This is a genomic window from Pectobacterium jejuense (genome assembly GCF_026800125.1).
GTDB lineage: Bacteria > Pseudomonadota > Gammaproteobacteria > Enterobacterales > Enterobacteriaceae > Pectobacterium > Pectobacterium jejuense.
On sequence record NZ_JAPQKX010000010.1, the window covers coordinates 115,344 to 173,014 of the forward strand.

At 52.1% G+C, this 57,671-nt stretch carries 44 protein-coding genes and 2 pseudogenes (2 of these 46 cut by a window edge); 22 read left to right on the plus strand and 24 right to left on the minus strand.

Annotated elements, in window-relative coordinates:
- Positions 1–211, plus strand: partial view of an MFS transporter gene (locus tag NXT09_RS17955; RefSeq protein WP_240584188.1) — the 3' end only. It extends 1,079 nt beyond the left edge of the window; 211 of the gene's 1,290 nt are visible here — the last part of the coding sequence; the start codon falls outside the window, past its left edge; its stop codon occupies positions 209–211.
- Between the two features lie 106 nt (positions 212–317).
- On the opposite strand, the gene bhsA (NXT09_RS17960) is transcribed toward NXT09_RS17955, so the two are convergent.
- The 5 genes from bhsA (NXT09_RS17960) to NXT09_RS17980 all read right to left on the minus strand — a co-directional run bounded on the left by bhsA (NXT09_RS17960) (position 318) and on the right by NXT09_RS17980 (position 4,586).
- Positions 318–575: a multiple stress resistance protein BhsA gene (gene bhsA / locus NXT09_RS17960; protein ID WP_119889371.1), complete on the minus strand. Its 258-nt coding sequence runs from the start codon at positions 573–575 to the stop codon at positions 318–320.
- A gap of 172 nt (positions 576–747) precedes the next feature.
- Positions 748–1,548 carry an aliphatic sulfonates ABC transporter ATP-binding protein gene (ssuB, locus tag NXT09_RS17965; protein WP_268580756.1) on the minus strand — a complete coding sequence of 267 codons (801 nt, stop codon included), beginning with the start codon at positions 1,546–1,548 and terminating at the stop codon, positions 748–750.
- The gene (ssuC, locus tag NXT09_RS17970; protein WP_095993316.1) at positions 1,545–2,339 is read right to left on the minus strand and encodes an aliphatic sulfonate ABC transporter permease SsuC; all 795 of its coding nucleotides are present in this window, start codon (positions 2,337–2,339) and stop codon (positions 1,545–1,547) included. The genes ssuB and ssuC overlap by 4 nt, the downstream gene beginning before the upstream one ends.
- A 10-nt stretch (positions 2,340–2,349) precedes the next feature.
- Positions 2,350–3,492, minus strand: a complete 1,143-nt coding sequence (gene ssuD, locus NXT09_RS17975; protein WP_039281463.1) for an FMNH2-dependent alkanesulfonate monooxygenase — start codon at positions 3,490–3,492, stop codon at positions 2,350–2,352.
- A gap of 59 nt (positions 3,493–3,551) precedes the next feature.
- Entirely contained in the window at positions 3,552–4,586 is a 1,035-nt protein-coding gene (locus NXT09_RS17980) for a sulfonate ABC transporter substrate-binding protein (protein WP_268580757.1), read from the minus strand.
- Positions 4,587–5,051: 465 nt separating this feature from the next.
- Between NXT09_RS17980 and NXT09_RS17985 the strand changes: the two genes are divergently transcribed.
- Genes NXT09_RS17985 through gmuD form a run of 3 tightly spaced genes read left to right on the plus strand, consistent with a single transcriptional unit; the run spans position 5,052 to position 8,132 of the window.
- On the plus strand, positions 5,052–5,375 hold the full coding sequence (locus NXT09_RS17985; protein ID WP_039320155.1) for a PTS sugar transporter subunit IIB: 324 nt from the start codon (positions 5,052–5,054) through the stop codon (positions 5,373–5,375).
- Entirely contained in the window at positions 5,372–6,694 is a 1,323-nt protein-coding gene (locus NXT09_RS17990; RefSeq protein ID WP_039485217.1) for a PTS sugar transporter subunit IIC, read from the plus strand. The genes NXT09_RS17985 and NXT09_RS17990 overlap by 4 nt, the downstream gene beginning before the upstream one ends.
- A 25-nt stretch (positions 6,695–6,719) precedes the next feature.
- Positions 6,720–8,132: a 6-phospho-beta-glucosidase GmuD gene (gmuD, locus tag NXT09_RS17995; protein ID WP_268580758.1), complete on the plus strand. Its 1,413-nt coding sequence runs from the start codon at positions 6,720–6,722 to the stop codon at positions 8,130–8,132.
- Positions 8,133–8,316: 184 nt separating this feature from the next.
- On the opposite strand, the gene bhsA (NXT09_RS18000) is transcribed toward gmuD, so the two are convergent.
- Complete coding sequence (gene bhsA, locus NXT09_RS18000; RefSeq protein WP_012772777.1) at positions 8,317–8,574, minus strand: multiple stress resistance protein BhsA; 258 nt, start codon at positions 8,572–8,574, stop codon at positions 8,317–8,319.
- Positions 8,575–8,809: 235 nt separating this feature from the next.
- On the opposite strand from bhsA (NXT09_RS18000), the gene NXT09_RS18005 reads away from it, so the two are divergent.
- A complete protein-coding gene (locus NXT09_RS18005; RefSeq protein ID WP_268580759.1) occupies positions 8,810–10,090 on the plus strand; it encodes a YidR family protein in 1,281 nt (426 codons plus the stop codon).
- A gap of 35 nt (positions 10,091–10,125) precedes the next feature.
- On the opposite strand, the gene NXT09_RS18010 is transcribed toward NXT09_RS18005, so the two are convergent.
- The gene (locus tag NXT09_RS18010; RefSeq protein ID WP_205549546.1) at positions 10,126–10,482 is read right to left on the minus strand and encodes a YceK/YidQ family lipoprotein; all 357 of its coding nucleotides are present in this window, start codon (positions 10,480–10,482) and stop codon (positions 10,126–10,128) included.
- A 267-nt stretch (positions 10,483–10,749) separates the two neighbouring features.
- On the opposite strand from NXT09_RS18010, the gene ibpA reads away from it, so the two are divergent.
- The 7 genes from ibpA (at position 10,750) to NXT09_RS18045 (ending at position 19,281) form a co-directional block, all read left to right on the plus strand.
- On the plus strand, positions 10,750–11,163 hold the full coding sequence (ibpA, locus tag NXT09_RS18015) for a small heat shock chaperone IbpA (RefSeq protein ID WP_095701006.1): 414 nt from the start codon (positions 10,750–10,752) through the stop codon (positions 11,161–11,163).
- A 166-nt stretch (positions 11,164–11,329) separates the two neighbouring features.
- Positions 11,330–11,782 (plus strand): small heat shock chaperone IbpB, encoded by a 453-nt coding sequence (gene ibpB / locus NXT09_RS18020; protein ID WP_205549548.1) that lies wholly within the window; start codon positions 11,330–11,332, stop codon positions 11,780–11,782.
- Between the two features lie 300 nt (positions 11,783–12,082).
- On the plus strand, positions 12,083–13,741 hold the full coding sequence (locus NXT09_RS18025) for a putative transporter (RefSeq protein ID WP_268580760.1): 1,659 nt from the start codon (positions 12,083–12,085) through the stop codon (positions 13,739–13,741).
- 571 nt (positions 13,742–14,312) lie between these two features.
- Positions 14,313–15,725, plus strand: a complete 1,413-nt coding sequence (locus NXT09_RS18030; protein WP_205549552.1) for an anion permease — start codon at positions 14,313–14,315, stop codon at positions 15,723–15,725.
- A gap of 189 nt (positions 15,726–15,914) precedes the next feature.
- Complete coding sequence (locus NXT09_RS18035; protein WP_268580761.1) at positions 15,915–17,543, plus strand: sensor histidine kinase; 1,629 nt, start codon at positions 15,915–15,917, stop codon at positions 17,541–17,543.
- A complete protein-coding gene (gene dcuR / locus NXT09_RS18040; RefSeq protein WP_010281107.1) occupies positions 17,536–18,258 on the plus strand; it encodes a two-component system response regulator DcuR in 723 nt (240 codons plus the stop codon). The genes NXT09_RS18035 and dcuR overlap by 8 nt, the downstream gene beginning before the upstream one ends.
- Positions 18,259–18,387: 129 nt before the next feature.
- Positions 18,388–19,281, plus strand: a complete 894-nt coding sequence (locus NXT09_RS18045) for a hypothetical protein (RefSeq protein WP_268580762.1) — start codon at positions 18,388–18,390, stop codon at positions 19,279–19,281.
- Positions 19,282–20,083: 802 nt separating this feature from the next.
- Here NXT09_RS18045 and NXT09_RS18050 read toward each other — a convergent pair.
- Positions 20,084–20,488 carry a MoaF-related domain-containing protein gene (locus NXT09_RS18050; RefSeq protein WP_268580763.1) on the minus strand — a complete coding sequence of 135 codons (405 nt, stop codon included), beginning with the start codon at positions 20,486–20,488 and terminating at the stop codon, positions 20,084–20,086.
- Positions 20,489–20,530: 42 nt separating this feature from the next.
- Positions 20,531–21,085, minus strand: a complete 555-nt coding sequence (locus tag NXT09_RS18055) for a flavodoxin family protein (protein WP_268580764.1) — start codon at positions 21,083–21,085, stop codon at positions 20,531–20,533.
- A gap of 104 nt (positions 21,086–21,189) precedes the next feature.
- Here NXT09_RS18055 and NXT09_RS18060 point away from each other — a divergent pair, with 104 nt between their 5' ends.
- Positions 21,190–21,588, plus strand: coding sequence for a winged helix-turn-helix transcriptional regulator (locus NXT09_RS18060; RefSeq protein ID WP_240584201.1), 399 nt, complete (start codon positions 21,190–21,192; stop codon positions 21,586–21,588).
- Positions 21,589–21,632: 44 nt separating this feature from the next.
- On the opposite strand, the gene NXT09_RS18065 is transcribed toward NXT09_RS18060, so the two are convergent.
- On the minus strand, positions 21,633–22,976 hold the full coding sequence (locus NXT09_RS18065) for a 2-hydroxycarboxylate transporter family protein (RefSeq protein ID WP_268580765.1): 1,344 nt from the start codon (positions 22,974–22,976) through the stop codon (positions 21,633–21,635).
- Positions 22,977–24,439: 1,463 nt separating this feature from the next.
- Here NXT09_RS18065 and dppA point away from each other — a divergent pair.
- The 6 genes from dppA to NXT09_RS18095 all read left to right on the plus strand — a co-directional run bounded on the left by dppA (position 24,440) and on the right by NXT09_RS18095 (position 30,439).
- Entirely contained in the window at positions 24,440–26,047 is a 1,608-nt protein-coding gene (dppA, locus tag NXT09_RS18070) for a dipeptide ABC transporter periplasmic-binding protein DppA (protein WP_205549562.1), read from the plus strand.
- Between the two features lie 233 nt (positions 26,048–26,280).
- Entirely contained in the window at positions 26,281–27,300 is a 1,020-nt protein-coding gene (gene dppB, locus NXT09_RS18075) for a dipeptide ABC transporter permease DppB (RefSeq protein ID WP_010281089.1), read from the plus strand.
- A 13-nt stretch (positions 27,301–27,313) separates the two neighbouring features.
- A complete protein-coding gene (dppC, locus tag NXT09_RS18080) occupies positions 27,314–28,216 on the plus strand; it encodes a dipeptide ABC transporter permease DppC (RefSeq protein WP_039363567.1) in 903 nt (300 codons plus the stop codon).
- A 13-nt stretch (positions 28,217–28,229) separates the two neighbouring features.
- Positions 28,230–29,210: a dipeptide ABC transporter ATP-binding protein gene (gene dppD / locus NXT09_RS18085; RefSeq protein WP_010281083.1), complete on the plus strand. Its 981-nt coding sequence runs from the start codon at positions 28,230–28,232 to the stop codon at positions 29,208–29,210.
- On the plus strand, positions 29,207–30,217 hold the full coding sequence (gene dppF, locus NXT09_RS18090; protein ID WP_268580766.1) for a dipeptide ABC transporter ATP-binding subunit DppF: 1,011 nt from the start codon (positions 29,207–29,209) through the stop codon (positions 30,215–30,217). Before dppD ends, dppF begins: the two co-directional genes overlap by 4 nt.
- Positions 30,218–30,253: 36 nt before the next feature.
- Complete coding sequence (locus tag NXT09_RS18095) at positions 30,254–30,439, plus strand: SymE family type I addiction module toxin (RefSeq protein WP_240584204.1); 186 nt, start codon at positions 30,254–30,256, stop codon at positions 30,437–30,439.
- Positions 30,440–30,515: 76 nt separating this feature from the next.
- Here NXT09_RS18095 and NXT09_RS18100 read toward each other — a convergent pair whose 3' ends face one another.
- The 8 genes and pseudogenes from NXT09_RS18100 to NXT09_RS18135 all read right to left on the minus strand — a co-directional run bounded on the left by NXT09_RS18100 (position 30,516) and on the right by NXT09_RS18135 (position 40,965).
- Positions 30,516–30,821: a hypothetical protein gene (locus tag NXT09_RS18100; RefSeq protein WP_268580767.1), complete on the minus strand. Its 306-nt coding sequence runs from the start codon at positions 30,819–30,821 to the stop codon at positions 30,516–30,518.
- 338 nt (positions 30,822–31,159) lie between these two features.
- Positions 31,160–31,293: pseudogene (locus tag NXT09_RS22650) on the minus strand (RHS repeat-associated core domain-containing protein); the annotation flags it as partial.
- 384 nt (positions 31,294–31,677) lie between these two features.
- Positions 31,678–31,965 carry a hypothetical protein gene (locus NXT09_RS18110; RefSeq protein ID WP_240584207.1) on the minus strand — a complete coding sequence of 96 codons (288 nt, stop codon included), beginning with the start codon at positions 31,963–31,965 and terminating at the stop codon, positions 31,678–31,680.
- 29 nt (positions 31,966–31,994) lie between these two features.
- On the minus strand, positions 31,995–36,290 hold the full coding sequence (locus tag NXT09_RS18115; protein ID WP_268580768.1) for an RHS repeat-associated core domain-containing protein: 4,296 nt from the start codon (positions 36,288–36,290) through the stop codon (positions 31,995–31,997).
- Between the two features lie 11 nt (positions 36,291–36,301).
- Positions 36,302–36,709 carry a DUF1795 domain-containing protein gene (locus tag NXT09_RS18120; protein ID WP_268580769.1) on the minus strand — a complete coding sequence of 136 codons (408 nt, stop codon included), beginning with the start codon at positions 36,707–36,709 and terminating at the stop codon, positions 36,302–36,304.
- A gap of 8 nt (positions 36,710–36,717) precedes the next feature.
- Positions 36,718–38,571 carry a type VI secretion system Vgr family protein gene (locus tag NXT09_RS18125; RefSeq protein ID WP_268580770.1) on the minus strand — a complete coding sequence of 618 codons (1,854 nt, stop codon included), beginning with the start codon at positions 38,569–38,571 and terminating at the stop codon, positions 36,718–36,720.
- 90 nt (positions 38,572–38,661) lie between these two features.
- Positions 38,662–39,180 (minus strand): Hcp family type VI secretion system effector, encoded by a 519-nt coding sequence (locus NXT09_RS18130; RefSeq protein WP_012822145.1) that lies wholly within the window; start codon positions 39,178–39,180, stop codon positions 38,662–38,664.
- A 534-nt stretch (positions 39,181–39,714) separates the two neighbouring features.
- A complete protein-coding gene (locus tag NXT09_RS18135; protein WP_268580771.1) occupies positions 39,715–40,965 on the minus strand; it encodes a valine--pyruvate transaminase in 1,251 nt (416 codons plus the stop codon).
- Between the two features lie 392 nt (positions 40,966–41,357).
- Here NXT09_RS18135 and NXT09_RS18140 point away from each other — a divergent pair, with 392 nt between their 5' ends.
- The 3 genes from NXT09_RS18140 to ggt all read left to right on the plus strand — a co-directional run bounded on the left by NXT09_RS18140 (position 41,358) and on the right by ggt (position 45,511).
- Entirely contained in the window at positions 41,358–42,566 is a 1,209-nt protein-coding gene (locus NXT09_RS18140; RefSeq protein WP_268580772.1) for an aldose 1-epimerase family protein, read from the plus strand.
- A 162-nt stretch (positions 42,567–42,728) separates the two neighbouring features.
- Complete coding sequence (locus NXT09_RS18145) at positions 42,729–43,640, plus strand: EamA family transporter (RefSeq protein WP_268580773.1); 912 nt, start codon at positions 42,729–42,731, stop codon at positions 43,638–43,640.
- 77 nt (positions 43,641–43,717) lie between these two features.
- Positions 43,718–45,511: a gamma-glutamyltransferase gene (gene ggt, locus NXT09_RS18150; protein WP_268580774.1), complete on the plus strand. Its 1,794-nt coding sequence runs from the start codon at positions 43,718–43,720 to the stop codon at positions 45,509–45,511.
- 50 nt (positions 45,512–45,561) lie between these two features.
- On the opposite strand, the gene imm2 is transcribed toward ggt, so the two are convergent.
- From imm2 to bcsC, 6 genes and pseudogenes are all read right to left on the minus strand, one after another.
- Positions 45,562–45,870 carry an Imm2 family immunity protein gene (imm2, locus tag NXT09_RS18155; protein WP_268580775.1) on the minus strand — a complete coding sequence of 103 codons (309 nt, stop codon included), beginning with the start codon at positions 45,868–45,870 and terminating at the stop codon, positions 45,562–45,564.
- A gap of 424 nt (positions 45,871–46,294) precedes the next feature.
- Positions 46,295–46,614: pseudogene (locus tag NXT09_RS18160) on the minus strand (zinc ABC transporter substrate-binding protein).
- A gap of 84 nt (positions 46,615–46,698) precedes the next feature.
- On the minus strand, positions 46,699–47,163 hold the full coding sequence (locus tag NXT09_RS18165) for a DUF4279 domain-containing protein (RefSeq protein ID WP_268580776.1): 465 nt from the start codon (positions 47,161–47,163) through the stop codon (positions 46,699–46,701).
- Positions 47,160–52,316: a DUF637 domain-containing protein gene (locus NXT09_RS18170; protein ID WP_268580777.1), complete on the minus strand. Its 5,157-nt coding sequence runs from the start codon at positions 52,314–52,316 to the stop codon at positions 47,160–47,162. The genes NXT09_RS18165 and NXT09_RS18170 overlap by 4 nt, the downstream gene beginning before the upstream one ends.
- A gap of 38 nt (positions 52,317–52,354) precedes the next feature.
- Entirely contained in the window at positions 52,355–54,037 is a 1,683-nt protein-coding gene (locus NXT09_RS18175) for a ShlB/FhaC/HecB family hemolysin secretion/activation protein (RefSeq protein ID WP_268580778.1), read from the minus strand.
- Positions 54,038–54,295: 258 nt separating this feature from the next.
- Positions 54,296–57,671, minus strand: the 3' portion of a protein-coding gene (bcsC, locus tag NXT09_RS18180) for a cellulose synthase complex outer membrane protein BcsC (protein WP_441844966.1). 1,205 nt of this gene lie beyond the right edge of the window; 3,376 of the gene's 4,581 nt are visible here — the last part of the coding sequence; its start codon lies beyond the right edge, outside the window; it ends in the stop codon at positions 54,296–54,298.

Consider the following 57,671-nt stretch of genomic DNA (forward strand, 5'->3'; position numbering starts at 1 on the left):
GTCGTCGCTGGCGCCGATTCGTCTGATTGGTCTGACGGGCGGGGTGTTTAACTTTATCGGCGGTCTGGGCGGTATCACGGTGCCATTGATCATTGGCTATCTGGCTCAGGATTACGGGTTTGCTCCGGCACTGACCTACATTGCTGGCGTAGCGCTGGTTGGTGCACTGTCTTACATCTTACTGGTGGGCGAAGTGAAGCGTGTAGGCTAACGCTCGTCACCCGTGTGCAGTAGGGTTCTGGAAAAACCATAAAAAACGGACTTTCCTCTTAGGTGAGGAAAGTCCGTTTAATTTTTTGATTGTCTTTTTGTGCGCATTATTTGTAGATAATGGCAGTGCCGCGCAGTTGGTTATCACCAGTGGCAGAGGTAATGGTGAACGCGTTGGCACCCGCTTTTTCTGCTTTCTGAGCCAGCTGTGCTTGCAGTGAATCCAGGCTGTGCGCGGTAGCGCTAACGACACCGATTTTTTCCAGGCTCTGTGCCTGTTGTGAAGACACCTGATCGGCAGCGAAAGTACCAAAAGACAGGGCAGACAGTACGGCAGCAGCGGCGAAGAGTTTTACGTTTTTCATGTGATGTATCCTATTCAATGTTGTTTGGAGTGAAAGGTCATTTCCTTTCGATGAAGAGGATATTACGCCGATGCGGGGAGAAGGAAAAACGGAGTGTTTTGAGAATATTTGTCAATATTTTTGATGTTAAATCTGGCGATAAGCTATCCCGTCTCGATCGCCAGAATGAAGGCTATATTGCCGCCTGCTGAGGCAACGGCGGTGAGGTGGGTGCCAGCACGCGTTCCAGCACGCGGGCTTCCAGTTCCGCCAACTTCGCCGATCCGCGACGTCGTGGTCGGGGTAAATCGACCATGATATCCAGCCCTACGCGGCCTTCTTCAATCAGAATAACTCGGTCGGCCAGCGCAATGGCTTCGGAGACATCGTGCGTCACCAGCAATACGGTGAACCCGTGTTGGAGCCACAGATTTTCGATCAGGCTTTGCATCTCGATGCGGGTCAAGGCATCCAACGCCCCCAGCGGTTCATCTAACAGCAGCAAACGCGGATGGTGAATGAGCGCGCGTGCCAGCGCGACGCGCTGTTTCTGACCGCCGGACAGCGCCGCCGGCCAGTCGTTCGCACGATCCGCCAGCCCGACGGAGACCAGAGCCTCCTGCGCTTTCTCACGCCAGTTGCCGCGCAGCCCCAGCCCGACATTATCGATCACCTTTTTCCACGGCAGCAGGCGTGCTTCCTGAAACATCAGCCGCGTGTCGTCTTTTGCGCTGCTGAGCGGCGCGGTGCCTGTCAGCAGTTCGCCGCTGCTGGCCGCTTCCAGACCAGCGAGCAGGCGCAGCAGGGTACTTTTGCCGCAGCCGCTGCGACCGACGATGGCAACAAACTGCCCGGACGGAATGCGCAGCTGCACATCATTCAGTACGGTGCGGTGGCCGTAGTGCTTGGTGATGGCATCGAGCGCCAGCGGTGTCCCCTTGGTGAGCGGCGACGGTGAATGCGCGTGCGTTGTAGAATCGGTAAAAGCGGTCATGATGCGTCCCCCGATGAGGTTTGATAAGCCGGATTCCAGCGCAGCCAAATGCGCTCCAGCCCCTGAGCGCTGACATCGGCCAGTTTGCCGAGCAGGGCGTAAAGAATGATGGCGACCACGACCACGTCTGTTTGCAGGAACTCGCGGGCGTTCATGGCGAGGTAGCCGATGCCGGAGTTGGCAGAAATAGTTTCCGCGACAATGAGCGTCAGCCACATAAAGCCCAGCGCAAAACGGATGCCGACCATGATGGACGGCAGCGCGCCGGGCAGTACCACCTGAGAAAACAGGCTCAGGCCGGACAGCCCGTAGCTGCGTGCCATTTCCAGCAGGCCGCGATCGATGTTTTTAATGCCGTGATAGGTGTTGAGATAAACCGGGAACAGCGTGCCCAGCGCCACCAGAAAGATCTTGGCCGCCTCATCGATGCCAAACCACAGAATCACGAGCGGGATCAGCGCCAGATGAGGAACGTTGCGGATCATCTGCACTGAGCTGTCCAGCAGACGCTCGCCCCAGCGTGACAGCCCGGTGATAAAGCCGAGCACCAATCCGATGCTACCGCCGATAGCAAACCCGATCAGGGCACGCCAGCCGCTGATAGCCAGATGCTGCCACAGTTCACCGCTAGCGATGAGCGACCAGCCTGCGGTAATCACCGAACTGGGCGCAGGCAGAATCCGGTTGGATAGCCAACCGAACTCGACGGATATCTGCCATGCAACCAGCAGCGTCACGGGGAGCAGGAAAGGTGCAAAGCGCTGTGCCAGTGAAGAGAGCGTTCTTGCCATGATCGATTCCTCAGCTTTGCGAGACTTTACGCGGCACATAGCGGTTAGCAATCAGCTCTCCCGCGGTGTTCACCGTATGCAGCGGCGTAGGCTGCTGCGCCAGATCGAGGTGCGGGAACAGCAGTTCACCCACGCGATACGCCTCTTCCAGATGCGGATAGCCGGACAGAATAAAGGTATCAATGCCGAGATCGGCGTATTCCTGAATACGCTCGGCCACCGTCGGACCATCACCAACCAGCGCCGTGCCTGCGCCACCGCGTACCAGACCGATGCCTGCCCACAGATTTGGGCTGATCTCCAGTTTGTCCTTCTTGCCGCCGTGCAGGGCGGCCATGCGCTGCTGGCCGACGGAATCAAAACGTGCAAGCGCCGCCTGTGCATCGGCGATAGTCTTTTCATCCAGATGGGAAATCAGCCGATCGGCAGCCTGCCAGGCTTCCTCGGTGGTTTCCCTTACGATGACATGCAGGCGAATACCGAAGCGAACCTCACGCCCCTGCGCCGCCGCTTTGGCGCGGACTTCCGCCAGCTTTTCTTTAACCTGCTCAGGCGGTTCGCCCCATGTCAGGTAGAGATCGACCTGTTCTGCCGCCAGATTCTGTGCTGCTTCGGAAGAGCCGCCAAAGTAGAGCGGCGGACGCGGCTGCTGCACGGGTGGGTAAAGCAGTTTGGCGTCTTTGACCTGAATGTGTTTCCCTGCGAAATCGACGGTTTCGCCTTCCAGCAGCCTGCGCCAGATATGGGTGAATTCCGCCGAGGCTTCATAGCGCTCTTCATGGCTGAGGAACAGCCCTTCGGCGGCCAGTTCTTCCGGGTCGCCGCCAGTCACCAGATTGAACAGCGCGCGGCCGTTAGACAGCCTGTCCAGCGTGGCGGCCTGACGCGCGGCGATGGTGGGGGAAATTACGCCGGGGCGCAGAGCAACGAGAAATTTCAGTCGCTGCGTCACCGGAATGAGCGATGCCGCAACCAGCCAGGAATCCTCGCAGGAGCGGCCTGTCGGCAGCAGCACGCCACCAAATCCTTGCCGCTCGGCGGCTTGCGCCACCTGTTGCAGATAGCTGTGGTCAACATGACGTGCGCCCTCGGTGCTACCAAGATAGCGACCGTCTCCGTGGGTGGGCAGAAACCAGAATACGTTAAGACTCATGGTGTGAACTCCTTGAACTGTCTTGTTTGGGGTAAACAAAAGGGTGTGTGGCAGGCGAATTAGTTCGCCTTGGGACGCCAGACGCGCTCTGCTATATTGACCTTCACCGGCACCAGACGATTTTCATAAAACAGGTCTGCTGTGGATTGCTGTGCCTTGATCGTGGCGGCATCCAGCGGTTCGACGGTAGTCAGTGGGCGATGGTCGAGCGCCGTTTCAATCACTTTTTCCGGCAGCCCTACCGCGTTTGCTAGCAGCGTGACGCTTTCCGCCCGGTCGCTGATCGTTAAGGCATCCGCTTTGGTCAGCACATCCAGTACCTGACGAATAAAGGTGCCGTGCGCCTCGGCGTAAGGACGGCCAGCCAGATAGAAGGAGCCGGTTTTCTCCAGCCCGCTGCTGTCGATCAGCACGCGAACGCCGCCTTCCAGCAGCGCGGCGGAATAGTAGGGATCCCAGATTGCCCATGCATCGACGTTGCCTTGCTGGAAGGCCGCGCGAGCGTCAGCGGGGGTCAGGTAGGTCGGTTTGATATCGGTGAATTTCAGTCCGTCGCGTTGCAGCGCGCGCAGCAGCGTGTTGTGCGCACTGGAGCCTTTCTGGAAGGCGACTTTGCGGCCTTTTAAATCGGCGACGGTTTTCACCGGGCTGTCTTCCCGCACCAGAATCACTTCGGCCTGAGGCTTAGGTGGTTCTACACCGACATACAGCAGGTCAGCGCCAGCGGCCTGCGCAAAAATCGGCGGGATATCACCGGTGCCGCCCAGATCGATGCTGCCCACATTGAGCGCTTCCAGCATCTGCGGACCGGCGGGGAATTCAACCCAGCTGATTTTGGTGTTGGGGAACTGCTTTTCCAGCAGTTGGTGCGATTTTGCCAGCACCAGACTGACCGAGCCTTTCTGATAGCCGACGCGCAGCTGCGTTGGCACGCTGTCCTGTGCATAGGCGGCGGAGACGAGCAACAGGGCGCTGGCGGCCAGCATAGCGGGGAGTTGGCGCAGCCGCGCCGTCACGTTGCTCCACAATGGCGCGCTTTGCCGCGTTGTTCCATCACGTCCTTCCGTGACCGATTTTTTCATCATCAATGACATGCTTGTGATCTCTCCCTTATAACGAAAAATTAAAATACAGCGATAAAATGCAACATCGGGTGATAAACATAGCAGGGGGAGGGCGGGCTTTTTAAATCTCAATTTGTCGTTTTTATAGCCAAAAGTAGAAAATGCCTGAAATCAGCGCACTTAGCGTAATAAGCGCTGCAATAGTGGGTTTTACCTGTCCTTCACGTCTGAAACACGTTTTCCATGACCTGCCTCACATTGTTTCCCGCAATGTCTATCATTTCGTGAACCCATTCTCATATATTGTTTTTTTTCATGGAAAACGGTTTCCGTTATGTTTCCATAGGCGTGTTTCCAGTGCATGTATGTCCAATGGACGTGTTTATTCACGATGCTTTTATTGATGACGTTTTTTTATTCATAACGCTTTTTATTCGTAACGCGTTTTATTCATAACGCTTTTTATTCGTAACGTAATACGACGGGGTATTGAAAATGAAAAGGATCATGCTTTGTTGTTCCGCTGGGATGTCTACCAGCCTTTTAATGAGAAAGATGAAGGAGGCGGCCAGCGCACGTAGTCTGGACGTCGAGATTGCCGCCTACGCCGCCCATGAATTTGATGAGCAGGTCGGGAAATATGACGTTGTGCTGCTGGGGCCGCAGGTGAAATATATGCTGGCGTCCTTTCAGGAGAAAGCCGAGGGAAAAGGCGTGCCCGTAGCAGCGATAGATATGATGGATTACGGTATGCAGCGCGGTGACAACGTGCTGGATTTTGCCTTTTCACTGATCGAAAAATCAGGACAACCGCTATGAGTGGCCTCTATCAGTCGATGGTGAATATCATCGAGCAAAAAATTACCCCGCTGGCGGGTGTGGTGGGGCAACAGCGCCACATCATCGCGATTCGTGATGGGTTTATCGCTGCGCTGCCTTTCATGATCATCGGTTCATTTATGCTGGTGTTCATCTTCCCGCCGTTTGCGCCGGATACCACGCTGGGATTTGCCCGCGCGTGGCTCGATTTTTCCGTTGCCTACCGTGAACAACTGATGCTGCCGTACTACCTCAGTATGGGGGTCATGACCTTCTTTATCTCGGTGGGGATTGGGGCCAGCTTGGGTAAGCACTACAAGCTGGATCCGATCATGACCGGTCTGCTGGCGCTGATGGCATTCTTGCTGGTGGCCGCGCCTTATCAGGATAAGCAAATTTCCACCCAGTACTTCTCTGGCGAGGGGATTTTCACCGCGATTCTGACCGCGATTTATGCGGGTGAGGTGTATGCCTGGCTGAAGAAACGCAACATCACGATTCGCCTGCCGAAAGAAGTGCCGACCGGCGTGGCGCGTTCGTTTGAAATTCTGATTCCCGTGCTGGTCATCGTCGCGACGCTGCATCCGTTTAACCTGTTCATCCAGTCCTCAACCGGCATGATTATCCCTGAAGCCATCATGCACCTGCTGGCACCGCTGATTTCGGCGTCGGATTCGCTGCCTGCGATTCTGATTTCGGTATTTATTTGCCAGATTCTGTGGTTTGCCGGGATTCACGGCGCGCTGATCGTCACCGGGATTATGAACCCGTTCTGGATGACCAACCTGGCGCTGAATCAGGCTGCGCTTTCGGCCGGTGCGCCGCTGCCGCATATTTATTTGCAGGGATTCTGGGATCACTACCTGCTGATCGGCGGGGTCGGTTCCACGCTACCGCTGGCCTTTTTGTTAATGCGTAGCCGCGCGATTCACCTGCGCACCATTGGCCGGATGGGCGTGGTACCGAGCTTTTTCAACATCAACGAACCGATTCTGTTTGGTGCACCAATCATCATGAACCCGCTGTTGTTCCTGCCGTTTATTTGCGTGCCGATGGTCAATGCGGTCATTGCCTATACGGCGACGAAGCTCGGCTGGATCGCGCAGGTGGTTTCCCTGACGCCGTGGACGACGCCAGCGCCGATTGGGGCATCATGGGCGGCGAACTGGGCGTTCAGCCCGGTGATCATGTGTCTGCTCTGCATGGTGATGTCGGCCGCGATGTATTACCCGTTCCTGAAAGTCTATGAGCGCACGCTGCTTAAACAGGAGCAGGAGAAACAACAGCAGGCCGCAGGCGAAGCCAGCGCCAGCGCATAAACACGAGTGAAGCAGAGAGGAACGTATGCACGATCATCTTCAGAACGATTTTCGCTTTCCCGCGAATTTTTGGTGGGGTAGCGCCAGTTCGGCACCGCAAACGGAAGGCGAAAGCCTCAGCTATGGTAAAAGCGCCACCGTGTGGGACGAATGGTTTGCCACGCAGCCCGGTCGTTTTCACCAGCAGGTTGGGCCGGCGGATACTTCCACGTTTTATCAGCACTGGCGTGAAGATATCGCGCTGCTGAAGACGCTGAATCACAACACGTTCCGAACGTCGATCTCGTGGGCGCGACTGATTCCCGATGGCGTCGGTGAACCGAATCCGCAGGCGGTCGCGTTTTATAATCAGGTCATTGATGAAATGCTGGCGCAGGGCATCACGCCGTTTATCAATCTGTTCCATTTTGATATGCCGATGGTGATGCAGCGGCTGGGCGGCTGGGAAAATCGGGCGGTGGTCGTGGCCTATGCGGGCTATGCGGCGACCTGCTTCCGCCTGTTTGGCGACAGGGTAAAACACTGGTTTACGTTCAATGAGCCGGTGGTGCCGGTGGAAGGCGGGTATCTGTATGATTTCCACTATCCGAACGTGGTGGATTTCAAGCGAGCGGCGACGGTGGCGTACCACACGATGCTGGCGCATTCGCTGGCGGTGAGGGCGTACCGCGAACAGTCTCAGGGCGGGGAAATTGGCATTATCCTCAACCTGACGCCTTCCTACCCGCGTTCCCAACATCCGGCCGATGTTAAAGCCGCCAACATCGCCGATCTGATGTTTAACCGCAGCTTCCTCGATCCCGCATTGAGGGGCGAGTATCCGCAGGAACTGGTCGATCTGCTGAATCGCTATGGCCAACTGCCGAGCTGCCAGCCTGACGATCGTGCGCTGCTGGCCGATGGGATTGTCGATCTGCTGGGAATTAACTACTACCAGCCGCGTCGAATCCAGTGCCGCGACAGTCTGGTTAACCCTGATAGTCCGTTTATGCCCGAGTGGTTCTTCTCCAGCTATGAGATGCCAGGGCGAAAAATGAATCCCTATCGCGGTTGGGAAATTTACGAACCGGGCATCTATGACATTCTGACCAACCTACGGGTGAATTACGGCAATCCGCGCTGCTTTATTTCGGAAAACGGCATGGGGGTGGAGAACGAACAGCGTTTCGACGTAAACGGTCAGATTCAGGATGATTACCGCATCGATTTTGTCCGCGAACACCTGAAGTATGTACACAAAGGGATCGCGGAAGGCAGCCGTTGCCTCGGCTACCATATGTGGACGTTTATCGATAACTGGTCGTGGTCGAATGCCTACAAGAATCGCTATGGCTTTGTGCAGCTGGATTTGGCGACGCAAAAACGCACGGTGAAGAAAAGCGGACAATGGTTCGCGGCGACAGCGGCCGAGAATGGCTTTCGAGGTTCAACGTCGTAAGTCTATCCACGTCGGTGTGGCACTCTGCCACACCGAATTCATCGCCTTTCCTGCTTTCCCACGAACCCCTTTCGCATAAATAAAAAAACCGGCTTGCCCTGATGAGGAGGCAAGCCGGAAAGAGGGTAATACGTGATGTCTTACAGAATAGCTAACTGGGATAAAAACTCAGGGTAAACAATGATTAGTTAAAGATTACCGCAGAGCCACGCAGCTGATCGTTACCGGTCGCAGACGTGATGGTATAAGCTTTAGCGCCTGCTTTTTCTGCCTTCGCGGCGAGCTGAGCCTGTAGTGAGCTGAGGTCTTGAGCGGTAGCAGTAACGACGCCGACTTTTTCCAGGTTCTGTGTCTGTGAAGGAGCAACATATTCAGCAGCAGAAGCACCGAAAGTCATGGTAGCGAGAACAACAGCAGCGGCGATGGTTTTTACGTTTTTCATGGTGTCTTATCCTTTTCTGATTGATAGGTGAAAGGGGGCTGCCCTTTCGATATGAAGAATGTTACGCCGATGCTAATGAATTAAAAAACGGATGTTATTGAGAGAGTCTTTCTATTTTTTTGAATGACAATATCGGTTGTTGTTTGTTTTTTTTAAATAAAAAACAATATGTTATACAAAAAACTGAAATTGATTTACAAACTATTGACTGATATTGAATGAGTGGAGTGATGTTTTGCCTGTGGAAAATCAACTAACGTTTAATGCTGCTGGACATCAACTTACCAACATTAATTGCTGGTCATGTGATGGGGAGTGGCTGGTTTACGACGTCAGACCTTATGGATCTTCATTCACAGGGCTGACAATTGAGCGAGTACACCTGACAAGCCGGGAAACCGAGGTAATTTATCGGGCGACGGCGGGGGCGCACGTGGGCGTGGTGACCTGTAGCCCGCAGGAACCGCTGCGCTATGTCTTTATCCACGGGCCGGAAAACCCAGACGGCGAGTGGCAGTATGATTTTCACCATCGGCGTGGAACGATAGTGGCGGATCGCCAGCGCGATGAGGCCATCACGCTTGATGCTTTCTCCATTACGCCGCCTTATCAGGCTGGTGCGCTGCGCGGCGGTACGCATGTCCATGTCTTCAGTCCGGATGCCAGCCGCCTGAGCTTTACCTATAACGACCATGTGCTGCATGAGCGCGATCCGGCATTGAACTTGCGCAACGTGGGCGTGGCCGTGCCGCTACAGGCCGTCACCGTTGAGAAACACCATCCGCGTGAATATGACGGCAGCCACTATTGTGTGCTGGTCAGCAGAACGACGCCGCAGCCGCAGCCCGGCAGCGATGAGATCAATCGCGCCTATGAAGAAGGATGGGTAGGAACGGCGGGCTATATTCGACAAGATGGCTCGCGGCAGCGCTGGGCGCTGGCGTTTATCGGCGATACGCGTGCGGCGGACGGGACAACGGTGCCTGAGATTTTTATCGTCGACTTGCCGGATGCGCTGGAAGAGTACGCCAAAGCGGGTGATGCGCCACTGGCAGGGACGGCAACGTCAATGCCAGCACCGCCAGCCGGTGTGCAGCAGCGGCGTTTAACATTTACGCACTCGCGTCGTTATCCTGGCCTGGTGAATCAGCCACGCCACTGGCTGAGAGTGTCACCCGACGGCAGTGAGATTGCTTTCCTGATGCGGGATGAGGCAGGCGTGGTGCAGCTGTGGACGCTTTCCCCGAACGGCGGTGAACCAAGGCAGGTAACGCGCACGGAACACGGCGTACAGTCGGCTTTTAACTGGCACCCGGATGGACGTTCTCTGGCGTTTGTGTCTGATAACAGCATCATGCGGTGTGACGCGAAAAGCGGTGAGCTTGTGCGGCTAACGGCGCGGACGGACAGCGCACCGAGTGCGGATGCCGTGGTCTTTTCCCCTGATGGGAAACACATTGCGTATATGCGGGAGATTGACGGCTTTAATCAGCTTTTTGTTGTGGCGACGGCATAACCTGCACGCGTTGATTCAAGGTGAATGCAGGGCTATCACAGCTGATTATGTGGTGCGGTGGCAAGCTGTGAGCTGGCGGTCTGGTTTTGCTCTTCACTGTGTGAAATGCGTTCGCGTGTCGACAGTTTGTGCTTATCGCTGCCTGAGCGATAGTAGTCGTATGGCAGCAGCAGAGTGTCGGCCACCGCCGAGAACGGCAGGTCGATAGCGACCAGCGGTATCATCGCCCAACTGGTGTCGTCGTCGCGCAGCATATCCACACCGGCACGCGTGCCGGAATAGTAACCCTGATCGCCTCCGGTATGTGTCATCACGCTGGAGCAACCGCTGGTTGCCACTGCGCCACTACTGGTAATGATGAAAGAGAACAACGCACTTTTCAGTAAGGTCATATTACCTGTCCATTAAGAACCTGCTGCCAGAGCGGGTTCCAGAGCCTGCCTATCTTGAGTGTATGTGATAACGCCCGCAGTGTGAGTGAATATTGCATGAAACCCTGCGATTTTTCCTTTTTGCCTCTTGAAAGTCTGAGGGGGGTCACCATATTGATAACAAGCCGGAAGAAAACGATACGCCGTCAGGGTATCTGTTCCAGCTGTGAGCCTGTCCCTAGGGAAGGTAAAAAATAAATCCTCGCTGCATGTTTAGGAGGCTGTTTTATGCGTAACCCCGATTTTTCCCCACTGTACCGTTCCGCTATCGGTTTTGATCGCCTGTTTAATCTCTTAGAAACCGGGCAGACCCAGAGTAACGGCGGCTACCCTCCCTACAACGTCGAACTGGTTGACGAGAACCAATACCGCATTGCGATTGCCGTAGCGGGCTTCGCCGAGCAGGAACTGGACATCACCGCGCACGACAACTTATTGATTGTAAAAGGTGCCCACGCCGGTGAGCAGGTTGCCCGCAACTACCTGTATCAGGGGATTGCCGAGCGCAACTTCGAGCGTAAATTCCAGCTGGCCGAACATATTCAGGTAAAAGGCGCCAATCTGGAAAATGGGCTGCTGTACGTCGATCTCGAACGTATCGTGCCGGAAGCGATGAAGCCGCGTCGGATTGAAATCAAGTAAACCCACATCACGTTATTTGCACGAATCGCGCATTGCCTGAAACGGCAGCGCGGTGAATGAACGTTTCGTCTGCCGAATGGGGACGACGCCAGCTATAGAACTGTGGCTGGCATAGGGTATGCCCGTATGGGCACCATTAATCTCGCTTCTTAGAAGGAGTCATATTATGCGTAACTACGATTTATCACCTTTACTGCGTCAGTGGATCGGTTTTGACAAATTAGCCAGCTCAATGCAGGGCAGCCAGGAACCGATTGATTTTCCTCCGTACAATATCGAGAAGAAAGACGACAACCACTATCGCATCACGCTCGCGCTGGCAGGGTTCCGGCAGAGCGATCTGGATATCGAAGTAGAAGGCCCGCGCCTGACCGTGAAAGGCAGCCCGGCGCCGTCCAAGAAAGCCGTGGAATATCTGCATCAGGGGCTGGTGTTTAAGCCTTTCTCGCTGAGCTTCACGCTGGCCGAGCATCTGCATGTGTCCGAGGCACACTTTGAAAATGGCCTGCTGCATATCGATCTGGTGCGTGACGTGCCGGAAGCCTTGCAGCCTCAGCGCATTGCCATCAATAGTGACCGTCCGGCATTGAACCAGCAGCCTGCTGAAGATGCCTCATAACGCGATATCCGCATTATTTGTTTGATGATTTCCCGCGCTCGTATCATTACGGGCGCGGTTTTGTGTTGCCCGCCACGTTTCCTACCCCGGCATTCTGCCAGAATCAAAATATACTCATCATATATCCGTAATACTTCAAGCTGCAGGTGCGTTGGCTACGTTCACTCACCCGAATCACTTACCTGAGTAAGCTCATCGGGATTCCTTCTCTTGCCGCCTTCCTGCAACTCGAATTATTTGGGGTATAGAGTATAGCGGCAGTGACATTTCCCAATAAAAACGTCCGCAAAGGATACGGGTATGAGTGATATCGCACTTACCGTGAGTATGCTGGCGCTGGTTGCGGTTCTGGGGTTATGGATCGGCAATTGGCGGATTTATGGCGTCGGTTTAGGGATTGGCGGGGTCCTGTTCGGTGGGATCATCGTCGGGCATGTTGCCCATCAGTACCAGATTCAACTGAACGATGACATGTTGCACGTCATCCAGGAGTTCGGGCTGATCCTGTTTGTCTATACCATTGGCATTCAGGTCGGGCCGGGTTTCTTTTCCTCTCTGCGCGTTTCTGGCCTGCGCCTCAATGCGTTTGCGCTGCTGACGGTGTTCCTCGGCTGCGTGGTGACCGTCCTGCTGCACAAACTGCTCAATATCCCTTTGCCCATTATCCTCGGTATTTTCTCCGGTGCGGTGACTAACACGCCGTCGCTGGGTGCGGGTCAACAGATTCTGACCGATCTTGGGTCGAGTACCGTACTGGTCAATCAGATGGGGACGGGCTACGCCATGGCGTATCCGCTGGGGATCTGCGGCATTTTGCTGGTGATGTGGCTGATGCGCGTTCTGTTCCGCGTAGCGGTGGAGAACGAGGCAAAGCAGTTTGAAGTCAGCAACGGTCTGCATCACGAGCAACTGCACACGATGAATGTGTCGGTGACGAATAGCAATCTGCAAGGATTGGCGATTCAAGCTGTGCCGATTCTAAACCGCGACACCATCGTCTGCTCCCGCCTGAAACGCGGTGATGAACTGATGGTGCCGTCGCCGCAGACGCTGATCCAACTGGGCGATTATCTGCATCTGGTTGGTGCGAAAAACGATCTGGAGCAGGCGCGTCTGGTCATCGGCAATGAAGTTGAGGCATCGCTCTCAACGCGCGGCACGGATCTGCACGTTGAACGCGTGGTGGTGACGAATGAGAAGGTGCTGGGACGCAAGATTCGTGAGCTCAATCTGAAGCAAAACTACGATGTTGTGATTTCGCGCCTGAACCGTGCGGGTGTCGAGCTGGTAGCCAGCAGCCAAGCCAGCCTGCAATTTGGCGATATTCTGAATCTGGTCGGGCGAAAAGCGGCGATCGATGCTGTCGCGGATATCGTGGGAAACGCACAGCAAAAACTCCAGCAGGTGCAGATGCTGCCCGTCTTTATCGGCATCGGGCTGGGCGTACTGTTGGGCTCGGTACCGCTGATGATCCCCGGCTTTCCCGTCGCGCTGCGGCTTGGGCTGGCGGGTGGGCCGCTGGTGGTAGCGCTGGTACTGGGGCGCATCGGCGGGATCGGTAAACTTCACTGGTTTATGCCGCCCAGTGCAAATCTGGCGCTGCGTGAACTCGGTATCGTGCTGTTCTTATCGGTGGTGGGACTGAAATCCGGCGGCGACTTCGTCGATACGTTATTGAACGGCGACGGCGTGTGGTGGATTGGCTACGGTGCGCTGATTACCATTGTGCCACTGCTGCTGGTCGGCATACTGGCGCGAACGCTGGGTAAGATGAACTATCTGACGCTGTGCGGCATGTTGGCGGGCTCCATGACCGATCCACCTGCGCTGGCGTTTGCCAATGGGCTACACCCGACCAGCGGTGCGGCGGCGCTGTCTTATGCGACGGTTTATCCGTTGGCGATGTTTCTGCGCATTATGTCGCCGCAGCTGTTAGCCGTACTTTTTCTTGCCCTCTAAATGTTATCAGCTGGATAAAAAATAATATTTTTTCGTCGAATAATGGCGATTTATTTCTTTATTTTTTAATAGAGGAATACCTGAGTGAATAAATAAGGAATAGATAACTGACTGTCTGGAAAAGAATTATATTACCACTGTTAGGTATAAGGTTTTTTTATCATTGCATTGTCGTTAACTTCGTTAATTTTATGTTCTTTAAATGTCAATTATTATTGAATTTCAAGGGTTTTTTATCAGGAAATTAAAACAATGATAGTTTCTTAAATAAATTAATGAACCATTTTAGTAACTAAAGTTACGCTATTTTATAGGCGCATTATAATACTATCTCTTCATTATCACTTGATTTGACAAGACGAGAGAAGCACCCAGAACCCTTGTTTTCTCGTCTTTTTTTTCCGCAGATGATTCCTGTTGCGTTGTTTTCAGCAGGGTGACGAAGGAAGAATAACGAAATACCCACTCCTCCGCACGGGACATCCGTCGTGAATATCTCCTGAATAATTTGAGCGTGACTCGAAGTATGACGGGGAATACAGAATCCGTTTTAATGAAGAGTGGTGTTCTTATGTCTGCGAATAACAGCAGGTTGATAAAGCTTCTAGTTATCCTTTGTATCGCCGGTGGCTTATGGTTATTGCCGGTTCCTGATGGGGTTAAACCCGATGCCTGGCATCTGATGGCGATTTTCATTGCCACCGTTGTCGGTCTGATTCTCTCTCCTTACCCGCTTGGCGCGATGGCGATGTTCAGCCTGACCTCGGTCGCCATATTAGGCTTATTACCCATTAAAGATGTGCTGACGGGCTTTAGCGATCCCACCATTTGGATGATCGCCTGTGCCTTCTTTATATCTCGCGGCTTTATCAAAACTGGCTTTGGCCGACGCATTGGTCTGCTGTTCATCAGCAAGCTGGGGAATAGCTCACTCGGTCTGGCGTATGGTCTGGTGTTTACCGACCTGATGTTCGCTCCGGCCATGCCTTCCACGTCTGCACGCTGCGGCGGGATCATCACTCCGCTGTTCCGGTCAATTGCCGAAGCCTATGACTCCACGCCGGAAAAAGGCACGCAGCGTCGCATTGGTGCGTTTCTGGTGCAGTCCATTTTCCAGTGTAACGCCGTGACTTCCGCGATGTTTATGACCTCCATGGCGGGTAACCCGATGGTGGCGAAGCTGGCTTCCCAGTTTGGTATTCAGATCAGTTGGACGGATTGGGCGTTGGCGACACTGCTGCCGGGCTTCCTGTCTTTGGCGCTGATTCCTTATCTGATCTACCGTTTCTATCCGCCTGAACTGAAGAAAACCTCAGAAATGCGTGCGATCGCCGTCGAAAGACTGCGTGACATGGGAAAAATGACCCGCGACGAGTGGGTGGTACTGGGTGTGTTCCTGGGTCTGGTGACCTTCTGGGTGCTGGGTTCCACGCTGAATATCGATGCAACGCTGACCGCGCTGGCGGGCCTGAGCGTGCTGTTGCTCAGCCGTGCGCTGACTTGGGACGATGTCGTCAGCGAGAAAGAAGCCTGGCACACCGTGGTGTGGTTTGCCGTACTGATGACGCTGGCTGGCCAGCTCAACAAGATGGGCCTGATTGCCTGGCTGGGCGGATTGGCCGGTAATGCGGTGAGTGGGATGCACTGGCTGCCAATGCTGGGTCTGCTGCTGCTGGTGTACTACTACAGCCACTACCTGATGGCGAGTGCGATTGCCCACATCAGCGCCATGTATGCAATTTTTGTCTCTATCGCGCTCGCAGCCGGTGCGCCGCCGATGCTGACCGTACTGGTATTCGGTATCTTCAGTAACCTGTTTATGTCCACGACTCACTACTCCAGTGGCCCGGCACCAATTTTGTTCGGCACTGGCTACGTGCCGCTGGGAACCTGGTGGAAGATCGGTTTCCTGGTCAGTCTGGTCATCATCCCTATCTGGCTGGGTGTGGGCGGAATGTGGTGGAAACTGCTCGGTTTCTGGTAAACACAGGTACTGCTGGCTTTCCTGATGCGAAACATTCCTGACACAAAAAATGTACCGCAACGTTAAGCCAAATTTCCTTTCTTCAAGCCTACGCCCTGTCCTTGTGACGGGGCGTATGCATCACGGCACGCGAAACGCGACGAAACAGTATAAGATAACGGTGTGATGATGGTGGTTTCGGAGAGTGACATGGGCAAGAAAAAGGCACCGCTAAAGCTGGGAACATCGGTGTTTCTGATGGTGTCGGTTGTGCTTGGCGCGGTGTTGCTGGTGGTCTATTCCTTGCTGTTTTTTCGTATTAATCAGCTTTCAGAAGATCATTTGCGAGAAAAAGCCTTCGCCATTGCTCGCACATTTGCAGCTTCTCCCGTGGTTATTGATGAACTTAAAGGGATTGGTCGGCCTGAGGAAGTGCAGGCGGCTGCGGAGACGATTCGTCAGCGTAATCAGCTGCTCTTCGTTACCGTCACGGACATGGATACGGTGCGCCATAGCCACCCTGAACCGGAAAGAATTGGTGAGCATTTTGCCGGTCGGGATATCTACCCGGCGCTGCTGGGCATGGAAAATACCGCCATCAACCGGGGGACGCTCGATCCCGCGCTGCGGGTCTTTACGCCGGTTTTCGACAGCAACCATAAGCAGGTTGGCGTCGTCGCGCTGGGGATTGCCTTAACCAGCGTGCAGAAGGTGATCAGCGATAACCGCTGGATGATTCCCTGGACGCTATTGGCGGGGGCGCTGGTCGGCTGGCTGGGCACGCTGATTCTGGTGAAGGTGCTCAAGCGCATTATGCTGGGATTCGAGCCGTTTGAGATCTCGAACCTGTTTGAACAGCGTAACGCGATGCTCAAACACATCAAAGAAGGCGTTATCGCGGTCGATCAGCATGGCCGAATTACGGTCATCAATGATGAGGCGAGACGGCTTTTCCGGCAGAATAAGCCGCAGGGCAGTGAAACGCCGGCCCCGAAGTCAACTGAACGCGTCAGCGACCAGTGGCTTGAACATTTGCACCTGAAACAGGTACTGGAGAGCGGTACGCCGCGGCGTGATGAAGAGATTAACTTTAACGGTCACCTGCTGCTGACTAACACCGTTCCGGTTTTTGTGAAGGGCGATATTATCGGCGCGATTGCGACATTCCGTGATAAAACGGAGATCAGCCAGTTGCTGCAACGGTTGAGTGGGATGTCCTACTATGCGGATGCGCTGCGTGCGCAGTCGCACGAGTTTATGAACAAGCTGCACGTTATCCTGGGGATGCTGCACTTAAAATATTACTCGCAGCTGGAAGATTATATCCTGAAGACCGCCAATAATTATCAGGCGGAAATTGGTTCGATTATTCGTAAAGTGAAATCGCCAGTGATTGCTGGCTTCCTGTTGGGTAAAATCAACCGCGCGCGCGATCTCGGCATTACGCTCTCCATCAGCGAGGAGAGTCTGCTGCCGGATACCGATGATGTCGATGCCACGAATGAATTGATTACCGTGTTGGGTAATCTGATTGAGAATGCGATGGACGCGATTGATCGGCAGGAAAACTGCGAAATCAGCGTGAGCTTCCATCATCAGAATGGTCGCCTTCACTGTACCGTGGGGGATGACGGCCCCGGTATTTTGCCGGAGAGTCAGGCGCGCATTTATGAACAGGGATTCTCTACCAAAGGCAGCGGGCGCGGTATCGGCCTGTACCTGACCAAGCAGAGTCTGGAGAAGATTGGCGGCACTATCGAGTTTGAATCAGAACCTGAGGTGTACACCCAGTTTTTCGTTACTATTCCTTATCAAGCAAGGCTGTTTGACCATGATTAATGTACTGATTGTTGATGACGATGCCATGGTTGCAGAGCTTAACAAATCTTATCTGAACCAGGTTTCTGGATTTAGCTGCTATGCGACCGTCCCCACATTGCAGCAGGCGCGAAACCTGCTGATGCAACCTGACTCGGAAATCGATTTGGTACTGCTGGATATTTATATGCAGCAGGATAATGGACTAGATCTACTGCCGACTATCCGTGAATTCAGTGAAAAGACGGACGTCATCATCATCTCTTCTGCCAGCGATGTGTACACCATCAAGAAAGCGCTGCATTACGGCGTGGTGGACTATCTGATTAAGCCTTTCCAGTTCTCGCGTTTCGAACAGGCGCTGACCGCCTATCGCGAAGAGGCGAACTTGTTCAAGCACCGCGATTTTGTTGGGCAGTCGGATATTGATAACCTGATTCGTCGTACCAGCAGTAGCACGGTTAGCGAACGTAAGAAATTGCCGAAAGGGCTGACCAGCCTGACGCTGCGTACTGTCTGCGAGTGGATTGAAGGCAATCAGGGTATCGAGTTCTCTACCGAAATGCTGGCGAACGCGATTGGCATCTCCCGCGTCTCCTGCCGTAAGTACCTGATCTATCTGTCTGATACCGGCATCCTGACCACCAATATTCTGTACGGCTCTACCGGCCGACCGGTGTATCTGTATCGTCTGCTGCCAGAAAAGCAGGACTCGCTGCGCCAGTATTGTGAATAAAAGGCTGCGAATAAATAGCGGTAAATAAATAGCGCTGAATAAGGCAAGCAGAAACAGAGACGAGGCGGGAGCGATCCCGCCTTGTGCTATCTCCATTCAGTGATGATGAAACCAAATGGAACTGGTTTAGTGGAACACAATAAATTTATGCAGTACGGCCGCGGGTTAGGGCTGTGGCGGAACCCACGGGAAAATATTAAGCCTGAACCAGAAAATTATTTCAGGGATGACCCGATTTACCTTACATCCTCAAAAGGGAAATGGGTTAATCAGATTCAAGAGTGCAAAAAAGAGAATAACCCATTAGAGAACGGTGTATTTATCTGGACAGAAATTAAGGGTACAGGTCACGCCTTTGTCTCTGTGCATGAGGGTAATAATGCTTCTGTTTTTACCTACGGCCGCTTTGGTAGACGGTCTGGTGTTGTCGGGGCTGTCGGTGATGGCATCTTAAATTTTTTGCAGTTTGAAGATGCCAGAACATATTACCGAGAAGAGCTGTACCAAACAGAAGCTAAGGTTTTTCTCATTACAGATGCGGACCCTGCAATTGCAAGAATGTATTTTGAAAAGTTGTGGCGTTCAGGCGGCAATGTGAAAGAAACAATCAAGATGGGAGAAAGCACTAAAAGAAACGGTCGTACAGTCGATCAATATGATGTGACAGGAGTTAACTGTACAACTCATACAAAAAAAGGCGTGAAGATAGCGGGATCTCAGATATTTGAGGGAGGATATACCACTCACTCTCAGATACGGATTAATTACGAAGAAGATTTTGCCGTGCCGGTATCGCTACAGCGGTATTTAGAAAGAAAAAGCGGTGAGTCATCCATGCTTGTTGTTGATATGACGAGTGAGTTTAGAAAGCAGTACCCGAATACGGATAACTACACACCGATAAGGGAAGATACCACTTTAAGAGTCGTGTCCGAGGTTGTTTCCGGTATAGGTAAAATATCACCTTACTCTGGTGGTACTGCCGGTGGGTTATTAGAAGGGATGCATGATGTTAACAAGTGAATGTAAGACTGTTATGCGCTGGGTAGGAATAACATTAGTAATTTTTGCATATTATCTGTGGATCTTTCTTGCTATTTTTCCGTTAGATGACAAGAGTCCCATGCTACAAGAGAAGGTGGTTACTATCGAATATCATGAGGCTGTTATAGAAAATATTTACAAGGCCACAGATAATGTTCTTGAGGTTGCTTTAATTGGTTTTCCTGTGTGTATGACTCTGATTCTGATCATTTTCAAGAAGGTCAGGTAGTTGCGGTAAGCCAAACAGTTACCAATGGCTGCTGCCTGTGGCGTTTTTGCGGGTTGGATTCAAGTCGGCAGTGATCGGAATAGGAACTGCGGTCGGACCGAACAGGGTTGTGTGTGCAATAAGGTTTCCCCTTATTCTGGTGGTACTGTCGGTGGGTTATTAGAAGGGATGCACGATGTTAACAAGTAAATGCAAGACTTTTATTCGATGGTTCAGTATTTTCCTTGTCTCTTTTTTTTATTTGATAAGCATTGCTCTTTTTTCTTTTGGACATGTTCAAGATAAGGAAAGAATGGTTTTTTTATCTGATAAAACAGTGTCAGTTGAATACCATTTTGCGATATTAGCTGATATGCGAGAGTCTATGGATTCCATGTATTCGGCTGTATTAATTGGTTTCCCCATCTGTATGCTCCTGATTCTGATCATTTTCAAAAAGGTTAGATAGTTGCGGTAAGCAAACGGAACTGAGTGTCATGCGTGGGATGAGATAAACGAGGCGGGAGCGATCCCGCCTTGTGCTATTTGTACCGAAACTAAAACGGTAAACGCTTACTTGATCTCGATTAGCGTTCCCTGACGGCGAGAAATGGAGCCATCCGGTAATACGATGTTGGTATAAGACACGCCGTTTTTGAAGTCGTCCACGTGTACCACGTGTTGCCCTGCGCGACGCGACCAGTAGATCATATAGACTCCATCACCGACTTTCGTGGTCGTAATTGCAACATCGGCCTTGTTTTTTCCATCTGGGGAAGTGAATGTCATTTCAGTTGGTGATTTGAAATCCAGACGGAATTTCTGATCGCCGAAATCGACGTTATAGGACTTGCCGGTAGCGATGAATTCCGACGCGGTTGCCAGCGGAACGGCATGAGGATCGGTCTGTTGCGCCGAAATTGTTGCGCTAGTGACCAGCAGACCGCTCAGCAATAAAACAGAAAGTGCTTTTTTCATTTTTAGTGACGCCCTTGGGAAGGTTAGGGGGATTTTTCGTAATCAGTCTTTGAAACGGCGTGTAATGTCTGCAACACGCTTGCCGTAGTGCTTCGCGGTATCCAGATCGCCGGAGGGGATCGCCTCTGCGTCTGCGTCTGATGGCGATTGTGCAAGAAGGCCGACGGAGCCGCCGAGGTTGTTGATATCGTTTCGCGTCGCGGCAAGGGTATTCGATGGTGCAAGCCCCAGGCTGACCCAAATCCCCCCATGCTGAGAGGCAAGGGTTTGCAGATAAATCAGTGTGACTTGCTTATCGCCATTCAGGCTGGCGCTATTGGTGAAACCGCCAAAAATCTTGTCCTGCCATGCGCGTGTAAACCACGCTTTGGAAGTCGCATCAGCGAATTTCTTGAATTGCCAGGGAACGGAACCCATGTAGGTCGGCGCACCGAAAATGATGGCATCTGCGTTATTTAGCGTTTCCCACCCTTGCTCATCGACATGGCCATCAGCATCAATAGCAACGAGTATTGCATCAGCGCCTTCAGCGACCACTTCTGCGATACGTTTGGTATGCCCGTATCCCGAGAAGTAAACAACAGCAACGTTCGTCATGGTGTTTCCTTGTTCATGTTAGGATTTAACGGGAACAAGGTATATATTATAAACCAACATAACAAGAAGTTACCTAAAGCCCACTAAGTTAACTTGAGTATACTATGGTTAAAAATTCAGCGATTGAGCAAAGGGAAACTGACGCAGGTGAACTGCGTTATAGCGTTTATTTACAAGGCTGTCCGGCGAGAATGGTGCTTGAGCGTTTGGCTGACAAATGGGCGTTACTCATTATCGGCCTGCTGAGAACAGGGCCGCTACGGTTTAATCAACTACGGCGGGAAATCGAAGGGGTATCACAGAAGGCGTTGAGTCAAACGCTGAAGAAACTTGAACGAGACGGGATACTTTCGCGGAAGGCGTTTCCGACGGTGCCGGTTACGGTGGAATATGCGTTGACCCCGTTGGGTAAAACGCTGTCAGAAGCCGTTGAACCGTTAGCCAGATGGGCTGAAGAAAATATCGAAGACGTGCTATCGGCGCAGTCGCAGTATGATCAATAAGGTTTCCCCCTTGATTGGAGGAAACCTTGATACTGATAGTGAAATCAGGCAACCCAGCCCAGCAGCAGCGTTGCCGCGATGACGGTAGATGCGCCGCCGATACGGGTAGCGATCTGTGCGAATGGCATCAGAGACATACGGTTAGAAGCAGACAGAATAGCCACGTCACCCGTACCGCCCAGCCCGCTGTGGCACGTGGTTACGATGGACGCTTCAATGGGGTACATGTTCAGGTAAGGCGCAATCAGGAAGCTCACCAGTGCCATGGACAGCACCACAGAACCACAGACGATGACATAACCCACAGAGAATACCGCGACGACGCTCTCCAGCGGGATATACAGCATACCTAGCCCGATCATCAGCGGCCACACCAGAGAACTGGATACGAACTTGTAAACGCTGTGCGCGCCAGTTTCCATAATCGCTGGAATCACGCGTCCGTATTTGCAGAAAACGGCGATCAGAATCATCAGTACCGGGCCTGGGATGTGTACCAGTTTCTCAAACAGGCCACCGACGATGAAGAAGGCGCAAATCATCAACAGTCCGCCGCCCATCAGGTGAAAATCGACTGGCTTTGGTGTGTCGTTGACGGCAAACATCGCGTTGTCTTCATCGCTGCGAACCAGACGGCCTTCGCCGTTCAGATCCTTGCGGCGCATACCCAGACGGGACAGCACGCCAGCACACAGAATCGCGAAGATGTTACCGACAACGGCAGCAGGCGCTAACTGGGCAACATAGACATCCGGGGTTTGTCCCAGAATGGCAGAATAGGCGAGAGACAACGGCAGGATGCCTTCACCGATACCGCCGCCGATGATGGGCACGATGATGAAGAAGAAAGTGTGATAGAAGCTGTAGCCGCACAGTTTACCAACCAGCAAACCGGTTGCCAGCGCGGTTGCGGTACCGATGACCAGCGGGACGAACATGCGCACCATCCCCTGAATCAGGATCTTGCGGTTCATACCCAGAATACTGCCGACCACCAGACAGGCGATGACGAAATACAGGAAGTTCGCCTCTTTCATCAGCAGGTGGACGGTTTTCATGGTGTTGTCGTTGAACAGCTCAAAATACACCATAACGGACGGTACCATCAGGCACAGAATAGCCGGGCCGCCGATATCTTTGAACACGGGAATGTTGCTGCCAATATGTGCCAGTAAAAAACCCATCGTCATGATGACGGCGAAACCGCCAATCATATTTTTAGGTAAATATCCTTCGTAGGCTGCGATAGCGACAATGGCGGCAATCGCCATAAAAAGCGCAACAGGAACGGAGCCGATTTTCTTTTTAAAAAATCCGCCGATAAACGATTCTTGTGTTTCCAGAGCGAGATCGTTCTCACATAAAATATCAGTTTCAATTTTTTTCATTATATTCACCCTGCTAGGACAGTTGGTACAGAAAGAAATGACATACCTGCCGTGTAATCTCGTTGAGATATTGGTAACGCATCGTTATCGACGCATCTTATTGGCTTTTTGCTTGCTGATATCTGTGTGGATATCGAGCCTGCTAATGCCGATGGCGGCGGGATGTTTATTATCAAAAAGCAGAAAAATACGTTTTTTTGTTTTTTATCAGTTAGTAACAAAAAGATAAGGGATGGTTGATATTATTTAACAATGAATCCTGTTGGAGGGTAATCTAGCATGAGGGAATGTTAAAAATAATACGTTAATTACGTATTTGTGAACTTATCAGCAACTCTATTTTAAATAACTTATATTGTTTTTTTGTAATTAAAATAATTTATTGAGGGGATATGGAGGGGTAAAACAGAAGGAGAGGTAACTCACAGAGTGAAAAATACCACTTTATGAGAATAAGTAAATAGCGTGTTTTCATTTTAGTGAAAATATTTATTTAACTAAAATAGCCAATTAATTATTGAGCAATATCATTTTATCCTCGGTAAGAGCCCTGACGATGCCGTGCAGGACAAAATGCGTTCTCGACCCTGCATCAGCCGCCTTTTTATCTATGCTTTATCTAACGGAGATATCCCGCAATGGCTCTCTGGTCACGGTTATCCCACAGATAAAGAACAATGAAGAGCGATTTTGCGGCCCGTCGAAAGAGGAGGAAACCACGTTTTTATGTCGCGCAGAGTTTTTTTATGTAGCGTAGATAGTCATTTGCCTACTTATGGTGCCGTGGAAAATATCAGAATTTCTTATTATCCGTCAGGATTTTCACCTGCTGTTAACGTTTTTAACAAAAAATAGTGCTCAAATCTTGGACATGTAAGACCAGATGACTATAGTTTTTTTAATGGTGATAATTTCTTTATGTCCGCAAGCTATCGGTTTTTATCACTGTTTTTTCCGAAAAAGGCAAAACATCCACCTTTTGTAAGGTGATGAACTTGTATTTTCTCTTTTAAGAAAATGTAAGGAAATTTTGTAAATCCTTACTGCTTATATTGACGTCACCGCCATCTGTTGAGAAATTGAGGGCGTCATAGGGATATAAGGAGGAAAGCAGCGGCTTGTCTGAATGATTCTACGTCTTCATCCAGCATCCGTGAGCGGGTTGTGGCGCGTCAAGATATACGTTGTAGTTATTATGACTATATCCAACAGCGTGGCGGCCATCGGTTTTAGTAGCCCCCCTTTCCTCTTCCTCATTATTTTAGTTTTGCCTTCGGGCGACAGGGTACAGACCACAGTTCGTAAAAATACAGGTCTGGCCAACCATACCCAATTGATTTCGAGATGCAGGACGGACTATCAGCGCTGTTAACCACTGTGCGTTTAACGACAGTATTAACGCGTATGCAGCTTGGAGTATGGCGGGTATAGCACACAACATCATCCACAATGGAGCACAAGTAATGGAAAAATCCCTGGTTAAATCAAGGGTGTTGAAGTTCGGCCTTGGCTTGCTCGCCATGTCCGTCGCTGCAGGCGTTCAGGCAAAAACGCTGGTGTACTGCTCAGAAGGCTCCCCGGAAGGTTTTAACCCACAGCTGTTCACCTCCGGTACCACGTTTGATGCCAGCTCTATTCCTATTTATAACCGCTTGGTGGAATTTAAAGACGGCACCACGGACACCGGTCCGGGTCTGGCTGAAAAATGGGATATTAGCGAAGACGGCAAAACCTATACTTTCCATCTGCGCAAAGGCGTGAAATGGCAAGACAGCAAGGATTTCAAACCTTCTCGTGAATTCAATGCCGATGACGTGATTTTCTCCTTCATGCGTCAGCAGGATGCCAACCATCCGTACCACAAAGTATCTGGCGGCAGCTATGAATACTATCAGGGTATGGGGATGCCAGAGCTGGTCAGCAAAATCGAAAAAGTTGACGACTACACTGTCCGCTTTGTGCTGAACCGCCCTGAAGCGCCGTTCCTGGCAAACCTGGCGATGGACTTCGCTTCCATCATGTCAGCGGAATACGCTGATAACATGCTGAAAGCCGGTACGCCAGAGAAGATTGACCTGAACCCAATCGGTACAGGCCCGTTCCAGTTACAGCAGTACCAGAAAGACTCCCGTATCCTGTACAAAGCCTTTGAAGGCTTCTGGGGTACCAAGCCGGGCGTTGACCGTCTGGTCTTCTCCATCACGCCAGATGCGTCTGTGCGTTATGCCAAGCTGCAAAAAGACGAATGCCAGATCATGCCGTATCCAAACCCGGCCGATCTTGCTCGCATGAAAGAAGACAAAAACATCACGTTGATGGAGCAGCCTGGCCTGAATGTCGGCTACCTGTCTTACAACGTTGAGAAAAAACCGCTGGATAACGTCAAGATTCGCCAGGCGCTGAACTATGCGGTGAACAAGTCTGCCATCATCGATGCGGTCTATCAGGGTGCCGGCCAGGCCGCAACCAACCTGATCCCGCCGACCATGTGGGGCTACAACAACGACGTTAAAGACTACAGCTACGATCCTGAGAAAGCGAAAGCGCTGCTGAAAGAAGCGGGTATGGCTGACGGTTTCTCTATCGACCTGTGGGCAATGCCGGTACAGCGTCCGTACAACCCGAACGCCCGTCGTATGGCGGAAATGATTCAGTCCGACTGGGCGAAAGTTGGTGTGAAAGCCAAGATCGTCACCTACGAGTGGGGCGAGTATCTGAAGCGTGCGAAAGACGGTGAGCACCAGACCGTACTGATGGGCTGGACTGGCGACAATGGGGATCCAGATAACTTCTTCGCTACCCTGTTCAGCTGTGACGCCGCCAAAAATGGCTCCAACTACTCCAAGTGGTGCTACAAGCCGTTTGAAGATTTGATCCAGCCGGCGCGTGCCATTTCCGATCATGAAAAACGTATTGAGCTGTACAAACAAGCGCAGGTTGTGATGCACGATCAGGCTCCGGCGCTGATTGTCGCGCACTCCACCGTGTACGAGCCAGTGCGTAAAAACGTGAAAGGTTATGTGGTTCAGCCACGTGGCGTGCATAGCTTCAACAACGTGACGTTGGATTAAGTCAGCCACTCGTTTTTCACGGACATTAAAAACCCCGACCTTGCGGTTTCTCGTTAGAGGAGCCGTGGAGGCGGGGTTTCTTGCCCGTTAAATTTTATGGTGGGCTTCCTGCCCACCACCCTGTGGGCCGTCGTCCACGACGTTTAAAATCGTTCCTGACGATTTTTTATGCTGTGAGCAATGATAAGCCTGATGGCCAATGGGCCAACGGGCATGAATAGAGAGTTCGGGATATGTTGCAGTTCATACTCCGGCGTTTGGGGTTAGTTATCCCAACGTTTATTGGTATCACCCTATTAACCTTCGCATTCGTGCACATGATTCCGGGCGATCCGGTGATGATCATGGCGGGGGAACGGGGTATCTCCGCCGAGCGCCATGCGCAATTGCTGGCTGAAATGGGGCTGGATAAGCCGCTTTGGCAGCAATACCTCCACTATATTGGCGGTGTGATGCAGGGCGATCTGGGGATCTCCCTCAAGAGTCGTATCCCCGTGTGGGAAGAATTTGTGCCTCGCTTCAAAGCGACGCTGGAACTGGGTATCTGCGCGATGATGTTTGCTATCGCAGTGGGGATTCCGGTTGGTGTGCTGGCTGCGGTCAAACGCGGTTCCATTTTCGATCATACCTCTGTTGGCCTGGCGCTGACGGGCTACTCCATGCCTATCTTCTGGTGGGGCATGATGCTGATTATGCTGGTCTCCGTTCAACTTGACCTTACCCCCGTTTCGGGGCGCATCAGCGACACGATTTTCCTTGATGACAGCATGCCGCTAACCGGCTTTATGCTGATCGATACCCTGTTCTGGGGCGAGGAAGGCGACTTTATCGACGCGGTTGAACACATGATCCTGCCTGCCATCGTGCTGGGCACCATTCCACTGGCGGTGATTGTGCGTATGACGCGCTCTGCGATGCTGGAAGTGCTGGGTGAGGATTACATTCGTACCGCTCGCGCCAAAGGGCTGAGCCGCTTACGTGTGATTGTCGTGCACGCGTTGCGTAATGCGATGCTGCCGGTGGTAACGGTAATTGGTTTACAGGTCGGTACCATGCTGGCCGGGGCGATCCTGACGGAAACCATTTTCTCCTGGCCGGGGCTGGGACGGTGGTTGATCGATGCGTTGCAGCGTCGTGACTATCCGGTGGTTCAGGGCGGCGTACTGCTGGTGGCAACCATGATCATTCTGGTGAACCTGCTGGTAGATGTGCTCTACGGCGTGGTTAACCCACGCATCCGTCACAAGAAATAAGGGGAAGGCTAAGATGACACACGTCACTGAACCTGTTGTAAATAGCGCACCGAAGCCGATGACCCCGCTACAGGAATTCTGGCACTATTTTAAACGTAACAAAGGGGCGGTCGTTGGCATGGTGTATGTCGTGCTGATGCTGATTATCGCCATTGGCGCCAACGTGTTGGCACCGCATGCGCCTGCCGAGCAGTTCCGCGATGCGCTGCTTCGTCCGCCGGTCTGGCAAGAGGGCGGAAGCTGGCAGTTTATTCTGGGAACGGATGACGTCGGGCGTGATGTTCTGTCCCGTCTGATGTATGGCGCGCGTCTCTCGCTGCTGGTTGGCTGTCTGGTCGTCGCGCTGTCGCTGGTGTTAGGCGTGATCTTCGGCCTGCTGGCCGGATATTTCGGCGGTGTGGTCGATGCGCTCATCATGCGTATCGTCGATATCATGCTGGCGCTGCCGAGCCTGCTGCTGGCGCTGGTGTTGGTGGCCGTCTTCGGACCTTCGATTGTGAATGCCTCGCTGGCGCTGACCTTCGTGGCATTGCCGCACTATGTCCGTTTGACCCGCGCGGCGGTGCTGGTGGAAGTCAATCGCGACTACGTCACGGCTTCACGCGTGGCGGGAGCCAGTTCGGCGCGCCAGATGTTCGTCAACATTCTTCCGAACTGCCTAGCACCGTTGATTGTGCAGGCTTCTCTCGGCTTTTCTAACGCCATTCTTGATATGGCTGCTTTGGGTTTCCTCGGTATGGGCGCACAGCCGCCAACGCCAGAGTGGGGCACCATGCTGTCGGACGTTTTGCAGTTTGCGCAAAGCGCCTGGTGGGTGGTGACGTTCCCCGGTCTGGCAATCTTACTGACGGTATTGGCGTTTAACCTGATGGGGGACGGCTTGCGTGACGCTCTCGACCCCAAACTCAAGCAGTAGTAGAGGTAGAGAGATGGCGTTGCTCAATGTAGATAAACTGTCGGTTCACTTTGGTGATGAGGATCTGCCGTTTCGTGCGGTCGATCGTATCAGCTACCAGGTTGAACAAGGTCAGGTCGTCGGTATCGTCGGTGAATCTGGCTCCGGTAAGTCCGTCAGCTCGCTGGCGATTATGGGGCTGATTGATTACCCCGGCAAAGTGATGGCCGACAAGCTGGAATTTAACCAGCGTGATTTAACAAAAATTTCTGAGAAAGAACGGCGTAATCTGGTGGGTTCTGAAGTCGCGATGATTTTCCAGGACCCGATGACCAGCCTGAACCCGTGCTACACCGTGGGCTACCAGATCATGGAAGCCATCAAGGTGCATCAGGGCGGTAACCGCAAAACCCGTCGTCAGCGCGCGATTGACCTGCTGACGCTGGTCGGAATTCCCGATCCGGGTTCGCGTCTTGATGTGTATCCGCACCAGCTTTCCGGCGGGATGAGCCAGCGCGTGATGATCGCGATGGCGATTGCCTGTCGGCCGAAGCTGCTGATTGCCGATGAACCGACCACTGCGCTGGACGTGACTATTCAGGCGCAAATCATCGAACTGCTGCTCGAATTGCAGCAGCGCGAGAACATGGCGCTGATCCTGATTACCCACGATTTGGCGCTGGTGGCCGAAGCGGCACACCACATCATCGTGATGTATGCCGGTCAGGTCGTGGAATCAGGCAAAGCGGCGGATATTTTCAGCGCGCCCCGTCATCCGTATACCCAGGCGTTGCTACGTGCGCTGCCGGAGTTTGCGGCGGATAAATCCCGACTGGCATCGTTGCCGGGTGTGGTGCCGGGTAAATATGATCGCCCGAACGGCTGTCTGTTAAACCCGCGTTGCCCCTATGCGCAAGACCGCTGCCGTCAGGAAGAACCTGCACTGCGCGATATTCCTGGTCGTCAGGTGAAATGTCATACACCGCTGGATGATGCGGGGAGGCCAACCCTATGAGTGAACTGAACGCACCATCGCAGCCGTATTTGCTGCATGCGATTGATTTGAAAAAACACTATCCGGTGAAAAAGGGCTTTTTCGCGCCAGAGCGGATGGTGAAAGCGCTGGACGGCGTTTCCTTTACGCTGGAACGCGGTAAAACGCTGGCGGTGGTCGGAGAGTCCGGCTGTGGAAAATCCACGCTGGGCCGCCTGCTGACGATGATCGAAACCCCGTCTGATGGCGAGCTGTACTATCAGGGGCAGGATCTGCTGAAGCACGATCCTGAAGCGCAGAAGCTGCGTCGGCAGAAGATCCAGATCGTTTTCCAGAATCCGTACGGATCGCTCAATCCGCGTAAGAAAGTCGGCCAGATCCTGGAAGAACCGCTGCTGATCAACACGGAACTGTCAAAAGTTGAACGCCGTGAAAAAGCGTTGGCGATGATGGCAAAAGTGGGGCTGAAAACGGAGCACTATGACCGCTACCCGCATATGTTTTCTGGCGGTCAGCGTCAGCGTATCGCTATCGCCCGTGGGCTGATGTTGGACCCAGACGTGGTGATTGCCGATGAACCGGTTTCGGCGCTAGATGTGTCGGTTCGCGCACAGGTGCTGAACCTGATGATGGATTTGCAGCAGGATTTGGGGCTGTCTTACGTTTTCATCTCGCACGATCTGTCCGTTGTCGAACATATCGCCGATGAAGTGATGGTGATGTATCTGGGCCGCTGTGTGGAGAAGGGCAGTAAAGATGCCATTTTCAACAACCCACGCCACCCGTATACGCAGGCGTTACTTTCCGCGACGCCGCGCCTGAACCCAGATTTACGCCGCGAACGCATCAAGCTGACGGGTGAACTGCCCAGCCCGCTGAATCCGCCGCCGGGTTGCGCGTTTAATGCCCGCTGCCAGCGCTGCTTCAGCACCTGCACACAGTTCCAGCCACAGCTGAAAACCTACGGCGAACAGCAGGTCGCTTGCTTCGCTGTCGATCAGGATGAGCAGGGCACCGCAGTCGCCTAGTTTGCCTTCAACGCACCCACACCGCTTTGCCGCGGTGTGGGGCGTAGGTTTTTTGGCTGTATCTGCCCGCGATCGCTTAAGTGTTCCGCTAAATTTAACCTGACTTCAGCTATTAGCCTTAAAGGCCGCTGGCTGGAAGAGTCGGGGTTTATGACCGGGATGGTGATAATGGTGATGGTCGAGCGCGGAAGGAACGTGAGTGAGACGGAGATTAATTTCTGACGTCGCGCATGACGGAATAAATAGCAGATAAAATAAAGCCGGAAGGATCGTGGAGTATCGCTTCCGGATTATTAAGCTATTTAGTACTATATACAAAACTTTTTAAGTCAGACGTCCAGTTTTCATTTTTCTCATCAAGATATAGCCGGACATTATCTTTCTTTCTTCTTACATAAAGAATATCTGATATTTTGTAAGTTCGTCGTCCTAATTCATCAAATAAACAAAAAACCAGAGTATCTCTATTCAAGGTTCTTTCGTTTAACATATCCCATTCTATTTCATCGTCAAAAACAGTGAATATGTCATTGCTATTCAATATAGTCCACCCTGAGCGCTCTAGCATATCCTTTATTTCAAACATTTTTTCTTTAATTTTCAAAGTACCTCCCAAAATCCTGTAGGTGGTGAAATCCCATTGTCCTTTAAGCTTTTCATAATGTCATCTTGAGTCATAGGAGCACCACCTTTCTTCCATGTATCAATAGAAAGAATCTTATTATTTTTATCAGTAATTGTCACACTGTAATCATTATCACCTAATTTCCTAACATAATATTTAGCATCTGGATGTTTACCTCCACCTTTTAATAAACTTCCGTGAGAAACGTTCTTTTTCCCTCTTTCTAAATATTTCTTTGGAGATAAATCAGAGTGGCGTCGAGCATGATCCTTTAGACCTGAGTCTCCTTCTTTGAAGGTTCGTCGACTTTTCCACTCACAACCAGCCAACCCAAAGGGATCAACCCAACAAACAGGGTTATGAACATATCCATAGTTACTCTCCCCACCCATCACCCCTATCGGGTCAGGCGAGACGTAGCATCGTAGTACTGAAAACGGTTATACCATAACCGGCCGCCTGTCTGCGCACCAACCGCCCGGCTTGGGTATTGCTGCGGGTTGTGTTTTGGCAGGTAGGCTACCGCCTGCTATGACATAGCCAATTTGTAGTTTCTTATAATATCAGTGGGTTGAATTGATTACATTAGTGGTTGTGGTATCAAGCCATACGGCGGGATACGCACCACAAAACAGCAGGCCCAATCCGCCATCAGTCACCAACCTTGAAGGCTGCTTGCTGGAGGAGTCGGGTTTATGACCGAGATGCCGATCATGGTGACGGTTGAGTGGGGGAGATTGATGATTGGGACGGAGATTAACCTCTCACACTATACGTAATAAATGACGAAAAAATAAAGCCGGAAGGATTATTGCTATCGCTTCCGGATTTTTTATTAATCACCGCTAACGGAATTATAACTGGGTTTTTCTTTTTTTATATTTACATATAAATCTTTATCTTCCACCTTCCACCAATATTCATTATATGATGAAGGATTTTTATATTCATAAATTGTAACAACACCAAGCAACCCGCATGGAGTTTCAGCCATAAAATCCCAGCCATTTCTCTCAGCGCAAAACATATCGAGATCTTCGTCATACCATATAGAAAAACCTTTTTTATCAAGAATGTTTAACGCTGTGTTATATACATTACTATATTCTGACAAAGTAGGCATATATACTCCATATTTGTATTAATAAAAGATTAGTTAATTATATTTATTGCATCAAAAGGTATTTCACCTTTAAATAAAACTTCCAATGCTCGTTTAGCATTCCGTCTATCAATTAAGTTCCCACCTCGTTCTACTGCTTGCAATACGTTATTATGGTCAATAAATTTAGCTCCGCCTTGGATCGCTTTTTTCACATCAATTTCTATCAAACCATTACCACTACTGAATCTCTTGGTGGCTTCTTTTGTCATTGCAGCAGATATATGCCCGGTATCACGACCTGCTACATGTTCTAAAATTGAACCACCCGCACCTTTAGGTTGTAACGGGAGTCCTTGCTCTAATCTTGCAAGATCATCAGCTGTAATTTGCCTATAAACTTTATTACAACCAGCCAACCCCAGCGAGTCGATCCACGTATTGGGATTAGGCACATACCCATAGTTACTCTCCCCACCCAACACCCCTATCGGATCAGGCGAGACGTAGCATCCACCCGTCGGGTCATAGTATCGAAAACGGTTATAACATAGCCCGCTTTCGGTGTCACGGTACTGTCCGGCAAAGGCAAGTCCCGGGTCGGCAGTGTCTTCCGTGGAGCGCTGCCGCTGGCCCCAGAGGGTACTTTTTGGTGCCTGCCAGCGCAGGGTGCCGTCGGGTCGGTACAGGGCCTGTGGTTCACCGTTCTGGCTGCTGGTGACAAAATCGGTTTCCCAGCGTCCGTCAGTATTCTGCCGCTGCTGAACCAGCAACTCCCAGCCGTTGTGTACCCAGTGGCGGCGGGCAACGCGTTCACCGTTGCGATAATGCCGCACCTCGGCTATCTGGTCGCCGTCCCATAGATAGCGGATATCGTCCTGTGTCTGCTCGCAGCGTTTGCCGGTGCGCCGCCCGAACGGGTCATAACGGTAGAACCAGCGCTCCCCCGTCGGGGTGTCGACAACCCGGAGCTGGTTACGGCTGTCCCAGCGGTAGTGCCAGACCTGTGGACGGTAACCCGGCTGAACCACCTGTTTACGAATAAGCCGCCCAGCTTTGTCGTACTGGTAGTGGGTGTCGTCGTGCTGAGTCAGCCTGCCCGCCTGCCATTCGGTGAGTCGTGCGGTATCCTGCGGCAGGCCGTTGCGGGTATAGCGGTAGGCTTCGTCGGTTTCGACCGCACGCCCTGAGCCACCGCTCAGGACGGACAGCACGCGTCCGGTGGCGTCCAGACGATAGCCCCGGGTTTCACGGTTATGGCGAACGCCAGCTAGGTTGCCTGCGCCGTCGTACAGGTATTCCCTTGTCTGTGAAGCATGCAGACGACCATCCTGCTGCTGACCGCTCATCTCGCGCGTTAGCCAGCCCATCACGTCATATTCCCGGTGCTGGACGAACGCTCCGCCTGAACGGGAGGATTCTCGCCCGGCGGCATCATGGACAAGGGTCAGCTCCGCGCTGTCCGGTAGCTGAACCTGTTGCAGCTCACCCGCCGCGCTATAGCGGAACGTGCTGGTCAGCGCGTTGGTGTCCTCGTCTTTCCCAGTCAGCGTCCTCGCCACGGTGCGTGCGGTATCGTCAAACTGTCGGGTGAGCAGGGTGCCGTTCAGCCACTCCCGCACCACTCGGTCACGGAGGTCATACTCCAGTTGGACATGGCTGGTTGCGGAGGTGACTTCGACTAACCTGCCTGCGGCGTCATAGCGGTAATGTAGAATATCGTCCGGCGCGGTTTCTTTGATGAGCAACCCGCGTCCGTCATACAGGAAGTGGCGGGTTTCGCCTTCGCCATTGCGGATGGCGATGCAGTGACCGTCTTCGTCATACGTGTAGTGGGTATCGGTCCCCGCCATATCCCGCTCGCGGATGACCCGCGCATCGGTATCCAGCCACCATTGCCAGCGGTTGCCGTCCGGGGCGACAACGGCGACCAACTGCTGGCTCTCTTTGTCGTACTCGTAACGCCAGGTGCGATCTTGTGCATCCGTTCGCGAGGTGAGCAGGTCAAAGGGACCGTAGCTTTGGCGCCACAGCGCGCCGTTGCCGTCCACATAGCTCAGTAGGTTGTTATGCTTGTCGTACTGGCGTTTTTCTTCTTTCTCGTCGGGACGTATCAGTTGCTCCGGCAGTTTCCAGCTCGCACGACGATAGCCCAGCCGATATTGCGCGCCATCTGGCCGCTGCCACTGCACGACTCTGTCCTGCTGGTCATAGCGTAGCTGCTGGGTACGCCCCAGCGCATCGCTGGCACTCAGCAACCGTTGGCGATGATCGTAACGCAGCCGCGCCTGAACCTCGCCCGCCTGATCGCTCACCTGCGTCAGCAAGCCGTGGCGGTTCCAGGTAAATCGTACTTCGCAGGTATCCGGTCCCGTGAGCTTCTCCGGGTTGCCAGCCTCATCGAATGCCCATTGCCAGATGCGCCCCAGCGGGTCGGTGATACCGCATAACCGCTGAGCATCGTCGTAGTCATAGGTCCAGGCATGACCGCTGCCGTCGGTGAAGGTGCTCACCAGTCCGCTGTCGTCCAGATAGGTGAACTCAACCACCCGACCAGCCGGGGAAATCTCACGCAGCAGGTTGCCGTAATCGTCGTAGTTGTAGCGGGTAACGTGCCCTAACGGGGATTTTTCCCAGCTCATCAGGTGCAGATGGTTGAAGCCAAATTCGCTGCGCTGACCTAATCCGTCGATCATGACTACGCGATCGTCGAGATACTCAAAATGCGCCGTCAGGTAGCCGTCGGCACAGGTGGTGTAGACACAGCGGCCTTGATAGTCATATTCGTAGCGCGCCCAGGTCTGGTCGTTGTCATGCCAGCGCGTGAGTCGGTTTTCTTTGTCGTAGTCGTAAAACAGATGATAGGCATGGGCGGCATCGGCCTCGACCAGCCGGCCCTGTTCATCCTGCCGGTATTCAGCCAGCAGGGTTTTCTGCCCGGTATCAATACGCTGTATCTGATGCAGATACTCGCCTCGCCACACCAGCAGCAGCTCGATACCATCACTGTGACGTATCTTGCGCAGATAGCCTTTTGGATCGCGGATCAGGGTAATGCGGTTGTCGTGCGGGTCATGTATCGAAGACAGGAGTAGCCGATCGCCCTGAGGCACATCGAATTCACGCCAGGTGAGGCTTTCTCGGTCCCATAGGCTAAAGCCGCTTGCCCGCCGATACAGAGTAAACGCTGGATAGAGCGGACAAAATACCGACTGCACATCCTGATGGAAGGTGAAATCGATGTCATATCCCTGTGCCAGTGTGATGACGACGTGAGTATTCAGGCCGTCGCGACTGACCTGTGCTGTTTCGCTCCAGGTATCGTACCAGCCGCGTCCTAGCAGCCCGGTATGGGTGGCAGCGGAACGGTAAGTGCGCTCAAAAAGTAGAGGAAGTGTTTGCCCCAGTTCAATATCCTGACGCATCTCGATCACATCCCCGCTGGGAATGTAGACCGGATCTTTCAGGAAGCCGCGAGTCGCTTCCCTAATCCGTGCCAAGCCTTTGCTATTTTTAAAGCCTTTGCTGGCACAGCGAACGGCTCTCCGTAACCCCACCGCCATTCTTAACGCGCCCATGCGCATGCCTTTGAGCACCGCAGTGGGGCCACGCGTAAACAGCTTGCCTAGCCCTTTGAACATGCCCCGACTGGGCGGAACCAGAAACTCAACTGCAATCAGTAGCGCTTTTTCCCACCAGCTGAATTCGTCACTAATCTCCAAACAGGTTTGCTGGCCGGAACCAAAAAAAACGGTTGATGCCCCTTCCTTGATAGTGGCACCACAGACGGTTTTATCGTCGATACGCGCGGCGGGTGAGCCATTGACGTAGACGGTCTCGCTTCCTTGCGCAATGAGCTGGGGCGAGTTGTGCTTGGTGCAGGCTACCGTGTCGACTTCGGCACGGGAAATCGCCTGCTTCTCCGCAAACACCGTACCTGAACCAGAAGAAACGGGCCCAAACGGCGGCGCGCCGCTGTCTACCATCGCGGAAACCTTGCTGGAGACGCTGCTGATTAGCCCCCCGAGCAGGCTGACTGCTCCAAATCCCACTGCCAGTTTGACTGCCCCGACAACCAGCGCCGCCCCCATGCCACCCGTCCCGACAACGGCGACGGCAATGGCTCCAGCGACTGCCGCAGCGGCGGCAAATGCCACCGCCGCCACAACCGCCCCTGCGATCGCTCCAGCCAGCGCGCCGAGAAAGCTTTTGTGCTTGATGGTTTTGCCTGGTGATGTCGGGGCTTTTCCCTGGCCCGGTTGAGGACGACCAGCAGGCGGCGTCGGGCCTTTGCCTGCGTGCATGGCACCGACGCGGGCAACACGGTTCAGAATGTCACTCAGCATGATGACTCCTTTCAGGTGGCAGCTTTAAATGTCTCGACCACCGCTAGCATTGCTGTTTTCTGCTCCGCATTGAGCTCGCCTGCTACGGTTACGGTAAACGTCATCAATAACTCACCGCGTACCTGCATCACGACAACCTGATGCATCGGCCCTTCCGGTGACCGCCAGGTATATTCCAGACCGTGTGCAGGTTGCCCATCCAGCGTCAATGTCCAAACACCGCGCTCTTCATACCCTTTCAGGTGTGCTGCAAACTGGGCCAACGTCTGCTGATAAACCGTCTCGGCCGTCAGACCGAAGTCAATCGGGGTACGGTTAACAACCAGATTGATGGCATCCCCCGGCAGGACAAAAACATGGAGTGATTCATCGCGCCAATCGGCGGGGATAGCCAGCGTCCCTTCATTCATCTGATACATATTCATCCTTAATTCAAATCGATACGGGTGCCGTTCAGCGTCAGGTTATTCCCGACGATCTCAATATCCCCGCTGTGTTTGATTGAGATATAGCCCGCACCCGTACCAATCTGAATGCTGCCATCTTCGGCGTGGATAAAGATATCGTTCGTCACCCTCAGCGTTTCGTTGTCTTCCACGACGGTGCTCCGGTTTTTCTTCACCACTACCGTTTGCTCCCCTTGGATCTCAGTAATCTGATCGGCAATGACGGAGACCGTCTGGTTTTGCTGCACGACGACTGTCTGATCGCGGCCAATGTTTTCGTTGTGATCCACATTCACCGATGTACTGCGGTTATTCAGCACTACGGTGTTCATGTCTTTCTGAGCGTGGATAAACACTTCTTCCTGACCGGCCTGATCCTCAAAGCGCAGTTCGTTGAACCCTGCGCCTTTGTGGGTTGTGGTGCGCAGTGTCGTGCGCGTTTTGTTGGCGGGTAGCGGGTAGGGTGATGGATTGGTGGCATGGAAGGTTCTGCCTGTCACGATGGGCTGATCCGGGTCGCCTTCGAGGAAACTCACAATGACTTCATGGCCGATGCGCGGGATGGCGATCAGGCCGTATTGACCTCCGGCCCAGCCTTGGCTGACGCGAACCCAGCAGGAGCTCTGGTCATCGCTCGCGCCGTAGCGGTCCCACGGGAATTGCAGTTTCACCCGGCCGTACTGGTCGCAATAAATCTCTTCACCCGCCGGGCCGACAACGGTCGCGATCTGCGGGCCGTCTACCATCGGCTTGTACGGCAGGTCGGCGCGCCAGGTAGCACTGGCTTTTACGACCTCGAAGCTGTTGCTGTAGGTGGTCGGCTCGCCGCCGCTTTCTTCTTCCAGCGCCTGCGGTTGCTGCCCGCTGTGGGTGATAGCAACCAATTGCCAGGCGATATTGAGTGCCAGATTGGGGTGTTCAGTTAAGGTAAAACTGCTGCCCGGCATCAGCTCAGCGGCATTGGATTCGCCTGAACCGGTCATCGCACCCGCTCGCAGTGCGTCCAGCCGATAGCCGGTAAAGGCTTTGCCGCTCGGGTCTTGCTTAAAACGACCGGGGTAGTCGAAGTGCTGATAGCTTTCGCGCTGGTGCTCCAACTCACCACTCATCTTGTTGTGCAGCAATCCGTAAGCTGGGGTTTTGAAGCTGTAATCTTTCAGCGCCACCTCGGCAGTTCGCACCGCTTCGGCATAGCGGAAACGGCGTACATACGCTCCTTCACTCAGCCCCTGTGTGGCAAGGTTGAAAAACAGCTCAGGGCCTTTCACCAGTGCGCCGGCATCGTCGGCAAAAACCAGCCGATGTTTGCCTTCCTCAAACTCATGGAAGAAGTACAAGCCTTCCTCGGCGGCCAGTCGGGTAATAAAGGCTAAATCGCTTTCCCGATACTGCACGCAGTATTCCCGCACCGCGTGCTCGTTACGCAATGCAAAGGCGTAGTCGGTGATGCCAGATTCTTCCAGCAGTGCGCCGATAATCGCTTCCGGTTTCTGTTCCTGAAAGATGCGGGCGTTAGTGCGTAGCCCCAAACGCCACAGCGCCGGACGGACTTCTGCCTGATAGCGCGTGCGGCGAAAGCCGGTGTCGCCCTGCGCGAACGCACTGACAATGCCGCTCACGCGTCTTTGGAGTTCGCCTTCGTACCACACCAGGAGTTCACAGGGCTGGTCGAGAACAGCACCAAAATCGATCCCCGGTAAGGGGCTGGCCAGATTCAGCGACAGGGCAAACGGCTGGTTAAGCGCCTCGCTGAGCTGAAAATCCACCACGGAAAAGGTCGATGCAGGTAACGCGCCGACCTTAACGGTGAACTGTAATCCTGTACTGTTTGCCATCCGTCCTCCTGATGCTGTCATCCACACTCAGGCATGGCGTGGGCCATGGCTCAATGCAGAAAACCCGGGCAAGCCCGGGTTAAAGAGGAATTACGCTTCGACCGGCGCACGCCAGTCATCGGAACCAGAAGTTCCTGCAACGGTGTGTTCCCAATCGATTTTGCGGTAGGCCAGCGACACTTCGATCAGCTGGGTGTAGTCCAGCTTCGCCGGATCCTGGCAGTGTGGCATTTGGCAGTTAACGTCAACGATGGTGGCATCGGTCAGTACGGTAGAGAAGAAGTGCTCTTGCTTACCTTCAACCGACGTGCGGTACCATTTCAGGGTGACGGTTGGCAGCATTTCGCCAGACGCCAGGGCGTTGTACATCAGCGGAACGGCTTTGTTCAGCGCGACGGTGAATTTGAACGGCTTGTGTACACGTTGGCCGGACGGCTGACCAGACTGTGGGTCGGTTGGTACGGTGACGATGTGTTTGAATTCCTGAACCAGCATTTCGTCTTCGTGGCCTTCCACATAGATATTGCCGACAGAATCAGAAGTGAAAGCACCCGCGGTGATGTTGCCCTGAGTTTTACCTTCGATGCTGATATAGCATGGAGTTGGCATAGTCTTGCTCCTTGTTGTTAAACGGAATGAGTTGTTGAACGGGGTTAGTTCGCCGTTCACATAGCAATCCATGTGCCAAAATTTATCTATTTGTTTTATAAGTAAATTCACCTAATTCAAATTTTTACTAAGCAAAATTTGAGCAAGAAGTTGCGCAGACCTCGTGAATCGTTTGCAGACATTGCGCAAAAAGTGATTTACACCAGAAAGTGAGCAAGGAATTGCGCAGAATGCGCGGTTATGCTGAAAGTTTTTGTTAGGGATGTGAGATGGCTGTCTTTTTGGAATGGATTAGCTATTGATTGTGGTTAAACCAATGTTATTACCGATTAAGAATGCAAAAATAATTCTGATATTTAATCGTTAGCTGCCTGATTTTATGAACAATAAGAATAGGATGGCAAACACTGGGAGAGCGAATAAAAAGAGGGGAATATCTGATCTTGGCATACTGCAAGTGGGCAGTAAAAACAGTGGGGCGGTGCTTTGCCCCAACCGTATGTCGTTTAATGATGCGTCTATTTTTGTGGCGAATTAGCCTTCCTGCATCGCTTTTTCCACTTCTTCCGCCATAATCGCAATACCACGTTCGATTTTTTCCGGCTCCGGCACATAGTTCATGCGCATGCACTGGTGAGCGTGTGGCCAGTCCTGATCTAAGCCGGGGAAGAAATAGTGACCCGGCACCATGAGGACGCCGCGTTTTTTCAGGCGCAGGTACAGGATTTCCGTCGTGATAGGCAGATCCTTAAACCACAGCCACAGGAAGATCGCGCCTTCCGGCTTATGAATCAGGCACTGCTCGGGCGACAGGTAGCGGCGAATAATCGCGATAGTTTCCGTTACGCGCTGCTGGTAGAACGGGCGTATGACGTCGCTAGATAAGCGCAGCAGATCGCCACGCTGAATCATCTCGTGCGCCAGCGCTGGGCCGACTGCGCCGGGAGACAGGCTAATGATGCCGTTCATGTTACCCATTGCCGAGATCACTTTTTCATCCGCAATCACGATACCGCAGCGCGAGCCGGGCAGGCCCAGCTTGGACAGGCTCATGCACAGGATGATATTCGGGTTCCACAGCGGCGTGGCATCGCTGAAGATGATGCCGGGGAACGGTACGCCATAGGCGTTATCAATCAGCAGGGGAATTTTGTGCTGCTGCGCCAGAATATCCAGACGCATCAGCTCGTCGTCGGTCAGCACGTTACCGGTTGGATTGGTCGGACGGGACACACAGATCAGTCCGATCTCATCGGTAATCGACAGGTGATCGAAATCGACGTGATATTTAAATTGCCCTTCGGGCAGCAGCTCGATCTGCGGACGAACGGAGACGAACATATTGTCGTCCAGCCCCGAATCCGAATAGCCGATATATTCTGGTGCCAGCGGGAACAGCACCTTTTTCAGGCTGCCATCGCTGTGGCGACCAGCAAACAGGTTAAATAAGTAGAAAAACGCACTCTGGCTGCCATTTGTCAGTGCAATGTTCTGTGGTCCAATCTGCCAGCCTAATTCATTACTCAGCAGCTCGGCCAGCGCCTTAAGCAGCGTATCCTTACCTTGCGGCCCGTCATAGTTGCATAGCGCTTCCGTTAATTTCCCTTGTTCCAGCATATCCTGACACAGCTGTTTGAAGTAGCTGTCCATCTCTGGAATATGCGCCGGATTGCCGCCGCCCAGCATGATTGCGCCTGGCGTCCGCAGCCCTTCGTTCAGGTCGTCCATTAATTGGGTGATGCCAGCGTGGCGCGTGAATTTCTTGCCGAAAAGAGAAAAGTTCATAGTTTATTTATCAGTGGTCGTACACAGGTTACCGGCAACCATAGCGCTTGCGCCAATAGGGTGCAATGTGGTCAAAAAACAGACTGGTAATTTTTTATCCCGCATAGCGTTTACTATTTAGAATAACTTGCTGATTTTAACATGAGTGCGGAAATGATTTCAGACAGTCGGATTTATGTTGCTGAAACGATGTCAGCTTTTGCCGATCGATATCTCAATAATTCTGCAATTGTAGATGCCATTCATAGTGAGTTAGTGATGCCAATCGGATAAATAACGCGACAATGCTGAATTTTTCCATCTGGTGATAGCTATCACATTCTGACCGTCAGCTGATTTGTAGTCTTTAGCTCGCATTAGCTAAAACAATTCAGCAGAGAGGGATGGTTAACATGAAAAAATTACTGGCTATAGGCATTACACTGGCGCTGACATCATGGCAATTATCGGCGCAGACGTTTGTGCTGACAGATGCTGAAAGCAGTGTGGAAAAGGGAAATTGGCAAATTGGCAGTGATGCCCTGAAGATAAAAAATCAGCACTTCAGCATCGAGCAAAAAGTCCTGCACGGCGGACGTCAGGAAGGCAGTAAAGTGATCACGATTACCAGTCAGGACGGCCTGAAAATTGCCCTCAGCCCGACGCGAGGGATGAACTTGCTGCATGTGACAGGTAAAAACATCCGTTTAGGGTGGGATTCGCCGGTTGATGAGGTCGTCAACCCGAATACCATCAATCTGGAAAGCCGTAACGGGCTGGGCTGGCTGGAAGGTTTCAATGAGATGATGGTGCGCTGTGGCTTCGAATGGACAGGGCACCCGGTCGTCAGCGATGGCATGATCTATACCCTGCATGGCCGAGCGGGCAACACGCCAGCTTCAAAAGTGGTCGTGGAAGTCAGCGATACAGCGCCGCATACCATTACGGTGCGCGGCCTGCTGAAGGAAAACAGCTTTAAGAAGTCGAATCTGGAAACCTGGACCGAGCTGCGTTACGTCCCCGGTAGCGAGTCGTTTACCGTGCACGATGTGCTGACCAACAAAGCCGACTACGCGCGCGACTATCAGATTATCTACCACAGCAATTTCGGTACGCCAATTCTGGAAGAAGGCGCGCGTTTCATCGCACCGGTAAAAGACATTTCTCCGTTTAATGACCATGCCAAAGCAGGTCTGGCAACCTGGCAAACCTACAAAGGCCCGACAAAAGACTTTGATGAAATGGTGTTCAATATTACGCCGTATAAGGATGCACAGGGTAAAACGCTGGCGGCGCTGGTGAACAAGGCGGGGGATAAGGGCGTGTCGATTGCCTTTGATACCCATCAACTGCCGCTGCTGACGCTGTGGAAAAACACGGACACGGAAAAACAGGGCTACGTCACGGGGATCGAACCCGGCACGAACTACGCCTATCCGGTTACGATTGAACGTGAACAAGGACGTGTCAAAAAGCTACAGCCCGGTCAGAGCACGACATTTGAGCTGACATATAGCTTGTTGAGTAGCGCTGATGCGGTACAGAAAACGGAGCAGAAAGTGAAGGCCATTCAGGGTGACAACAAAACCACGCTGACGGAAAAACCTATCGCCATCGAGTAACGTTATCTATGCCGACCACAGAATCTGGTGGTCGGCTATCTCACGTCATGGTTACGCTTAGTCATTGTCACGTAACGTCATAATTATCTTTTCTTATCCGTTTTTTCATTTTACGCGTACCTTGAGGAAGGTATTTGTTACGTATTTGATCAGGGGATGAGGATGTCGTTGAAAGATGCGCTGCTTGCGCTTTGTGTTGTCGTACTATGGGGCGTGAACTTCGTAGTGATCAAGGTTGGGCTGAATGACATGCCGCCTTTCTTACTGGCAGGACTACGTTTTTCGCTGGTGGCGCTCCCGGCCATTTTCTTTGTTCCTTTCCCACGTATTCCCCTGAAATGGCTGCTCGCCTATGGCATGACGATCAGCTTCGGCCAGTTTGGCTTCCTGTTCCTCGCTATCAAACTGGGTATGCCTGCGGGAATTGCCTCGCTGGTGTTACAGGCTCAGGCCTTTTTTACGCTGCTGGTTGGCGCGGTCTTGCTGTCGGAAAAGCTGCGCTGGAATCACGTTGTCGGGATTCTGGTGGCGGCGCTAGGGATGGTGGTGCTGGCAGAAGGCCGTACCGCGCTGCAAATGTCATCCGGAATGACTGCCACCACGCTGCTACTGACGCTGGCGGCGGCGCTGTCGTGGGCGGTGGGCAACATCATCAATAAAGTGATCATGAGCCAAAACAGCGACGTGCGCATCATGTCGCTGGTGGTGTGGGGAGCGCTGGTGCCTGTCGTGCCGTTTTTCATCAGCTCCTGGCTGTTTGAAGGTCGGGACGTGATTGTCCATAGTTTAACTACCATCCAACTGCCGACGATTTTATCTCTGGTTTATCTGGCATTTGCGGCAACCATCATCGGCTACGGGATTTGGGGAAGCCTGCTGGCGCGCTATGAAACCTGGCGTGTGGCACCCCTGTCGCTGCTGGTGCCGGTGGTTGGGTTGGTCAGCGCGGCCGTTTTTCTTGGCGAATCGCTCTCGCTACTGCAAATCGTGGGCGCAATGCTGATTATGGTCGGCCTGTTGGTGAATGTGTTTGGTGCGCGGCTGCGTTTACGGCTGCGCTCCCAGCCGCTGTAGCACAAGGCCGAACCGCTAAGGATCATGGACGTGCGATAAAACGCACTCAGTGAAATCAATGGAATAAAGGAGTTTTCATGAGAATAAGAAACACAGTATCGGGAAGAACGGTAGCGGGAAAATGGCTGTTGTCATTGAGCGTGACGGCGCTGCTGGTGAGTGGAACCGTGCAGGCAGCATCGGCCCCTGCGGTGGAAGCGAAAAACGGTATGGTGGTCAGCTCGCAGTATCTGGCTTCACAGATTGGCGTCGATATCATGAAAATGGGCGGCAATGCGATTGATGCCGCTGTGGCCGTGGGTTACGCGCAGGCGGTGGTGAACCCCTGTTGTGGCAATATCGGCGGCGGTGGGTTTATGACGCTGCATCTGGCCGATGGGAAAGACACCTTTATCAACTTCCGTGAAACGGCACCGGCGGCGGCCAGCGCCAACATGTACCTGAACGCGGATGGAAGCGTGAAAAAAGACGCGAGCCTATACGGCTATCTGGCCGCTGGCGTGCCTGGAACGGTGCTGGGGCTGGATACCGCGCTGAAAAAATACGGCAAATTGACGCGCGAACAGGTGATGGCACCGGCGATTAAGCTGGCGCGTGAAGGCTTTGAGCTTACACGAGCGGACACCGATATTCTGGACACCACGGTCAAGCGCTTCAAAGCCGATCCTGAAGCGGCGCGTATTTTCCTGCGCCCTGACGGCAGTGCATTGCAGCCCGGTGATAAGCTGGTGCAAACCGATCTGGCGAATACGCTGGCAGCGATTGCCGCTAAAGGGCCGGATGCTTTCTACAAGGGCACGATCCCGCAGACGGTGGAGAAGGCGGCAAAGCAGGGTGGTGGGATTCTGACGGCGGCTGATTTTGCCAATTACCGTATTACCGAAACGGCGCCGGTAACCTGTAACTATCGCGGTTATCAATTTGTCTCTTCGCCGCCACCCAGCTCCGGTGGCGTCACAATGTGTGAAATTCTCAATATTGTCGAAGGTTACGACATTAAATCGACGGGCTTCAATTCGGCAGCCACCGTGCATGTGCTGACGGAAGCGATGCGCCACGCGTACATGGACCGCAACACCTACCTCGGCGACCCGGAATTTGTGAGTAATCCCGTCGAGCGCCTGTTGAGTAAGGACTACGCTGCTGAAATTCGCAAAAAAATCGAACCGGAGAACGCGACGCCATCCCAAAACGTGCAGCCGGGGATTGGCCCGCACGAGCGACCGGAAACGACGCACTACTCCATCGTGGATAATCAGGGCAATGCGGTGTCCACCACGTACACCGTGAACGGGCGTTTTGGTTCGGTGGTGATCGCGCCGGGGACGGGCTTCTTCCTCAATAACGAAATGGATGACTTTACCGTGAAGGTTGGCGAGAAAAACCTGTACGGATTGGTGCAAGGGGAACGTAATTCGATCGCCCCCGGTAAGCGCCCACTTTCGTCCATGAGCCCGTCACTGGTGACGAAAGATGGCAAAGTCTTCATGGTCCTCGGCTCTCCCGGTGGTTCACGCATTATCACCATCACGCTGCAAACGGCGCTGAATATCATCGATCACGGCATGGCACCGCAGGAAGCGGTGGACGCACCGCGCATCCATCATCAGTGGCTGCCGGACGAGGTGTATTACGAACAGCGCGGGCTGTCTGCCGATACGCTGAACCTGCTGAAGCAGCGCGGCTACAAGATGGTGGAACAGACCCCTTGGGGCGCCGCGGAGCTGATTCTGGTCGGCCTACCGGGTGCGGCGGGCGTGACGCCTGCGGATTCGGGTAATGACTCGGCGGTATCCGGCAAAGTGCGTGAAGGTTACCTGTACGGCGCAAATGACATTCGCCGCCCAGCCGGGGCAGCGATAGGGTATTGATTTTACTTTCCTAATAAGTTAGCGGCCCAGAAAGGGCCGCTCTGTCTGCGTTATTCTGATTTTTTATCAACTAATCCTAATAAAGACATATCATAGAGAAGATCTGATTTTTCCTCCTCGGTGATCTCCTCTAACAACTGTTCCAGAGGATGTTCAGCGAGAATTTTTTCTATGATCTCTCTATGATATTTTGCGGATTTTTCTGGCCCTCTTCCTGCAATCATAATTAAAGATAAAACCTCAAGCATTAAATTTTCAATGGGGAAATCATAAGATCCCTCTGCTTGATCATAGGCATAGCTAATCTCTTGAAAGTAAATATTTTCTATTTCTTTCCCTTTGTTTTTAACAAACATCATGTTTCTACAGCAGTCATAATATTTAATTAAAAATGATTCTTTTATTTACTTGTAATCAATACGTTCCATTTTCTAATTCCTTATCCCGGGGGTAAGTCGTACACCATTATTATCCAAAACGTCAACTTTAATTCCAGGGTGTTTTTTCTGAAACTGTTCAATAACACCTAAAAAGCTATCACATACCGATTTTTCAGTGAAGGCAGTGTTATTATTGAGTTTGGTTACTGTCTGGACGAACTCTTTTGATAAATGGCATTTACACCGAATGGTGAACAGGCTTGTAATTTAAATGATATCAATTATTTATAGGTTGATGTCTTTTGATATTCATATTTACCCCCATGATTATGGATTGTTTTTAACTATTAACAAAATCCATGAATTAAACATCATGGATGTTGTCTTAATTACTCTTAATCTCTTATTTTGGACCTTCCCACAGGAGCTTCGACTTCATTTCCTGTGGAACCATTTCAAAAAGAGATGATATAAGTTATTTTTGACCGCTGTAAGCTATTGAAATATCATCGCTACAGTTTTCAATATAATATCTTGCCTGATTGTTTAGAAAGTAAATATCGTGATCTTCAAAATATGGCGTCAAGATCGTGTAAGCTAGGTTATGGACAAGTTCTGCCTCAGATAGCATGAACGATCGGTTCTTCCCTTATGTGACTGTACGTTCCGAATATAAGGGATAGCGAGGAGAAGCATTTTAACGTAGATTTCGTTTTTATTCATTATTTTTATAAATAAGATAACTGCTCTATTGATTAGTGCCTGATTTAAAATCAGGCACTTTATCATTAATATGTTTTTTTGATGTTATTCTTCAGGGAAGAAATAGATATCAAAAGCACATTCCAGATCTAAATCAGCTAATGCTTTCATCTGCTCTGGCCATAGCACAGGACCGCAGTGACCGACTGCCGACCACCATACACAGCTGAGTGTCATCTTAACGCCAGGTATATTTTGTAGTTTTTTTAGACCCTCTTGGCAAGGATCAAGCTTAGCGATAATCCAATCAATATGATCTCTTAGGTCTTTTGAAGAAATGAAGTCTTCGGATGACAGAAACCATCCTGATATTTTTACTTCACGGGTTCGACCTAAACTATTTTTTTTTCTATCACCAATGATATTTTTCTGCGTCGGTTCAATATTGAGGATTGCGCTAACTTCATCAGGGTGCATCTCACCAGGATAAATCAGCAACTTTGCACGACACTCCAAACATGTCTCATAGTTCGGATTTGGCGGTGTGATTCTTGAATTAACAGTGTTCATGGTAAGTAATCCTCAATATTACCAATTATTTTACCCGCTTTATCAATATAGTTTCCATTGTCTAATATTCGCCCATGAAAGTCATGTCGTAAACTGTAATCATCCTTCAATGATTCTAAAGCTCTTCCCCATTCTCTACTGGTCAGGTTTTTGTTAAATTCTTTATTTAAACCATTAGCTGTTCTTGTAGTGATCGTATGTCCTCCGGTTTGTAATACAACGGGCACTCTTCCTGCCGCGCCAACACTTGGTGGAACAGGAAGTGGAAGCCCATTAGCATCCACCCATTTGCCATTCACCAGTCGATTAGTGGTTTCTTTAGCAGATAGTATGCCTGTTTCAGTAAAATATTTGCCAATTAAGGGGCTTACAGCTTTCCCAATACCCCAAGAGAGTATCCCACCTAGCAGCTCTTCAGGTAGTTGGTCGGCCCACAATTTTAGGCCACACCCGTAACTCATATCCCCGCCACAGATATTGGCGCGGTCATAAGCATTTTGCCCCATTTCTTTATAAGAATTAGAGAGATCGAAGCCAATCAACCTGCCGAGCTCATCGTAACCTGATGCTTCGGAAATTCCATAAAGCATGTCATTAACACAAGTGGCATTACCTGCTGCTCGACATCCTTCAAATATCTCTTGGTTCTTTACTGATGTTTGATTCATCTCCTTGCGTACATTACTCTCACAATCGCTACTGCCTTTACATGCAGCGTATTTTTCGGCGAGTGTTTTTGGTTCCTCATGCATAAGGAAGTTATATAGCAGGACACTTTCGGCAGCATTGGCACCACTATTAACACCACTGGCTTTGCCGGTAATAGCGGCTCCCGCCAAAGCACCAATAATTCTGCCAGTAGAGGTTATCTGTATTTCTCTTAAGGCTGGGTCAACGAAAGTGTTGCCTAAACTGATTGCTGCTAGCTCTGCCGCCAGTGCGCCAGCCGCAGCGCCTTTAGCATTGCCCCCTCCGATTTCTGCTGCAACACCTGCAATAACCGCATGGCTGATTACTCGTCTCGGGTCATCCATCGGCAAGCCTAGGACTTCACCCTTATCCCCTATAAACTTCGCCCCTTCAGCGTTAATTTGGCTGCCGATATTACTTAGGAGCGCGGTGGTGAAATTATCTTTGAAGCTACCGCCGTTAATCGCGGTGCCGAGACTGGAGCTGATAACTGACTGTCCGGCGACACGTTGCGCCACCTTACTCCAATCACCGTTGCTGAGCATGGGTAGCTTAGCCTTCGCGGGGTCGATTACGGTTGTGCCGTTAGTGGCCTGACTAAACTGCATGACTTCATCGAAGCCTGCTAATGCGCCGCCGATAACCATTGAGGTAACCAGTGATTTGACCGAGTCGCTGCTGCTCATGGCCTGGAACGTTTTAGACAGGTTACCTTTGTTATCAACCAGAGCGACTGCTGCCTGCGAGGTCAGTGCCGTCATTCCTGAATAAGCTGCACCGTTTACGACAGCGATTGTTGTCGCGCTGGCTCCAGTTCCCACAGCACCAACTGCCATGTTACCTGCAGCAGCAGCTAGGCCTGCTCCTGCGGTTACCGCCGCAACGGCAATCGCAATCACGGCTCCAACAACAGGGTTCAGGCTTTGCGTGGTGTGGTTCCAGGTGCTATAGGCATCCTGTACCGTGTTCCATTGCACATCTGTGCGGCTGTTTAAATCCTTAAGCCAGGCAGTGCCGGGGTTGTTGCTCAGCACCAAAAGAGCATTTTGCAGGGACTGCGCATTCTGGGTTTTTGCATCAGCGGTAATACCGGTAGCGGCATCAAGAGTGAGTTGGCCGCCAGAGTGAATGCTTGGAAGTAACCAAGTGTCTTTGGTATAGCCTTTATCAGCACTCTTAATGAAGAACCCTTTTGAAGTGGTGATCGTCTGCTCGAATGCGGTGTCCTTGACCGCCTTAAAGTTGATACTGCCTTGAGTACTGGTCAGCTTGGCGTTCTTGCCCGCATTTATTTTGCTGGCTTCATAGGTGCTGTCATCACGGCTGAGCAGATTAATATCACTGCCAGCAGTGAACTCCGTCACTTTGTTCGTCACATTGTGGCTGGTTTGCCGAATGGTGGTTTTCTTACCGTACCACTTGCGTGTAGTGGTAGTTTTTTCGTAGTGGCTACTTTCTTCTACTGCTTGTGCGTAGAGGAAACCGCCTTTAGCAGCTGCATCTAGTGCACCTTTGGCGATAAGCTGGGTCGCCTGGAAGAGAATGCTGCCGTTGGATAACAGAGTGAGTATTCCACCGCTGTTTAAGACAGCATTTTTTTGCGTGACGGATTCGCTATATTCGTTATTTCCTTCTCGGTAGATACGATTGGTGACGGCGTTAAATTCCATTTTTCCACCGGAACTTAATGTCATATCTCCGCCGGAAGATAAATTGGTTCCGGTTGCGATAAGTGTGCCATTTGCTGAGAGCGTTAATTCTTTATCAGCATGGAGTGAGGCTACAGACTGGCGATCATCTTTGTTGTTATCATTTAAATCATCAATGAATGAGTACGCTAATGCGGGAAGGGTGAAGTCACGACCAGCGACTAATGTAGCTCTTCCTTTGCTGTTTACATTTATTCCTTGAGCTTCAATATCTCGTCCAGCGCTAATCTGTAGGTTCTCGCCACTATGTAATTGACTTGCGCTCTCTGGGGCACGGCTTGGTAGAAAATCGAGATCATATCCTTTTGTTTTGCTCTTCGGATTGATTATCACATCCAATGCGCCGCTAAGACTGATGTTTTTTCCAGCAGTAAGACGTTTCCCTTGCAAAAGAAGGCTGCCGCCAGCATTCATTAAAATATCGTTCGCCGCGTTAACTTCACTGGCTCTTAGCAAGGCATCGTTGTAAAGAGGCTGACGTTGTTCCGAAGATGGAGAAAGATCTGGTGATTGTTGTAGGAAATTCTCAGTATGGATGAATAAAATATCTTTATTTGCCGTAAGTGCTATGTTCTTACTTTTAGATATCTCTGTGTCAGATAGATATATATTCCCACCTGAATTAATGTCCAGGTTACCAGACACCGAAAATGTGGAGAATTTTTGATTTTTTCCTGGAGTATAATAAAGTCCAGTTAAATAATTTTCACCTTTTGGTTGGCTGTGTATCGTAATGTCACCCGTACGGCTTGTGAGCATAGTATTTTGACTGATGAAACTCCCCTGGAAGGCAGAAATATTATTACCCGCTAGGGCTGATAAATTTTTTTCAGCCTGAAGTTTTGCATCGGAGATAGAAATATTTTCTTCTGCTATCGCCGTTATGTTTTCTGTTGCTTGTAACGTATCGTTGATGAGAATGTTCTTTCCATTTAGTACGATATTTTTTGCGGTAATAGCTGGCTGAGATGTAATAGTGAAAACTGTATCTGGGGTTTTGATATCGTAAGGCGATTTTTTATCAAAGCTTAATGTGTCTATGAAATCAACAACCAGATCGCTTCCAGCCGTAATGCGAGAAGATAATGGTAGGCTCTCACGCCAGTTGTAAAAAGAATCTAATATTTTAACCCATGAGGAATCTTTTCTATTTGGATCAAAGAAATTTAGGGCTGGTGGCGGGGTTCTTAAATTCTCCTCAATATCATAAATATAATCAGACTGTATATCCATTGTCCCCAGTCGATGGCTTAACGAGGTGAAGTTCTTCCCGGTAAGTACTATGTTGTTTGATGCTGATATCAAACTGGCATTGTTATTCAGTTGAGTTGCATTAATATAAATGTTTTTACCAGAAAGGATTGTTGCTTCAGGCGTTTCCTGAGACAGGAGATACTGCGTTTTCCCCTCATTAATTGTCAGTGCGACACCATTATCAATAGCATCCCCAAACCATTTCTTATTTTTATTATCTTTAAAATAAGGTTGATGTGTTATCTCTGCACCTTCTTCTGAAGGCTTGATGGATGTTGAGGTTGGAACGATGTCATTAGGTTCTATTGTGAACTGGTGGCGTAAGTTATCTAACTGCTCCGTTCGAATCACCAAATCTCCGGTATTGGTTTTAATCGTCCCTGAGCGATTTTCGACCTTAACGCCTTTATTCCCCGTCGCGTCTTTTTGGATCCACAGGTTGTTGTTGGCCTGAATGGTGGCCTGCGTGTTGGTCAGGCTATCGTTGAACAGGCGCATATCCTGGCCCGCGACGATATTCCCTTGGTTATTCAATGTGGTACTGGCAAGCGTGATGTCACGATCGCTTTTCACCGTATTGCCTGCGGCAATATCGACCTGCTGTGCATTTAAGTTAATATCGGTTTTCGCGTGAACATTACCGAGCTGAATTTTGCCTTTGCTGTCTAGCGTAATGCCCTGTTGAGAGCTGGTCAGGTTAGCGACGTTAGCGCCGACCCCATCCTCGGTTGCCACGAGCCGGATGCGTTCAGCGTACATGCCACCGAGTGCTTTGGTGTCGACTGCCAGCAGTGGTTTGGCACCTTCTCCGGCGATGGGGGCGATTGTGCCGGTTTTGAAATCGACCCGATTGCTGCCTTGAGTCAGCGTCAGACTTTTCGCGTTGATTTTGCCGTTCAGTTCAGTTGCCCGGCTGAGGATATCGACATAGTCCGTTGCTGACCCGTCCAGGCCTTTGCCACCAATGGTGATGCTGCCTTTTTTAACTTCCAGCGCTTCAAGTGCGCCTTGCTGATCTAAAATCGGTTTACCCGTCGTCAGCGTGGCTGAAGGCGTGTTGATGAACCCACATCCGTCACAGGTGATGCCGTTCGGGTTAGCAATCAATACGTTGGCTTTATTCCCGAATACTTCTATTTTCCCTTGCAGGTCTGAGCGGGTGGAGCCCGTCACCTCGTTGATAATCAAATCGGCCGCTTTGCCATTGAGATTGGCGTTAGCGTTTAACTGCCCGGCCAGCTGCGATTGACCTGCGGCAATGCTGTTATTTAGTACGGCACCGGGTGTCCCGACGCTGAAATCTTTATAGGTATTGTGAGAAACACCTGCCGCATTTGGCGTCGCGATATTGATGACCGGAACGGCACCTGCGTTGTTGACCTGCGTGCGTGGGCCGTCTGGCGTGAGTGCCGCGAATGCGGGGTGTAAGGGCTGAATCGCGGTCAGATAGATCAGCAGATAGCTAAGCCCGCGAGTGGCGCGGTTATTGAATTTTTCCATGTGACTTTCCTTGTTTTCCTTTTGCTGTGAATAAATGCTTAATCAAAAAGCGCGGTAACGGGGAGGGAGACGTTCCAGGAAACGACGGCGTTATCGGGATGGAGATCGTCTGGGAAATACAGCGGTACGCCGAGCGACACGGACTGGCTGATCCAACGTGAAGATGCGGACAGACCGACGGAAGCTCCGGTCATATTGCCGCCATCCACTTTGCCGGTTTTCCCGGCGATCCATCCGCTATCCACTGCCGTTGTGAGCGCGATATCGCCCAGGAACGGCAGCGTGGCGAATTGCCAGTTCACTTCGTTACGCCAGTAGAATCCTCGATTGCCGGTCAGCGTTTGTTCCTTAAAGCCCCGCACGGAATACTCGCCGCCGAGCGAGACGCGTTCGCTGGTATACAGGTTGTCCGGTGTGGTTTGGCCGTAAAGGGAACTCAGGAAGTACAGCGAGGGGGCAAGCGGGTAGAAATAGCTGCTGCTGACGCTAAATTTACGGAACTCGCTGCGTGGCAGGCCACTGTTTTCCTTTGTGTCATCCGTCGCGCCCCAGCTCCTCAAACCGTGGCTTAGCATCGGGTTGAGCGTAAAATACCCACCCGCCAGCGTGGTGCTATAGCTAAGTCCGATACTGGCACTGCTGACCGTAGGGCTGCTGACCTCAAGGCGTTCGCCCGCCATTCGGTTCTCGGTGCGTCGGCGAGAGAGTGCACTATCCAGCGCCAGCTTCTGCTTACCATCCCGATAAAGCGTTCTGTTGAGGTTGAGTCGATGGGTGTTGCTTTGTCCTTCATAGCGATACGTGCTGCTGCCAATCGGGATTGGCTGGAAAAAGTCGTTCCAGGCGTATTGATAGCCGAGTGTCCAGTAGCCATAAGGCAAGGACACTCCGCCCGATAAGGCTTTGCTGCCGTAGCGATGGTTGAAAGCACTATCACGGCTGGCGGTGAGCCACCAGCGGTCAGCGAGTCGCAGCGGGTTATCTAGCGTGAGATGAGTGGAAAGTTGTTCGCGGCCCGTGCTTTTTTGTCCGCTGTTGTCCGTGCTGAGAGACAAAGTCACAGGGCGGGATTTCGTGGTACGTTTTAAATAAACAATCGAACTTCCGGCTTGTTTTCCCGGCTGAATATCAATCGCCACCTGCCGTGAAGGCAGGCGATTAAGCTGTTCCATCCCTTGTTCGATATCGCGCAGATTAAGAATACGTCCTTCCAGCCCGGGGAATGCCATCCGGATTGCCAGCGGTGTTTCCCCTTCCATGCGAATCGCTTCTATTTTTCCCTCGCTGACGCTGATGATGAGCGTGCCGCCGGAGAGGTCTTGCTCCTGTAAATAGGCCTGACTGGTGACAAAGCCGCGATTAAGGTAGGCGTTGGTCGTTTCCCTCACGGCGTTATGGATTGTGGCTAAATCAAGGCAGCGATTTTGGTAGCGTTGCTGAATAGCGGTCCGATCTTTCGTCGAGAGGGCGTCTGCATCGTGAAAGACAATGTTTTGGATGGGGAAGCAGACGGCATCTTTTACTGTTGGTGCAGTGACCGTGGGTATCGTTAAGGTGGTGCTGTTTTCCAACGATAAACGCTGCTGCCTGGCCTGCTCCAGTAACGATTTTTGCTGGAGCTCTAGCGCATCTCGATCCGTTGGGCTGATGGCGGTAGCGGCAAAGGCTGAACTGCTGATGCTTAAAAGAATAATGCTTATAAAAGAAAGGGTTTTACACAAAATGAACGCAATCCTTACGTTGACTTACATTTTGCGCTTATATACACAAATGCCATATTCCGTGGCTAGGTAAAATCGATGGCCAATAGAAATTCGACAGAATGCATTGAGAAACTCAATTCATGAGAATAAAAATGATAGTCATTATCATTTTTATATAGATAGGCAGATAACTATATCGTAAGTCAGCGTAATTTTTATATTTATCATTGGGTTTCCGATGTGATGGAAACCCAATGAGGTCTGAGGTGGGGAAGGTTACTTAAAGTCCGCGTACGGCGTGAGCGGCTGTGGTGGGCTGTCGAGATCGCCCTGCCAGCCGGAAGCGGAGTAGCGCAGGTAGATGAGGCCGTGGCTTGGGGTGTAGTCCTTCGCTTGCTGAATGTCGATACCGACACCCAGCGTCCAGTGTGAGCTGAGGCGGCGTTCGACGATGGCGCGCGCCGTATAGCCGAAGCCGGAACTGCTGCTGCCCTGTTCGATGGCGTCTCTGTCGGTGAGCGCAGCGTTACCTAGCAGGCCAGTCAGCGGGTAGCGGCGCTGATCTTTGGTCGAAGAACGTGACCACGACAGCGATCCGCCGAGTTCCCACGACCAGTTTTCCGTTCGCTGCCGGTAGTTCACTGGCACGCCCAGCGAGAAGTATTGCTGCGGGCTGTAGTAGCCACCCTGACCGAGCGAGTAACCGCTTAAATCCTTCTGGTGACGCCACCACATGCTGTTCAGGCCGACTGTGACGCGTCGATTATCCTCGTTAATCAGCTTGTAGTAATAACCTGCCATCGCGCGGGCGCGGTCATTATCGGCCACGTTTTTACCCGTAATCTGGTGGACGCTGAAATCACTCCAGATGCCGTGTGCTTCGCCCCGATCGTAGCTCAGCCCGAGACTGATGCCCGTGGCGCGCACGCCGCCCCAGGTAACGCCGGTGCCAGGGTCTTTGGTGCCGCCGAACGCCAACAATGAGCTGGAGATGGGGCGGCGCGATGCCGTCGCGGTCCAGCCGATTTGCCGCCAGTCACCGCTGTAGCTTGCGCCACCGACGATATCGACCACGTCGAAGCCGAGCGGTGTGGTGCCGATATCCGCCGACCAGCGATCGTTCTTCCAGCCTGCGGCGACGCTGGTGCCGGTGGCTTTCTGCGATTTGCCGTCGAAGCAGTCCTGTGTGGCACAGGTGCCGAAAGTTTCCCGGTAGGCACCGTTGCTGTCCGTTGAGAAGGAGCCGGCGTTCATCTGTACGGTATCGGTGCGGAAGAAGGCGCGGCCGTCGTACAGCGGCATGTCTATCTGCAACAGGGTGTTGTGGGCGCTCAGATCGGAAATCCCGCCGGTACCGCTCGAACTCCCGTAATCGTGATCCAAAGTGACGGTAACATCCTGCTTACGATACAGATCTGCCGTATCGGCGCGGATGCTGCGCTGTAGCCAGTCGTCCCCTGCCTGATTGCGCGTCAGCTTGGTGTAGTCATCGTCGCTTTGCGGCAGAGCGGGCGTGATGCCGCTGGCGACCATCGCCTGTTTATAGTCCTGCTGCGCTTGCTCTGGTTGAGACTGCTGCTGTTCAACACGCGCCGCATCGCGATAGACCAATGCCTTGGTCTGACCGACAGGTCCTTTCTGCGCATCGATTCTTAGCTGGCGGAAAAGTGCCGTCGATTTTTGCGGATTTCCGACCGCTTGCCAAGCGTTGGCGACGCGCCGCTGCGCGTTGAGGGTATCTGCCGCCTGCGTCGGGAGCTGGTTCAGACGCTGGCGTGCCTCATCTTGCCGACCCTGCGCGATAAACGCGTCGATCTCGCCTAATTGTGCGTCGGGATTCTGCGGTTCCCGCGTGCGGATGCGTTGATAATCCGCCAGCGCCGTCGCGTATTCACCTCGTGCCAGCGCCCAGTCTGCCAGCAGCAGATCGATACGGGTATCGGCTGGCTGCTGACGCAGGAAAGCGATAGCGGCGGGTTTGTCACCCGCATCGCGCATGGCTTCTGCTTTCGCCAGCGTGGTCTGCATCGTCAGACGTTGGGATAAATCGCGCATGTCGTCGCTCCACTGTGCTGCGGGAAGCGTATTCAGGTGAGCGAGTGCTTGCTCATCGCGATTGGTTGATGACAGGTAAAGTGAGTAAACGTAGTGCTTCTGAGCGTCGACCGGTGGCACGGCAGTTGCGCGTTGTACCACGTTGTCGGCCTGCTGCATTTGCCCCAGTTGGCGCAGCGTCTGGGCATAGCGATAGGCAAACCAAATATCGTTCGGATCCTGCTGGTTCGCCTGACGATACTTCTCTTCCGCCTGCGTCCACTGCTGCTGCTCTGCAAGTTGGTCCGCCTGCTGTTTCAGGATATCGAGTTGTAGTGCGGCAAGCGTCTCCCGCATCGTGTTCTGCTGGCTGCGCGACAGGCCGTTGAGGTAAGTGAGTGCTTTCTCCGGCGACTGCCGCTGATAAATACCGACCAGACCGCGCAGGGCGTTATCGTTGCCGGGTTCAAGGTGTAAAGCCTGCTGATAGAGCGGCAGGGCGGCAGTATCGTTTTGGCTGGCAACGGCGACATCGCCCAAACCAATTAGTGCATAAGGATTGGTGTTATCCATCTGACGAGCCTGCTGATATTTCTGGCGCGCCAGCGGGAGGTTATTGGCTTTCAGCGCATTGTCGCCTTCCGCAATGGTGTTCCAATATTGCGTGCTTTGGATAAGTCCTTCCCACTTGCCGCTGTTCAGGCGATTCACATCTGCCTGTAGTGCTTGCTGGAACTGCGCCAGCGCTTTTACCCGATCGCCAGCGCGCAGATAAACCAGACCAATAGCGCCGATCAGTTCGGGGTCGTTTGGTGTGGTGGCCAGCGCCTTATTCAATTCGCCAAGCGTGGCACTATTGCCGCCACCATCTTCAATCTGTGCCAGTGCGCGCAGCCGGCCTTGATAAACGGGATCGGCTAATATTCCCTGCTGACGGCTGAGTTCTTTACGTGCCGTATCCGCCTGTTCGCCTTCATCAAACACGGTCAGAAAGCGGTTGAGTTCCGCCACACTTTGTGGCGTGACCAGCATCCGACCAATAATTTCCAGCCACAGCGAGGCCGCCTGACTGCGTCCGACGGGATCGTTAGAAAGCTGTTTGAGGAGGGGATAGGCTTGCTCATTGCGATTCTGGCTGAACAACAGCCGCGCCAGCACCATACGCAGCGGTACATTATTCGGATAGGCCTGATCTAACGTCTCCAGTTGTTTAATCGCCAGAGGTTGTTGGTTGGGTAAGCGTGAGACCAGCCGCCAATACTCTACGGCAAGATCGAGCGTTGGGGGCTCGCCGTGAAAGAGCGAGTCATACTGCGCTTTGGCTTCCGCATAGCGCCCGGCGGTAGATAACAACCGCGCCTGCTGTAATTGTTGACGAGCGGTTTCCTGCGTCAGCGCCAGCGTGATTTCTGCCTGCCGGTAGAGGGCGGAATCGGGAGCCACGGTTTTCAGCTTGTCCAACTGCTGGCGCGCCTGAACCTGATCGCCTTGACGCAGTGCCAGCCGCAATCTGGCGGCGATAACCTCTGGGTTATCCGGGTTGATAAGCTCCAGTCGATGGAGCGACTGACGCACAATATCGTCTTTGTTGCTGGCTTCTCCCAAACGCACCTGCTCC

Coding starts and splice junctions, on each gene's coding strand:
- bhsA (WP_119889371.1), bottom strand. CDS start 575: ATGAAAAACGTAAAACTCTTCGCCGCTGCTGCCGTACTGTCTGCCCTG.
- ssuB (WP_268580756.1), bottom strand. CDS start 1,548: ATGACCGCTTTTACCGATTCTACAACGCACGCGCATTCACCGTCGCCG.
- ssuC (WP_095993316.1), bottom strand. CDS start 2,339: ATGGCAAGAACGCTCTCTTCACTGGCACAGCGCTTTGCACCTTTCCTG.
- ssuD (WP_039281463.1), bottom strand. CDS start 3,492: ATGAGTCTTAACGTATTCTGGTTTCTGCCCACCCACGGAGACGGTCGC.
- NXT09_RS17980 (WP_268580757.1), bottom strand. CDS start 4,586: ATGTCATTGATGATGAAAAAATCGGTCACGGAAGGACGTGATGGAACA.
- NXT09_RS17985 (WP_039320155.1), top strand. CDS start 5,052: ATGAAAAGGATCATGCTTTGTTGTTCCGCTGGGATGTCTACCAGCCTT.
- NXT09_RS17990 (WP_039485217.1), top strand. CDS start 5,372: ATGAGTGGCCTCTATCAGTCGATGGTGAATATCATCGAGCAAAAAATT.
- gmuD (WP_268580758.1), top strand. CDS start 6,720: ATGCACGATCATCTTCAGAACGATTTTCGCTTTCCCGCGAATTTTTGG.
- bhsA (WP_012772777.1), bottom strand. CDS start 8,574: ATGAAAAACGTAAAAACCATCGCCGCTGCTGTTGTTCTCGCTACCATG.
- NXT09_RS18010 (WP_205549546.1), bottom strand. CDS start 10,482: ATGACCTTACTGAAAAGTGCGTTGTTCTCTTTCATCATTACCAGTAGT.
- ibpA (WP_095701006.1), top strand. CDS start 10,750: ATGCGTAACCCCGATTTTTCCCCACTGTACCGTTCCGCTATCGGTTTT.
- ibpB (WP_205549548.1), top strand. CDS start 11,330: ATGCGTAACTACGATTTATCACCTTTACTGCGTCAGTGGATCGGTTTT.
- NXT09_RS18025 (WP_268580760.1), top strand. CDS start 12,083: ATGAGTGATATCGCACTTACCGTGAGTATGCTGGCGCTGGTTGCGGTT.
- NXT09_RS18030 (WP_205549552.1), top strand. CDS start 14,313: ATGTCTGCGAATAACAGCAGGTTGATAAAGCTTCTAGTTATCCTTTGT.
- NXT09_RS18035 (WP_268580761.1), top strand. CDS start 15,915: ATGGGCAAGAAAAAGGCACCGCTAAAGCTGGGAACATCGGTGTTTCTG.
- dcuR (WP_010281107.1), top strand. CDS start 17,536: ATGATTAATGTACTGATTGTTGATGACGATGCCATGGTTGCAGAGCTT.
- NXT09_RS18050 (WP_268580763.1), bottom strand. CDS start 20,488: ATGAAAAAAGCACTTTCTGTTTTATTGCTGAGCGGTCTGCTGGTCACT.
- NXT09_RS18055 (WP_268580764.1), bottom strand. CDS start 21,085: ATGACGAACGTTGCTGTTGTTTACTTCTCGGGATACGGGCATACCAAA.
- NXT09_RS18060 (WP_240584201.1), top strand. CDS start 21,190: ATGGTTAAAAATTCAGCGATTGAGCAAAGGGAAACTGACGCAGGTGAA.
- NXT09_RS18065 (WP_268580765.1), bottom strand. CDS start 22,976: ATGAAAAAAATTGAAACTGATATTTTATGTGAGAACGATCTCGCTCTG.
- dppA (WP_205549562.1), top strand. CDS start 24,440: ATGGAAAAATCCCTGGTTAAATCAAGGGTGTTGAAGTTCGGCCTTGGC.
- dppB (WP_010281089.1), top strand. CDS start 26,281: ATGTTGCAGTTCATACTCCGGCGTTTGGGGTTAGTTATCCCAACGTTT.
- dppC (WP_039363567.1), top strand. CDS start 27,314: ATGACACACGTCACTGAACCTGTTGTAAATAGCGCACCGAAGCCGATG.
- dppD (WP_010281083.1), top strand. CDS start 28,230: ATGGCGTTGCTCAATGTAGATAAACTGTCGGTTCACTTTGGTGATGAG.
- dppF (WP_268580766.1), top strand. CDS start 29,207: ATGAGTGAACTGAACGCACCATCGCAGCCGTATTTGCTGCATGCGATT.
- NXT09_RS18110 (WP_240584207.1), bottom strand. CDS start 31,965: ATGCCTACTTTGTCAGAATATAGTAATGTATATAACACAGCGTTAAAC.
- NXT09_RS18115 (WP_268580768.1), bottom strand. CDS start 36,290: ATGCTGAGTGACATTCTGAACCGTGTTGCCCGCGTCGGTGCCATGCAC.
- NXT09_RS18120 (WP_268580769.1), bottom strand. CDS start 36,709: ATGTATCAGATGAATGAAGGGACGCTGGCTATCCCCGCCGATTGGCGC.
- NXT09_RS18125 (WP_268580770.1), bottom strand. CDS start 38,571: ATGGCAAACAGTACAGGATTACAGTTCACCGTTAAGGTCGGCGCGTTA.
- NXT09_RS18130 (WP_012822145.1), bottom strand. CDS start 39,180: ATGCCAACTCCATGCTATATCAGCATCGAAGGTAAAACTCAGGGCAAC.
- NXT09_RS18135 (WP_268580771.1), bottom strand. CDS start 40,965: ATGAACTTTTCTCTTTTCGGCAAGAAATTCACGCGCCACGCTGGCATC.
- NXT09_RS18140 (WP_268580772.1), top strand. CDS start 41,358: ATGAAAAAATTACTGGCTATAGGCATTACACTGGCGCTGACATCATGG.
- NXT09_RS18145 (WP_268580773.1), top strand. CDS start 42,729: ATGTCGTTGAAAGATGCGCTGCTTGCGCTTTGTGTTGTCGTACTATGG.
- ggt (WP_268580774.1), top strand. CDS start 43,718: ATGAGAATAAGAAACACAGTATCGGGAAGAACGGTAGCGGGAAAATGG.
- imm2 (WP_268580775.1), bottom strand. CDS start 45,870: ATGATGTTTGTTAAAAACAAAGGGAAAGAAATAGAAAATATTTACTTT.
- NXT09_RS18165 (WP_268580776.1), bottom strand. CDS start 47,163: ATGAACACTGTTAATTCAAGAATCACACCGCCAAATCCGAACTATGAG.
- NXT09_RS18170 (WP_268580777.1), bottom strand. CDS start 52,316: ATGGAAAAATTCAATAACCGCGCCACTCGCGGGCTTAGCTATCTGCTG.